This is a genomic window from Roseivivax sp. GX 12232 (assembly GCF_021272185.1).
GTDB lineage: Bacteria > Pseudomonadota > Alphaproteobacteria > Rhodobacterales > Rhodobacteraceae > Roseivivax.
Map to the genome: position 1 here is coordinate 564,709 of NZ_JAJSEC010000001.1, position 54,264 is coordinate 618,972.

Consider the following 54,264-nt stretch of genomic DNA (forward strand, 5'->3'; position numbering starts at 1 on the left):
GGCTGGTACTTCCAGTCGGTCAGCGAGACCATCGACAGCGACAGCGATTACCTGCAGATCGTCGACGTGCTGGCGCAGGACGTGGGCGTCGCGGGCATCTTCTCGGACTGGCCCGCCACGGTGACCTACTACGCCAATTGCATGGGCCTGTGATCCTGCTAGCCTCCGCGCCGACCAAGACACCGAATGGCGCGGAGGCGAGCATGACCAGCGAAAAGGACAAGATGATCGCCGGGGAGATGTATTACCCCGGCGATCCGCAGCTCGCGGCGGATCGCAAGCGCGCGCAGCAGCTGATGCAGCGCTACAACCAGACGGTCTTCGGCGACGAGTCGCGCCGCCCGATCCTGGAGGAGATGCTGGGCGCCCTGGGCGAGAGCGTGGCGATCCGCGCGCCCTTCTACATCGACTACGGCTACAACATCACCGTGGGTTCGGGCGTCTTCCTGAACTACAGCTGCTACCTGCTCGACGCCGGGCCGATCGTGATCGGCGACGGCTGCGACATCGGCCCCTTCGTGCAGATCCTGACCGCCGACCATCCCCGCGACCGCGCCGCGCGCAAGGCCGAGCTGGAAAGCGCCCTGCCGGTGCGCGTCGGCGCCGACGTCTGGATCGGAGCCAGCGCGATCCTGCTGCCGGGCATCACCGTGGGCGACGGGGCGATCATCGGCGCGGGCGCCGTGGTGACCCGCGATGTGCCCGAAGGCGCGACCGTGGTCGGCAATCCCGCCCGCCCGGTGCGGCATTGATGCAAGGCTTTGGGCTTGCTTTGGCCTGATGCAAACAAAAATGCTTGCTTAGCGCATAAGCAAACGCTTTAGATTGCACCAAGGCATAGCAAACGAAAACGGTTGCAGATGGGCGATATCCAGGCGGTCTTCACCGGGGATCTGATCGACTCCCGCGCCGCGCCAGAGGGCGTGGAGGCGACGCTGGGCACGCTCGCCCGCGCGGCGGCGGAGTTCGCGGCGCACCACGGGCTCGCGCTCCGCTTCACCCGGCATCGCGGCGACGGCTGGCAGCTCCTGCTTGCACGGCCCGCGCTGACGCTGGACCTGCTGCTTTATCTCACCGCGCGGCTCCGGGCGGCGGAAGTGCCGCTCGAGACCCGGATGGGCATCGCGCTGGGTGCGATCCGCAGCCCCGGCACCGCCAGCCTCGCCGATGCGGCGGGCCCGGCCTTCGAGGCGGCGGGCCAGGCGCTGGAGGAGGTGCCCCGCGGCGCCCGGCTACAGCTCGCCTGGCCCGGCGCGGGCCCCTGGCAGCACGCCACCTTCGCGCTTGTGACCGAGCTCACCGAGGGCTGGACCGCCGCCCAGGCCGAGGCCGTGGCGCTCATGCTGGTGCCCGGCCATGCCACCCATGCCGCGCTGGCCGCCCGGCTCGGCGTCTCGCGGCAGGCGGCGCAGTCGCGGCTCGCCAGCGCGCATTTCACCGCCCTTGGCCCCGCGCGCGAGGCCTTCCTGACCCATGACTTTGCGGACACCGCGCCATGATCGAGACCTTCGCCGCCCTGTTCCTGGCCCATGTCGTCGCGGATTTTGTATTTCAAACCAACTGGATGGCCGCGAACAAGGCGCGGCCGGGCGTGCTTGTGCTGCACAGCGCGCTGGTGCTGCTGACCGCCCAGGCCGCGACCGGGCAGATCGCCGCCCCGGCGCTTCTGGCGCTGGCCGCCGCGCATCTGGTCATCGACGTCGCGAAAAGCCGTGCGGGCCCCGGGCTCGGCCCCTTCCTCTGGGACCAGGCCGCGCATCTCGCGAGCCTCCTGGCCGTCGCCGCCTATGCGCCCGACCTCTGGCAAACCGGGCTTTGGGCCGGCGAGCCGCGCCTGCCCACGCTTATGCTGTTTGTCGCAGGCGGGATCTACGCCATCCGCGCGGGCGGCTTCGCGGTGGGGGCGCTGGTCTCGGGCTGGGACACCTCGGACCTGCCCGACAGCCTGCCCGGCGCGGGCGCCATCATCGGCCAGCTTGAACGCGCGATGATCTATATCCTCGTGCTGATCGGCGAGCCCGCGGCCATCGGCTTCCTGATCGCGGCCAAGTCGATCCTGCGCTTCGACGCCGCCCGCGACAACCGCACGGCGGAATATGTCATCACCGGCACGTTGGCCTCCTTCGCCTGGGCGCTCCTGGTCGCCTATGGCACGGCGCATCTCCTCTCCGCCCTGCCCCCATTGGAATTCGCGCCGTGACCTCTTAGGTTTGGGGGACAGGACGATTGGAGCCAGACAGATGTTTTCCATTCCCGGAGAAGCGCCGGTGACGATGACCCCGGCGGCCACCTCGCAGATCAAGAAGCTGATGGAGCGCGACGGGCGCTACGCGCTGAAGATCGGCGTGAAGAAAGGTGGCTGCGCGGGCATGGAATACACCATGGACTACGTCGACGACGCCGAGACCAACGACGAGGTCGTTGAACAGGACGGCGCGCGGGTGCTGATCGCGCCCATGGCGCAGATGTTCCTGTTCGGGACCGAGATCGACTACGAGGTCGCGCTGCTCGAAGCCGGCTTCAAGTTCCGCAACCCCAACGTGGTCGATGCCTGCGGATGCGGCGAATCGATCAAGTTCAAGGATGTGGACGCCCTTCAGGCGGAACGCGCCGAAGAGGGCTGAGCCGCCCCCTTGACCTCAGGTGCCCCTCGGCGATGATCGCCGCGACATTGGGCAAGGAGGTCATTTCATGGCGCGCAAGATCGCAGCGGGAAACTGGAAGATGAACGGGCTCGGCGCGGATCTCGCCGAGCTCGAGACGCTGGCCGGGCGCAGCGGTGACGCCGCCGAGGTGGTGATCTGCCCGCCCGCCACGCTGATCAGCCGCGCGGTCGCCAAGGCCGGCTCGGTGGCGATCGGCGGGCAGGACTGCCATGCCGCCGAGACAGGCGCGCATACCGGCGACGTCTCGGCCCTGATGCTGAAAGAGGCCGGCGCGGGCTTCGTCATCACCGGCCATTCCGAGCGCCGCGCCGATCACGGCGAAAGCGACGCGGATGTCGCCGCCAAGACCGAGGCCGCCTGGGCCCCGGGGCTGACCGCCATCGTCTGCATCGGCGAAAGCCTCGAGGAGCGCGAGGGCGGCCGCACGCTCGAGGTGGTCGGCAGCCAGCTCGCCGGCAGCCTGCCCGCGGGTGCTACGCCGCAGAACACCGTCATCGCCTATGAGCCGATCTGGGCCATCGGCACCGGCAAGGTGCCCTCGCTCGAAGAGATCGCCGAGGTACATGCCTTCATGCGCGAGAAGCTCTCCGCCCGGTTCGAGGGCGGCGCGGAGATGGCGCTCCTTTACGGCGGCAGCGTGAAGCCCGGCAATGCGGCCGAGATCTTCGGCGTGCCGCATGTGAACGGCGCGCTGGTGGGCGGCGCGAGCCTCAAGGCCAGCGACTTCGGCGGCATCATCGACGCGCTGAACGCGGCCTGATCACCCCCGCGAACTAGCAGCACGGGCGGGCGCGGCTGACGCCGCTTCCACCCTTGTCTCCGCCCCGCGGCGGGGGCAGTCTCGCCGTCGATGCAGCACCTCTCCCAGTCGCCGACCGACCCCGCCTTCGTCCAGGACCCCTACCCCTTCTACGCTCGCGCGAGGGCCGCGGGGGACATCGCCTATTGGGACGACTACGGCATGGCCGTGGCCTGTTCGCAGGCCGCGGTCGCGGCGCTTCTGAAGGACCGCCGCTTCGGCCGCGAGGTGCCGCCCGAGAAGGCCCAGCCGCGCCCGCCGCACCTGGCGCCCTTCTACGCCGTCGACGACAATTCCATGCTGGAGCTCGAACCGCCGCGCCACACGCGGCTGCGCGGGCTGGTCCTCAGGGCCTTCACCTCGCGCCGGATCGCCGCCCTCGGCCCCGAGATCGAGGCCCTGAGCGGCCAGCTGATCGACGCCCTGCCCGAGGGGCCTTTCGACCTTCTGCCCGAGTTCGCCGAGAAGCTGCCGGTCATCGTGATCGCCCGGCTCCTGGGCGTGCCCGAGGAAGAGGCGCCGGCGCTTCTGGACTGGTCGCACGCCATGGTCGGCATGTATCAGGCCGGCCGCACCCGCGCCGACGAGGACCGCGCCGCCCGCGCCGCCGCCGAGTTCTCGGACTTCCTGCGGCGCGTGATCGAGGCCCGCCGCAAGGCACCCCGCGATGACCTGCTGTCGCATCTCGTCGCCGCCGAGGAGGACGGCGAAAAGCTCTCGAACGACGAGTTGATCGCCACGGTGATCCTGCTGCTGAATGCCGGGCACGAGGCGACGGTGCACACCATCGGCAACGGGGTGAAGGCGCTTCTCGAACACGGGCAGCGCGTCACCCGCGAGGGCGCCGAGGCCGCGACCGAGGAGATCCTGCGCTACGACCCGCCGCTGCATCTCTTTACCCGCCACGCCTACGAGGACGTGGAGGTCTGCGGCCACCAGTTCGCGCGCGGCGACGAGGTCGGGCTGCTCCTGGCCTCGGCCGGGCGCGACCCCGCCGCCTGCGCGGATCCCGACCGTTTCGATCCGACCCGCGCGCCGGTCAAGCACCTGGCCTTCGGCGGCGGCATCCATTTCTGCGTGGGCGCGCCGCTCGCGCGGCTCGAGCTGAACCTGGCGCTGCCGATCCTCTTCGAGCGGCTGCCGGAGCTCGCGCTTGCCAAGGCGCCGCGCTACGCGCAGACCTATCATTTCCACGGGCTGGAGCGGCTGATGGTGACGCGCTAGGGCCCCTTCAGAGCGGCAGCGCGGCGGTGGACTTGATCTCTTCCATCGACAGAAGCGCCGTGACGTTGTGCACCTTCACCTCGGAAATCAGCGCCTGGTAGAAGACGTCATAGGCGCGGGCGTTCTTCACCCGGACCTTGAGGATGTAGTCGATGTCGCCCGCGAGCCGGTGCGCCTCCTGCACCTCGGGGCGTTCGCGCAGCGCCTTGAGAAAGCGCCGCTGCCAGTCGGCCTCGTGCTCCGATGTGCGGATCAGCACGAAGAAACAGGCCTCGAAGCCCAGCGCCTCGGCATCAAGCTCCACGGTCTGGCGGCCGATGATCCCGGCCTCGCGCATCTTGCGGATGCGGTTCCAGACCGGGGTCTTGGAGGAGCCCACGTTCCGGGCGATGTCGTCCAGCGACTGGCTTGCGTCGCGCTGCAATTCGGAAAGGATTTTCCGGTCGGTGTCGTCGAGGCGAACCTCTGTTCCGTCTTTGCCCGCCATGCCGGACTCCCTGTTCGTCTTCGCCCGGGATATAGAACATACATCCTTGTTTTCGCAATGATCTAGCCTGAAACCGGGAAGAAATTCTATATCAGGTCCAAGAGACGCCCGAGGCGGAGGACCATCCGATGCAACATTTCCCGATCTTCGTGGCCCTGGCGGGACGCCGTGTCGTCCTGTCGGGCGGCGGTGAGGCCGCGCTGGCCAAGCTGCGGCTTCTGATGAAGACCGAGGCGCATCTGACCGTCTTCGCGCCCGAGCCCGCCGCCGAGATCGAGACCTGGGAGCGCGAGGGCAAGCTGCGCCTGATGCGCCGCGCCATGGAGCCCGGCGACGCGACCTGCGCGGTCTTGTTCTACGCCGCCGACGAGGACGCGGCCGAGGACGCCCGCACCGTGGCGCTGGCCCGCGCCGACGGGGCGCTCGCGAATATCGTCGACAACCTCGCCGACAGCCAGTTCATCACGCCGGCCATCGTCGACCGCGACCCGGTGACCGTGGCGATCGGCACCGAGGGCGCCGCCCCGGTGCTGGCCCGCGCGATCAAGCGCGACCTCGAAGAGCGCCTGCCCTCGGGGCTCGGCGCGCTGGCGCGCATCGGCAAGGCCTTCCGCCGCTTCGCCGAGGCGCTGCCGCATGGCCGCCCGCGCCGCGACTTCTGGGCGGACTACTACTTCAAGGAAGGCCCCCGCGCCTTTGACGCCGAGGGCGCCGAGGGCGCGCAGGCGGCGCTCGACGGGCTCCTGGAGCAGCATCTGAACGCCGCCGAGAAGCCGGGCCATGTGCATTTCGTCGGCGCCGGCCCGGGCGACCCCGAGCTTCTGACGCTGAAGGCGCGCCGCGCCCTCGACGAGGCCGACGTGGTGATCTTCGACCGGCTTGTCGCGCCCGAGATCCTCGAGCTTTGCCGCCGCGAGGCGCAGATGGTCGATGTCGGCAAGGAGGCTTTCGGCCCCTCGACCGCGCAGGAGGACATCAATCGCCAGATCGTCGAGCACGGCCGTGCCGGCGCCCAGGTGGTGCGGCTGAAGTCCGGCGATCCCACGGTCTTCGGCCGGCTCGACGAAGAGCTCGACGCCGTCACCGAGGCGGGGCTGGCCTATACCATCGTGCCCGGCGTCACCGCCGCCTCGGCCTCGGTCGCGGCGATCGGGCAGAGCCTGACCAAGCGCGGGCGCAACGCCTCGGTCAAGCTGCTGACCGGCCACGACATGAAGGGCTTCGCCGATCACGACTGGAAGACCATGGCCCGCCCCGGCGAGGTCGCGGCGATCTACATGGGCAAGAAGGCCGCGCGCTTCATCCAGGGCCGCCTGTTGATGCATGGCGCCGACCCCGAGACCCCGGTGACGGTGATCGAGAACGCCTCGCGCCCCGACCAGCGGGTGCTGGCGGCGCGGCTCTCGACGCTGGCCACCGATCTCTCCGAGGCCGAGATGGCCGGCCCCGCCCTCACCCTTTTCGGCCTGGCGCCCCGCGCTGCAGAGGCCGCCGCGCAGGAACTCATCAAGGAGGCGCTCTGATGCCCCGTCCCTTCACCCCCAAGGTCGTCACCGGCAACGCGCTGCTTGAAGGCGACGTGGTCTACCTGGCCGAGGACGACAGCTGGACGCGCGAGCTGTCCCGCGCCGAGGTGCTGACCGACGAGGCCCATGCCGCGGTGCGCCTTCTGGATGCGCAGCGCCGCCCCAACGAGGCGGTGGGCGTCTACCTCGCCGATGTGGCGCCCGAGGCCGAGGGCCCCGAGCCCACGCATTTCCGCGAGGAGTTCCGCCGCACCGGGCCCTCGAACTACTTCCACGGTAAGCAGGCCCAGCGCCAGAGCCCCGAATTCTCGTGACATGCGGGCACCCGCAGGGTCCGGCCCAGCCCGGATCCGCGGCCCCAGGAAGGACATCCCGAATGTATCGCTATTCCGAGTTCGACGCCGCCTATGTGGCCAAGCGCAACACCGAGTTCCGCGCCCAGGTCGAGCGCCGCATCGACGGCGCGCTGACCGAGGACGAGTTCAAGCCGCTGCGGCTGATGAACGGTCTTTACCTGCAGCTGCACGCCTACATGCTGCGGGTCGCGGTGCCCTATGGCACGCTCGACGCCCGGCAGATGCGCCAGCTCGCCTATATCGCCCAGCGCTGGGACAAGGGCTACGGGCATTTCACCACCCGCCAGAACATCCAGTTCAACTGGCCGCAGCTGCGCGACGTGCCGGACATGCTGGACGCCCTGGCGCAGGTCGAGATGCATGCCATCCAGACCTCGGGCAACACCATCCGCAACGTGACCGCCGACCATTTCGCCGGGGCCGCCGCCGATGAGATCGCCGATCCGCGCCCGGTGGCCGAGCTGATCCGCCAGTGGTCGACCGATCACCCGGAGTTCCAGTTCCTGCCGCGCAAGTTCAAGATCGCCGTCACCGGCGCGCCGAATGACCGCGCGGTGACCGCGGCCCACGACATCGGCCTGCGCATCGTGAAGAACGACGCGGGCGAGATCGGCTACCAGGTGCTGGTGGGCGGCGGCCTCGGCCGGACGCCGATGATCGGCAAGGTCATCGCGGACTATCTGCCCGAGGCGGACCTGCTGCCCTACCTCGAGGCCATCGTCTCGGTCTGGAACCTGCTCGGCCGCCGCGACAACAAGTACAAGTCGCGGATCAAGATCACCGTGCACGAGCACGGCATCGACGAGATCCGGTCGCTGGTCGACGCACGCTTCGCCGAGCTGAAGCCCGCCTTCAAGGGCATCGACCAGGAGATGCTGTCGGAGATCCGCGCGGCCTTCGCGCCGCCGGCCTTCCGCGAGGCCTCGACCGAGGGCTACGAGGCCGCGCGCGCGGCCGATCCGGCCTTCCGCTCCTGGGCCGACACCAACCTGACCGCGCATCGCGCGCCGGGCTATGCCATCGTGCAGATCTCGCTCAAGGCCCATGGCGCGACGCCGGGCGACGCCACGAGCGAGCAGATGCGCGTCATGGCCGACCTCGCCGAGCGCTACGGCCACGACGAGCTGCGCGTCAGCCACGAGCAGAACATCGTGCTGCCGCATGTGCACAAGGGTGACCTGCCCGCGCTCTACGCCGAGCTGAAGCGCCACGGGCTCGCCACCGCGAACATCGGGCGGATCTCGGACATCATCGCCTGCCCGGGCATGGATTACTGCGCGCTGGCCACCGCGCGCTCGATCCCGATCGCCCAGGAGATCGCCACCCGCTTCCAGCAGCTCCGCAACGAAGAGGACATCGGCGACCTGAAGATCAAGATCTCGGGCTGCATCAATGCCTGCGGCCACCACCACGTGGGCCATATCGGCATCCTCGGGCTCGACCGCGCGGGTGTGGAGAACTACCAGATCACGCTGGGCGGCGATCACACCGAAGCCGCAAGCCTCGGCCAGCGCACCGGCCCGGGCTTTGCCGCCGAAGAGGTCGTGCCCGCCATCGAGCGCATCGTCGGGCGCTACCTGGAGCTGCGCGACAGCGCCGAGGAAAGCTTCATCGAGGCCTACCGGCGCCTCGGCATGGCGCCCTTCAAAGAGGCCCTCTACGACGACGCGCCCGAGCGCAAGGATAAGGCCCATGCTGCCTGAACGCGCCTTCACCGAGGCCGAGAGCGCGGGCCGCCCGGCGGCGCCGGGCCCCGCCGAGCTCGAGCGGCTGCGCGCGCGGGTGGCGCGGCTGAACGCGCGCTACCGCCACCACGGCGCGACCGCGGTGCTGCGCGGCGCGCTGAAGGATCCCGACGCGGGCCGCATCGCCATGGTGTCGAGCTTCGGGGCGGAATCGGTGGCGCTGCTGCACCTCGTGGCCATGGTGGACCGGGCGACCCCGGTCCTCTTCATCGACACCCGGCTGCTCTTCGCCGAGACGCTGGTCTACCAGCAGGAAGTGGCCGAGCGGCTGGGCCTGAAGGACGTGCGCATCCTGAAGACCGACCGCGAGACGCTCGAGGCCCGCGACCCCTATGGCGCGCTGCGCTTCACCGACACCGACGCCTGCTGCGCCCTGCGCAAGACGGTGCCGCTGGAACAGGCGCTCTCGGGCTTCGACGGCTGGATCACCGGGCGCAAGCGCTACCAGAGCCAGGGCCGCGCGGCGCTCGACTTCTTCGAGCTCGACGAGCCCACCGGGCGGATCAAGGTCAACCCGCTGGCCCATTGGGCGCCCGAGGACGTGCGCGCCTATATGGACGAGAACCGCCTGCCCCGGCATCCGCTGGTGAAACAGGGCTACCCCTCGATCGGGTGCCAGCCCTGCACCTCCAAGGTGGCCGAGGGCGAGGACCCGCGCGCCGGGCGCTGGCGCGGCGAGGACAAGGACGAATGCGGCATCCACATCGTGGACGGCCGCGCGATCAGGCAGGAGACAGACGCATGAGCGTGATCGTGACCGACGGGGGCTTCGGCTCCGACGACTTCCAGGGCGCCGCCGTCGAGCTGGCCCCCGACACCGACCCCGCGACCCTGGCCGAAAGCGCCGCGGGCGCCGAGATGGTCGTGGTGGACTTCCCCAGCTTCTCCGACGGGCGCGGCTTCACGCTGGCGCGGCTCCTGCGGCTGCGCGGCTACGGCGGCAGGCTGCGGGCCCGCGGCCATGTGATCGCCGACCAATACGCCATGGCGCGCCGCGCGGGCTTCGACGAGGTGGAGATCTCCGAGGACCTCGCCCGCCGCCAGCCCGAGGACCAGTGGCTCTTCCGCGCCGACTGGCAGGCCGGCGACTACCAGGCCCGCCTCCGGGGCTGAGCCGCCACGCCCCGAGGCCCCGAGACCAAACGCCCCCTTTCGGCGGGCTCCCGAACCGACTAAGCGAGAGGGACCGGCGCCGCCGGTCGATGACAGCATATGACAGAGCAGAAACCCGTGACCCAAGCTGCCGCCAAGCCCGTGAAGACCATGGCCCTGCCCGATGCCCAGACCGTGACCGAGGTCACGCATTGGACCGACCGGCTGTTCTCCTTCCGGGTGACGCGCCCGCAGAGCCTGCGCTTCCGTTCGGGCGAGTTCGTGATGATCGGCCTGATGGGCGAGCCGGACCCCAAGACCGGCAAGCAGAAGCCGCTCCTGCGCGCCTATTCCATCGCTTCCCCCTCCTGGGACGAGGAGCTGGAGTTCTACTCGATCAAGGTGCAGGACGGCCCGCTGACCTCGCGGCTGCAGCACATCCAGCCCGGCGACGAGATCATCCTGCGCCCCAAGCCCGTTGGCACGCTGGTGCATGACGCGCTGCTTCCCGGCAAGCGGATCTGGTTCTTCGCCACCGGCACCGGCATCGCGCCCTTCGCCTCGCTCCTGCGCGACCCGCAGACCTATGAGGACTACGACGAGGTCATCATCACCCATACCTGCCGCGAGGCGGGCGAGCTGACCTATGGTGCCGAGCTGATCCAGTCGATCAAGGACGACGAGCTGCTGAACGAGCTGATCGGTGCGGAGAACCTCGCCAAGCTGCGCTACTATCCGACCACCACCCGCGAAGAGAGCGCCAAGATGGGCCGGATCACCGACCTGATGCGCTCGGGCGAGGTCTTCGAGGATCTCGGCGTCGAGCCGATCCACCCCGAGACCGACCGCGCGATGGTCTGCGGCAACCTCGCCTTCAACCTCGAGATCAAGGAGCTGCTCGAGGGCTACGGGCTCGAGGAAGGGGCGAACTCCGACCCCAAGCAATATGTGGTCGAGAAGGCCTTCCTCGACTGATCCGCGCTTTGTCGTGAAAACGACTTGCACAGCCGGCTATCGTCGGGTTTGACGCTTGAAAGCCCGGGGGCGCGAGGTTACTTTGCGCTCCTGATCGAAGTCATTTGAAAGGACCCGCACCATAGCCCGCAGACCTCATAACGCGCCGCCCACCCGTGACACCGGACCCCGCGTCAACGACCGCATCCGGGTGGCTGAAATCCGTCTGATCGGCCCCGAAGGGGAAAACGTCGGCGTCGTCTCGCCCGACCGCGGCCGCGAACTGGCCGAACAGGCCGGGCTCGACCTCGTGGAGATTTCTCCCAACGCCAATCCGCCGGTCTGCAAGATCATGGATTTCGGCAAGTACAAGTACGAGCAGCAGAAGCGCGAGGCCGAGGCCCGCAAGAAGCAGAAGACGATCGACGTCAAGGAAGTGAAGTTCCGTCCCAACACGGACACGCACGACTACGAAGTCAAGATGAAGAACGTCTTCAAGTTTCTCGAAAAGGGCGACAAGGTGAAGGTCACGCTGCGCTTCCGCGGCCGCGAGATGGCGCACCAGAACCTCGGCCGGGAGCTTCTCGAACGCGTCGCCGACGACGTGAAGGAAGTGGGCAAGGTCGAGAACATGCCCAAGATGGAAGGCCGGCAGATGATCATGATGATCGGCCCGGTGAAGTAAGGCTTCCCGTCTTTCACGACGCAGGAGGGCGCCCCGGTGGCGCCCTTTTTTGTTGCGGGGGGCGGGCGGACGCCTTCGGACACGACCACGCACCAATCGCTCTGACGTAGGGTTCACGCGCTTACCGCGTGCCTCCTCCCCCACAGGTTCATCCGCTAGGAGTTGCGGGCCGGGCGCCCCACCCTGCTCTTGCGAAGCCCCCCCTCACGCCTCCCGCGGGCGGCCGCGTTGGGGGACCTCTTTCAGGAGCCCGCCGACGCCCATGGCGGCGATGTCGCGGGGGGTGACGGGCACGCCGCAGAGGAGGCGCTCCATCACCCAGTCGGCGCCGTTGAGGGCCGGGCTCCGGGCGCAGCCGGGCAGGCCGATCACCGGCTTACCACCGAGATCGCCGTGGAACAGCAGGTTGCCGGGATCGACCGGCATGCCGAAGTGATGCACCGTGCCGCCGGCGCGGCGGAGCGCCTCGGGGGCGGTGTCGAAAAGGTCCGAGGTGGCCGAGCCGGTCAGCACGAAAAGCGCCTCGGCCTCGGAGGCGGAGAGCGCCTCGGACAGCGCCGCGATCTCATGCGGGACGACCTTTTGCGGGTCGAGCGCCACGTCGAGCCGGGCAAGCCGCTCCTCGATGGCGCGGTGGCCCTTGGCGGGGTTCACCGCGGCGCCGGCCTCGGTCTGGATCAGCGCGGCGCGCTTCACGCGCGGGGTCGCGAAGCTCAAAGCCCCCTGCCCGGCCTCGGCCGAGGCCTCAAGCGCCGCCTCGGGCACCGCGTAGGAGATGATCTTCACCGTCGCCACCATGCCGCGCGCGGCCATGCGCTGCCAGGGCGGCACGGTCGCCACGGTGATCATCGGGTGCACCGCGTTCAGCGCGTCGATGCGCGCCGCGTCGATGCCCGCAAGCCCCACCCCCGTGGCGAAGATATTGGCCCGCCCGGTCGCGGCCTTGCCGATCCGAAGCCCCGCCCCGGGCGCCACCAGCGCCGCGGCGAGCCGCGCGGCGGCGGTGTCCTCGTGCAGATCGCCCGGCTCCAGCCGCGCGACCACCACCTCGGCATGGCCCGCCGCCTGAAGCGCGGCGAGGTCCTCGGCCCCGAGGGTCAGCCCCTTCTTCAGCCGCCCGCCCTCGAGGGCCACGGAATGGGCCAGGATCGCGCCCTCGGCGCGGGCCAGCGGCACGGGTCCGAACCTCATCGCGCGCGTCTCAGGACCCGGGTCATCTCGGCGAGGATCGCCACGGCGATCTCCGAGGGGCCGGCGGCGCCGATGTCGAGCCCGACCGGCCCGTGGATGCGGGCGATCTCTTCGCTCGTGAAGCCCGCCGCCTCGAGCCGCGCGACGCGCTTGGCGTGGGTCCGGGTGGAGCCCAGGGCGCCGATGTAGAAACACTCCGAGACCAGCGCCTTCTGCAGCGCCGGGTCGTCGAGCTTGGGGTCATGGGTCAGGAGCACCAGCGCCGTGCGGCTGTCGAGCCCGGCCTCCTCGACCGCCTCGTCGGGCCAGTCGTTCAGGATCGTCTCGCCGGGAAAGCGCGCCTCGGAGCCGAAGGTCTCGCGCGGGTCGATGATCACCGGGTCGTAGCCCGCGAGCCGCGCCATGGGCACTAGCGCCTGGGCGATATGCACCGCGCCGACCACCACCAGCCGCAGGGGCGGGTTGTGGATGGTGACGAAGGTGCGGGTCTCCTCCTCGAAGCCGGAGCGGTCGGCGCGGAACCGCGCGGGGTAGCCCGCGCGCAGGATCCGCCGGGCGCCGCTGTCGAGGTCGCTTTCCACGGCCACGGGCTCGCGGGCGGCGCGTGCGGCGACCAGCTCGGCCAGGATCGGCTCGGGCAGCACCGCGCCCACCGGTTCGATCAGCACCCGGATGGTGCCGCCGCAGGCCAGGCCCACGGCGAAGGCATCGGCATCCGAGACGCCGAACTCCAGCTCGCGCATCTCGCCGGTCTCGAGCGCCTCCAGCGCCTCGACGATCACCGCGCCCTCGACGCAGCCGCCCGAGACCGAGCCCTCGATGGCGCCGTCGCCCGAGATGGCGAGCTGCGCGCCGACGCGGCGGGGGGCCGAGCCCCAGGTCTGGGTGACGGTGGCCAGGCAGGCGCCGCGCCCCGCGCGGTGCCAGTCGAGCGCGGTTTCGGGAATCGGGTCGAAACGGTCCATGGTCTTGCCTCCCGGGGCCTTCCTAACCCTTTGGGCGGGCTTTGTCCCGTCCTCCGAAAGTGGGGGCGCGCGGGCGGGAAGGGAAGCGGGGGATGGGGGAATGGGGTGGGACGTGGCCGCACGCCTCTGGCCCGCGCGCAGCGTAGATCGAGGAGCTTAGAGCTTAGAGCTTAGAGCTTAGAGCTTAGAGCTTAGAGCTTAGAACGTGGAGCGTAGGGCGACGGTCCGGCTCTCAAGGCTCGCGCGCGACGCCTCAGCGCGGCGCGGTCGGGTCGTAGCGGTAGAGCCAGTCGAACTGCTTCAGCATCAGGTCCGGCGCGTAGCGCCCGCCGAGCGACAGCGCGAGATGCGCGGCCTGGCGCAGGCCCGGCAGCGCCAGGTGGAATTTCCAGGCGTTGCCGCTCGCGGCCTTGATCACCCGCGTCGCCCGATCCCGTCGGCGCGACTGGTAGGCGGCGAGCCCCGCGCCCAGCGTCTCGGCGCGGATGCAGGCGTCGCAGAGCTCCCAGGCATCCTCGAGCGCGAGGTTCGCGCCCTGGGCCAGGAAGGGCAGCGTCGGATGCGCGGCATCGCCCAAAAGCGCGACCCCTTCCGCGTGCCAGCGCGCGGCGACCGGATGGCGGAAAAGCCCCCAGAGGCCCGGCGTCTCGACCTCGGCCAGCAGCCGCGCCGAGGCGCCGCCGAAGCCCGCGAAGGCGCGCTGCAGGTTCTCGGGGTCGTCGTGGTGCGACCAGCTTTCGGCGACCCAGTCGCGGCGCTCCTCGACGGCGACGAGGTTCACCGCCTCGCCGTCGCGCAGCGGGTAGCTGACCAGATGCCGGCCCGGGCCCATGTGCACCCGCGCCTCGGTCGGATGGCCGGTGACATTGGGCACCACCGCGCGCCAGGCCACCTGCCCGGTGAAGCGCGGCGCGGCGGGGCCGTTCAGCGCCGGGCGCACCGCGGAATGCAGCCCGTCGGCGCCGATCACCAGGTCGGCGGAGATGCCGTCGCCATTGGCCATGCGCAGCCGCGCCGGGCTGCCCGGCGTGATGTCCGAGACCTTCTGCAGGAGCCGCATCTTCACCCCGGCCTCGCGGGCGGCGCGGGCGAGCGCGTCGATCAGGTCGGCGCGATGCACCAGCCGGTAGTCCATGCCCGGCCCGAGCCGTCCGAGATCGAGGCGCAGCACCTCACGGCCCTCGCGGTAGTCGCGCAGCGACACCGCCCGCGCCCGGGGCGCGCCGCCGGGGTTCACCGCCACGCCAAGCGCGCGCAGGACCGCCAGACCGTTGGGCGAGAGCTGCAGCCCGGCGCCGACCTCGCGCAGGGCCTCGGCCTGTTCGAGCACGGTGACCTCGGCCCCGGCCTGGCGGAAGGCCAGGGCCGCGGCGAGCCCGCCGATGCCGCCGCCCACCACCGCGATCCGTCGCGCTGTCAGATCCATGACCCCTCCGAAAAGAAAAGGCGCCCGGCCTCCTCGGCCCGGCGCCCCCAATGCGTCGCGACCCTGCGGGTCAGTCGTCGCGGTGCACCTTCTCGCGGCGCTCGTGTTTTTCCTGCGCCTCGAGCGTCATGGTGGCGATCGGGCGGGCATCGAGCCGCTTCAGCGAGATCGGCTCCCCGGTGACCTCGCAGAAGCCGTATTCGCCCTCTTCGATGCGGCGCAGCGCGCTTTCGATCTTGGCGACCAGCTTGCGCTGGCGGTCGCGGGTGCGCAGCTCGATGGCGCGGTCGGTCTCCTCGCTGGCGCGATCGGTGACATCTGGAATGTTGCGGGTGGAGTCCTGCAGCCCCTCGATCGTGTCGCGGCTGTCGGCCATAAGATCCTGTTTCCAGGTAATCAGTTTGCGGCGGAAATATTCGAGTTGCCGCGGGCTCATAAACTCCTCGTCCTCGCTCGGACGATAGTCATCGGGCAAGAAAGTCTCCGGCTTCATCACTGCTCCGTCAAAAACGCCGACATCCGCCATGGCACTTCCCCTGGATATCTGGCACCCCTGTTTATAGGGCTGCGCATAGCCCAAGCCCGCCCGGCTGTCACTACTTAACTGATGCGGCCGGATGTAAAATTCGCGGTATGAGACAGCCAAAACCCAGGAGGAATCGGCGCGTGAAATTCGAGGGAACCGACGCCTATGTGGCCACAGACGACCTGACCATGGCGGTCAATGCCGCGGTCACGCTGGAGCGTCCGCTCCTGGTCAAGGGCGAGCCCGGCACCGGCAAGACAGAGCTCGCGCGGCAGGTCGCCGAGGCGCTCGGCACGCGGATGATCGAGTGGTCGATCAAGTCCACCACCAAGGCGCAGCAGGGCCTTTACGAATACGACGCGGTTTCGCGGCTGCGCGACAGCCAGCTTGGCGACGAGCGCGTCAACGACGTGCGCAACTACATCCGCAAGGGCAAGCTCTGGGAGGCCTTCGAGGCCGAGAAGCGCGTGGTCCTCTTGATCGACGAGGTCGACAAGGCGGACATCGAGTTCCCCAACGACCTCTTGCAGGAACTCGACCGGATGGAGTTCTACGTCTACGAGACCGGCGAGACGGTGCAGGCCCGCCAGCGGCCCATCGTGATCATCACCTCGAACAACGAGAAAGAGCTGCCCGACGCCTTCCTGCGCCGCTGCTTCTTCCACTACATCCGCTTCCCCGACGAGGACGTGCTGCGCCGGATCGTCGAGGTGCATCACCCCGGCATCAAGCCCGCGCTTCTCTCCGAGGCGCTGAGCCAGTTCTACGAGATCCGCGAACAGCCGGGGCTGAAGAAGAAGCCCTCGACCTCCGAGGTGCTGGACTGGCTGAAGCTGCTCCTGGCCGAGGATCTGAGCGCCGAAGACCTCAAGCGCGACGGCGCCGATGCGCTGCCGAAGCTGCACGGGGCGCTTCTGAAGAACGAGCAGGACGTGCATCTCTTCGAGCGGCTGGCCTTCATGGCCCGGCGGCAGGCGCGCTGAGGCGCGCCGGGATTTCGGGTGCGGCGCCGGGGCAATAGCCAAGCGCCGCGCTTTGCCCCATACTGCGGCGAGGAGAGGATCCGACCGCCGCGACAGACCGGCGGCGGCACCCCGAGCAGAAGGTCCCGCGCGCATGGCCCAAAGCCCCGACCTCGAGATCCGTCCGCTGGCCCCCGGCGACCGCGCCGAATGGGCCGCGCTCTGGACCGGATACCTGCAGTTCTACAAAAGCGCCGTGACCCCCGAGGTCTACGACAGCACCTTCGCGCGGCTCCTGGGCGATGACCCGCGCGACCACAGCGCCTTCGTGGCGGTGGCCGAGGGGCGGCTCGTGGGGCTCGTGCATTACCTCTTTCACCGCCACGCCTGGCGCATCGAGGAGGTCTGCTACCTGCAGGACCTCTACGCCCTGCCCGAGATGCGCGGATGCGGCGTCGGCCGGGCGCTGATCGAGGCGGTCTACGCCGAGGCCGACGCCCAGGGCGCGGGCCAGGTCTACTGGCTGACCCAGGACTTCAACAGGACGGCCCGGAAGCTCTACGACCGGATCGGCCAGCTCACCCCCTTCGTGAAGTATCAGCGCCCGTGATGCGCCGCGCGACCCTGGCCCTGGCGCTGGCGCTTGGCGCCTGCATGCCCGCCTCGGAAGGCGAGACGCCGACCCGCGCGGCGATGATCGCCGAGAGCAGCCTGCCGCCGATGCGCAGTTTCGCGGCGACGCGCCCCGCCCCCACCGCGGCCTCCAACACCGAGATCGCGCGGGATTTCCTCGACCTTGCCTTCACGCTGGAATCGGGCCGCGAGCTTGAGCGCTTCACCCGCTTCGAAGGCCCGATCCGGGTGCGGGTGACCGGCGCGCCGAAGCCCATGCTGCAGCGCGACCTCGACCGGCTCCTGGCGCGGCTGCGCGCCGAAGCCGGGATCGACATCGCCCGCGCCGCCCAGGGCAGCCGCAGCGCCGAGGTCACCGTCGAGGCCGTGCCCCGCCGCGAGATCCGCCGCTACCTGCCGCAGGCCGCCTGTTTCGTGGTGCCGAACGTCGGCTCCTTGCGGGAATACGCCCGGTCGCGGCAAAGCGGGCGGATCAACTGGTCGGCCATGACCACCCGCAAGCGGGTTTCGGTCTTCGTGCCCGGCGACGCCAGCCCGCAGGAGGTGCGGGACTGCCTGCACGAGGAACTGGCCCAGGCCATCGGCCCGCTGAACGACCTTTACCGCCTGCCGGAGTCGGTCTTCAACGACGACAATGTGCACACCGTGCTGACCGGCTTCGACATGCTGGTGCTGCGCGCCTTCTACGACCCGGCGCTGCGCTCGGGCATGAGCCGCGACGCGGTGGCGGCCCGGCTGCCCGGGGTGCTCGACCGGCTCAACCCCGCCGGTGCCTTCGGCGGCCCGGCCCCGAGCGAGGCCACGCCGCGCCGCTGGATCGAGGCGGTGCAGGCGGCGCTCGGCCCCGGCACGCCCGACCGCGAGGCCGCCGCCCGACGGGCGCTTTCCATCGCCGAGGCGCGCGGCTGGACCGATCACCGCCGCGGCTTTTCGCATTACGCCATGGGCCGCATCCTGCAGGGCCGCGACCTCGAGGCCGCGCTGGCCCAGTTCCGCGCCGCCGAGGGGTATTTCGCCCGCTCGCCCCGCACCCAGCTGCACCGCGCCTATGTGATCTCGCAGCTCGCCGCCCATGCCATCGTGCAGAACCGCCCCGAGGCGGCGCTGATCCGGCTCGAGCCCGGCATCGCCAGCGCCGAACGGCACGAGAACGCCGCACTTCTGGCGACGCTCCTGATGCTGCGCGCCGAGGCGCTGGAGCTGTCGGGCCGCGACAGCGAGGCACGGGCGGTCCGGCTGGACAGTCTGGGCTGGGCCAGATACGGCTTCGGCTCCGACGAGGCCGTGCGCGCGAAGCTCGAGGAGATCGCCGCGCTCAATCCGCTCAAACGCAGGACCCCGGGTTCATGATCGTGATCATCGCCGCGCTTCTGGGCGCGCTCATCGGCGGGCTGACCGCCCGGCGCCGCAAGGGCGACCGCTTCGACATTCTGCAGTATTCCGCCATCTACGCCATCGCCTTCGCGCTTCTGGGCCTGATCGGCACCATCGCGCTCGAGAACATTCTGGTGTAGGAGCGGGGGCATGTTCGTCCCCTTCTTCGAAAAGCTGCGCGGGGCCGGCGTGCCGGTCTCGCTGCGCGAATATCTGACCTTCCTCGAGGCCATGCGCGCGGGCCTCGCCACCTATGACATCGACGGCTTCTACTACCTCGCCCGCGCCGCCATGGTGAAAGACGAGCGGCACATCGACCGCTTCGACCGCGCCTTCGCCGCCGCCTTCTCTGGGCTCGAGGCGATCAGCTTCGACCAGGTGCTCGAGGCGGTGGACCTGCCGCGTGACTGGCTCGAGAAGATGGCCGAAAAGGTCCTCACCGAGGAGGAGAAAGCCGAGATCGAGGCCATGGGCGGTTTCGACAAGCTCATGGAGACCCTGCGCGAGCGGCTGAAGGAACAGGAGAGCCGGCACCAGGGCGGCTCGAAATGGGTGGGCACCGCGGGCACCTCGCCCTTCGGCGCCTATGGCTACAACCCCGAGGGCGTGCGCATCGGCCAGCACGAAAGCCGCCACCGCCGCGCGGTGAAGGTCTGGGACAAGCGCGAGTTCCGCGAATACGACGACTCCATCGAGATCGGCACCCGCAACATCAAGGTGGCGCTGAAGCGGCTGCGCAAATGGGCCCGCGACGGGGCGGCGGACGAGCTGGACCTGCCGGGCACGATCCGGGCCACGGCAGAGCACGGCTACCTCGACGTGAAGACCCGCCCCGAGCGGCGCAACGCGGTGAAGGTGCTGCTTTTTCTCGATGTCGGCGGCTCGATGGACGACCACATCAAGGTGGTCGAAGAGCTGTTCTCGGCGGCCCGGGCCGAGTTCAAGCACCTCGAGCATTTCTACTTCCACAACTGCCTTTACGAAGGCGTCTGGCGCGACAACCGCCGCCGCTGGGACCAGCAGATGCCCACCGCCGAGATCCTGCGGACCTACGGCGGCGACTACAAATGCATCTTCGTGGGCGATGCCTCGATGAGCCCCTACGAGATCGCCGTGCCCGGCGGGGCCAACGAGCACTGGAACCAGGAGGCCGGCCAGACCTGGCTGATGCGCGCCCGGCAGCAGTGGCCGGACCACCTCTGGATCAACCCGGTGCCGCAGAAATACTGGGGCTATACCCAGTCGATCGGCATGATCCGCGAGATCTTCGAGGACCGCATGGTGCCGATGACCCTGGCCGGGATCGAGGAAGGGATGCGCGAGCTGACGCGGTGAGCGCCTGGGACTTTGCGCGCCTCTTGCGCCCGAACAGCATCGAAGATGCCGGGCGCGCGCCGGACCGGCCCGATGGGCCGGCGCTCCTTGGGGTGGTGTGCTTAGCTCTCAGTGAGCAATGACCTTGCCGGGATAAAGCGCGCAGCTCAGAGCTCGGCAGCGCCGCCCCCCGGTCCGGCGCGCGCCCTCCGGTGCACCCGGATTGACCGCCTGCGTGGCGCCAGTCCGTCGCGCCCTCTGGTGCACCCGGCTTGACCGTCTACAGACCGCCGCACATCCCCGGCCCCGCCGAACCCTCACCAAACCGCCCGCCCCCTCCCCCGCACAAATACCTCTGGAACTTTCTGTCGCGCGCGATAGTTTTCCCCCGACACCCAAGCGAAGGAGGACAATCCCATGGCAATCGAGAAATTCGGCACCGCGCATTGGTCCGGCGACCTGCAGTCCGGCAAGGGCCAGGTCTCGACCGAGTCGGGCGTGCTGAAAGGCACCCCCTACGGCTTCAACCAGCGCTTCGAGGGCGCGGCGGGCTCGAACCCCGAGGAGCTGGTGGGTGCGGCCCATGCCTCCTGCTACGCCATGGCGCTCTCGATGATCCTCGGTCAGCACGACGCCAAGGCCGACGACATCGACGCCCGCGCCACCGTCACTCTCGACAAGGACGGCGAGGGCTTCTCGGTCACCCGCGTGCATCTCGACGTGACCGCCAAGGTGCCGGGCCTCTCCGAGGAGAAGTTCCTCGAGGCGGCCAATGCCGCCAAGGAAGGCTGCCCGATCTCCAAGCTCTACCAGGGCGGCACCGCCGAGATCACCATGACGGCGAAGCTGGCCTGATCGGCCCCCCGCCCGTCACTCACGGGACCAAGAGGCGCCCGGCGGCTGCGACCGCCGGGCGCTTTTCGTTCCGCCCCCTAGGCCCCATATTGAGGGCATGCTCAAGATCGCGCCGATCCTTTTCGCCATCCTCTACGCGCTCGCCATGTACCGCTTCTCGGCCTGGCGGACCGGCAAGGAGCTGGACCAGAAGTCGACCGAACTGGCCGACCCGGGCCTGCGCGAGATCCTCACCCGGCTCGCCCGCGCGCTCGATGTTCCGCGCATCAAGGTGCATATCTACGAGATCGACCCGGTAAACGGGCTCGCCGCGCCGGACGGGCGGATCTTCATCACCCGCGGCTTTTACCGGAAATACCGCAACGGCGAGGTGACCGGCGAGGAGCTGGCCTCGGTCATCGCCCATGAGCTTGGGCACGTGGCGCTTGGCCATTCGCGGCGGCGGATGATCGATTTCTCCGGCCAGAACGCCATCCGCGCGGCGCTGGCCATGGTGCTGGGCCGGATCATCCCGGGCCTCGGCGTCTGGATCGCCAACGCGGTGACCTCGCTTCTGGCCGCGCGGCTCTCGCGCTCGGACGAGTTCGAGGCCGATGCCTATGCCGCCGCGCTCCTGACCAAGGCGGGGATCGGCGTGGCCCCGCAGAAGTCGCTGTTCTCCAAGCTCGAGGCGCTGACAGGCGCCCGCGCCGGCGCGGTGCCGGCCTGGCTGATGAGCCACCCCAAGACCGAGGAGCGGATCGCCGCGCTCGAGGCGCTGGAGACCCGGTGGGAGACCACGCGGGGGTAAGGCTGTGGGCTCGCGTGACCGTAAGCGCGGCGGATTTTCTTGCCAACGAACATACACCGAGCGCGAGCGATGGAGCGGTGAGGCCGTGGTGCTGTGATGCTGTGATGCTGTGATGCTGTGATGCTGTGAGGGTCTTTGCGCAGACAGAATAGCCCGCAATTACCTGCAAAAGCGTTAATGCGATCAAAGCGCCTTCACGGCACCCGGCGATGCAGGCAATGCGCCGCGTTCCATCCCCCGCCGCTCCGCCTCTTCACCGTCGCAACCGGCAGAGGCCGGACGTGGCCCAGACCGCCCCTAGCCCTCCACCGTAAACCCAGCCTCCGCCCGGTCCCGCCCATTGATCTGCAGGATCAGCGCATGGGGCCCCGGGTGCCAAGTGAATGTCGTGGCCCCGGCCTTCAGCAGATGCGCCTTCTCCAGGATCAGCGGCGCGCCCGGCCGCGCCTCGCCCGTGCCGAGCTTGAAGACCTTTTCGCCCGGTCGCCCCGAGGGGCGGTGGAAGCGGATACGATAGTCCACGAGCAGTCGCTGCGGCGCGGCGCTCTCGACCCGGACCGAGATCCCCAGCCGCGCGCCGATCCGCACGGGCTCGGGCGTCAGATCGAGTTGCGCCTCGACCGGTGCATCGGGGTCGAACCCCAGGAGCCGCAGCGCCCCGGGCTCCTGCCGCTTGATCGCGCCGCGGAGCGCGTGGCGCGTCATCCAGTCGAGCTCTGCCCGCGCCTGCCGCCCCTCAGCCTGCCAGTCGGCGAGCCGCGCCGTGACCAGCTCCGGCGCGGTTTTTGCGATGTCGTTCAGATGGTTGGCGACCGAGCGCGTGACATAGCGCGTCGGGTCCGCGTGCAGCCGGTCCAGGAGCGGCAGCGTCACCTCGGGCGAAAGCGACAGCGCCGTCGCCCAGGGCAGCCGGGGTCGCGTGCCCTCGGAGACGAGCCGCCGGACGTGGTAGTTGGGATCCTCCGCCCAGGCCGCCAGCCGTGGCAGCGTCACCTCCGGCCAGCGCGTGATGAAGGGCCGGATGTAGAACTCCATCGAGAAGCGCTGCGTCGCGGCATGGATCAGGTCGAGCGCCCGTTCGGGATGCGCGTCGAGCCCGTGGCGCACCGCGAGGACCCCGGGCACCGCGTGGATGAAGCGCCCGAAGTCATCGTCGCTGCGCCCGGGATCGAGCGGCGGCGGCATCGCCGCCTCGAGCGCCTCGGCCATGGCGGGGAAGTCGCGCGGCAGCTCTTCGCCCAGGCAGGCGGCGATCCAGTCCAGCCGTTCGAGCAGCCGCCGCTCCGCCAGCCCCTCGGTCGCGCGCGCGGCGAACCGCGCCGCATCGACCCCCGGCAGATGCGCGTGTTCGGTGGCCAGCACGCCCACCGTCTCGGCGTTGAAGAGCTGGTCGGCGAGCGAGAAACCCGCGCCGCCGCCCTGCCCGTCCGGGCCCCGTGCCATCAGAGCGTCGCGTTGATCGCGCCGCCGTCGAGCAGCACGTTCTGCCCGACGATGAAGCCCGCGTGCAGCGAGCACAGGAAAGCGCAGGTGCGGCCGAATTCCTCGGCGGTGCCGTAGCGCCGCGCGGGGATCGTCGCGGCCCGGCGTGCGCGCGCCTCCTCGACCGAGATGCCCTCGGATTTGACCACGCCCCCGTCGAGCGCCGCGGCGCGGTCGGTGTCATGGATGCCGGGCAGGAGGTTGTTGATCGTCACCCCGTGCGGCGCGACCTGCCGGGCGGTGCCCGCGACAAAGCCCGTTAGCCCCGCGCGCGCCGAGTTCGACAGCCCCAGGACCGGGATCGGCGCCTTGACCGACTGCGAGGTGATGTTGACGACCCGGCCCCAGCCGGCCTCCATCATGCCCGGCAGCATCGCCTGCATGAGCGCCACCGGCGTCAGCATGTTGGCGTCGAGCGCGGCGATGAAATCCTCGCGGCTCCAGTCCGACCAGGGGCCCGGCGGCGGGCCGCCGGCGTTGGTGACTAGGATGTCGACCTGGCCCGCGGCCTCGAGCACCCGCGCCCGGCCCTCGGGCGTCACGATGTCCGCCGCCACCGCGGTGACCGCCACGCCATGGGCGTCGCGGATGGCCTGGGCGGTGGCCTCCAGCGCCTCCGCCCCGCGCGCGTTCAGAACCAGCTCGACGCCCGCTTCGGCCAGCGCCTCGGCGCAGCCCCGCCCGAGCCCCTTCGACGAGGCTGTCACCAGGGCCCGTTTGCCCGCGATCCCGAGATCCATTTTCATTCCTTTCCCTGTTGCCCTGGGGTCGATAAAAGACCCGCAACCCGGCCCGTTGATGACATAATCCGCGGGCAGGGTCTCCTGCGGTGATACCTGGCGCAACACGCGCGCGAAAGCGAGGGGCCCCCGAATGCCGGCCAAGGGCACAGCACGATCGGCGCAGACGCTGGCGGTCTTCCGGGCCGAGCATTTCCGCGTCGTCAACGGCGCCAACCTCGGCGACCCCGTCGGCCATGCCGAGGAGCTGGAGCTGGCCGATATGTATCGTCTCTCGCCGGTCGCGGGCGAAGTGGGCCTGCGCGTCGTGCCGCACCCGGACCGGCCCTTTACCGTGGCGCCGGGCACCGAGGTCGGCGCCGAGGGGGCCGAGCTGCACCTCGATTGCAGCCTGACCCTGATGTCGGGCGACGGCGCCACCACCGAGGCCATCGTCCTGGTCGAGACCGACGCCCAGGGCGACGTGGCCGCGACCTATCTTCTGCCGCTGGCACCGATCACGCCCAAGCGCGACTACGCGCTGGTCGGCGTCGACACCGAGGGGCCGCTGGCGAGCTTCGCGCAGATGGCCTGCGTCTCCTTCACCCGCGGCACGCTGATCACCCTGGCCACCGGCGCGCAATGCGCGGTGGAGGATCTGCGCGTCGGCGACAAGGTGCTCACCCGCGACGACGGCCCGCAGCCGATCCGCTGGATCGGGCAGCGCACCACCCGGGCCTCGGGCGGCTTCGCCCCGGTGGAGATCCGCGCCGGGGTGCTGAACAACCTCAACGACCTGGTCGTCAGCCCCGACCACCGGCTGTTCATCTACCAGCGCCGCGACGAGCTGGGCGCCGGCCGGGCCGAGATCCTGGTGCGCGCGCGCCACCTGGTGAACGGCGACACGGTGCGGCAGCTCTCGGGCGGCTTCGTCGACTACTTCCAGATGCTCTTCGACCACCACCAGATCATCTACGCCGAGGGCATCGCCGCGGAATCCATGCTGGTGGACGAGCGCACCGCCGCCATCCTGCCGAGCGAGTTCGAGGGCCGCCTGGCCGAGCTTCTGCCCGGTCACGAGGAAAGCTCGCGCAGCGGCCTCGAGGTCGCCGAAGAGCTGTTGCGCCGCGGTGACGCCGCCGCGCTGCTGCGCAAGTCTTCGAGCGGCTGACGGCGCCGGGCGCCGGTCGGCTCGGTCGCTGACGAGAGTAGGCCCTTGCCGGGCTTGGCCCTTCTCGGGCGGCCCCGTTCAAACTCAGCCCTCTTGGCCCAGCCCCTCCAAGCTCAGCCCATGGTGTAGAAAAACTCCTCCCGCACGATCTTGTCGCCGGAGACGTGGTAGACCGCGACCTCCTCCATATCCGAGACTTCGCCTGAAGCCTTGTCCTTGGCCTTCATCTTGAAATGCACCGCGAAACGGTCGCCGCCATGCATGAAGGGACCGCCCACGTGGCCTTCCAGCACCTCCATGGCGCTGTCCCACCAGTCATGTTTGCCGCGGATGCCGTCGAGACCATGGGTCTCGGCGCTGTCCATGCCTTTCATCGGTTCCGCTTCGACCGAGACGGCATCCTCGGCATAAAGCTTGTCCAGGTTCTCCCGCGTCCGGCTCTCGCGGCAGCCGGCGACGAGTTCATCGGCGATCTCTCTGACGGTCATGCTTATCCCTCCCAGGTAAATGTTCACTTAATGTTCTCACGATACACCGAATGTATCGATTCGGGAACGATTTCCGTGAAAGGGGGGATCAGTGCCTGCGCAACGCCGCGATCAGCGCGTCCTTGTCCATGTCGGAGCGGCCTTCGATGCCGATGTCCTGCGCGCGTTCGTAAAGCGCGTCCTTGGTCCACTCCTCGTAGGGCGGCTGCTGGCCGCCCTTCTTGGCGGGCGCCATGTCGTCGTTCTCGCGCGCATTGGCGATGCGGGCCGCCTTTTCCTTCGACATGCCCTCGTCGCGCAGGTCGTCATACAGGCTCTCGTTCTTGATCGAAGGGCGGTCGGCCATGGCGTCTCTCCTTTCCGGCAAGAACCCCGTGCCTCGGCGCGCGGTTCCCCCGCGCCCAAGCGGGCAATTGCGGCGGGCCCGGCGCGCCGCTATATGGCGCCCCATGCTGGACCTGCCCACCAACCGCCCCGACCTGCCCGCCGAGATCGCGCGCCGCCGCACCTTTGCGATCATCTCGCATCCCGACGCGGGCAAGACCACGCTGACCGAGAAGTTCCTGCTTTTCGGCGGTGCGATCCAGATGGCCGGCCAGGTCCGCGCCAAGGGCGAGGCCCGGCGCACCCGGTCGGACTACATGCAGATGGAAAAGGACCGCGGGATCTCGGTCTCGGCCTCGGCCATGTCCTTCGACTACGGGCCCTTCCGCTACAACCTGGTCGACACGCCCGGCCACTCGGATTTCTCCGAGGACACCTATCGCACGCTGACCGCGGTCGACGCGGCGATCATGGTGATCGACGGGGCCAAGGGCGTGGAAAGCCAGACCCGCAAGCTTTTCGAGGTCTGCCGGCTGCGCGACCTGCCGATCCTGACCTTCTGCAACAAGATGGACCGCGAAAGCCGCGACACCTTCGAGATCATCGACGAGATCCAGGAAAACCTGGCGATCGACGTGACGCCCGCCTCCTGGCCGATCGGGCTCGGCCGCGATTTCCTGGGCGCCTACGACATGCTGAACGACCGGCTCGAGCTGATGGACCGGGCCGACCGCAACCGCGTCAGCGAGTCGATCAAGCTCGAGGGGCTCGACGACCCCAAGCTCGACGAACATGTGCCCGCGCACCTCCTGGGGCAGCTCCGCGAAGAGGTCGAGATGGCGCGCGAGCTTCTGCCCAGGCTCGATCCGCAGGCGGTGGTCGAGGGCCATATGACCCCGATCTGGTTCGGCTCTGCGATCAACTCCTTCGGCGTGAAGGAGCTGATGGACGGCATCGGGCGGCTCGCCCCCGAGCCGCAGCCCACCAGCGCCGAACCCCGCCAGATCGCGCCCGAGGAAAAGAAGGTCTCGGGCTTCGTCTTCAAGGTGCAGGCCAACATGGACCCCAAGCACCGCGACCGGGTGGCCTTCGTGCGGCTCTCCTCGGGCCATTTCCAACGCGGGATGAAACTGACCCATGTGCGCTCGAAGAAGCCGATGACCGTCTCGGCGCCTGTGCTTTTCCTGGCCTCGGACCGCGAACTGGCCGAGGAAGCCTGGGCCGGCGACATCATCGGCATCCCGAACCACGGCCAGCTGCGCATCGGCGACACGCTGACCGAGGGCGAGGGGCTGAAGGTCACCGGCATCCCCTCTTTCGCGCCGGAACTGCTGCAAAGCTGCCGCGCGGGCGACCCGATGAAGGCCAAGCACCTGGAGAAGGCGCTGATGCAATTCGCCGAGGAAGGCGCGGCCAAGGTCTTCAAACCGAACATCGGCTCGGGCTTCATCGTCGGCGTCGTGGGCCAGCTGCAGTTCGAGGTGCTGGGCAGCCGGATCGAACAGGAATACGGGCTGCCGGTGCGCTTCGAGCCCTCGCAGTTCACCTCGGCGCGCTGGGTGCATGGCGACAAGCAGGCGGTCGACCGTTTCGCCAATGCCAACAAGCAGCATATCGCCGCCGACAACGACGGTGACATGGTCTATCTGACCCGCCTGCAGTGGGACATCGACCGGGTGGTGCGCGACTACCCCGAGATCACGCTCTCGGCGACCAAGGAAATGATGGTCTGAGGCCACGCGCGCCCCGCACTGGCCACGGCCCAGGCTTGTTCCGGCCCCAAAGCTGCGCCAGGCTTCGCACCGCATGACCAGGCGTGACGACAGGGCGGCCACCTACCCCGGTGGCATGGCAGCCGTGCTGACCCAGATGGAGGGCCGGCGCGACCCGCTGACCCATGCCCCGGGCGAAGGCCTGCCGCCCCTCGACCTCGACCTGGCCCCGCTGAAGGCCGCGCGCGTCACCGATCCGGCCGAGGATCCCGCCGAGGCGCCGCCCTTCCGGTCCTCCTACCACCGCAAGCGCTTTGCCCTGCGGCAGGAATTCACCGGGCAGTCAGAACTGGCCGCGCTGCACGGACTTCTGATCGCGCATCTGCGCAAGCGCGCCTTCCCAGAGGAAGCGCCCGCGCTCTTCCGCAGGCTCTGGGCCGAGGAGGCGGACTTCCTGCTGCAGGAGCTGGACCTGCGCTGGCAGGTCTCGGCGCTCACCACCTTCGGCGACCATGGCGCAGAGCCCGCCGAACGCGCCGCGGGGCTGGCGCTCTCGACCCTCTTCGGGGCGATGAAACTCTATGAATCCGAACGGCTTTTTTCCGGAAAACCGCCCGAGAAACCCTTTGCCCTGACCTCCCGCACCCGCGCCGCGCTGCCGATGCAGATGGACGCCTATGCGCTTTCCTCGGGCGGGCTCGACGTGAACCTCCTGGGCCGTCTCTGGCAGGAGGCCGAGGCCGCCCCGGTGCTGCGCCCGCTGGCCCGTGCGCTGATCGAGGAACTGATCGCCGATCCCGCCACGGTCTTCCGCCGGCTCGCGATCATGCGCCGCCGCAAGGCCCGGCGCGAGGCCGCCGGGACCCCGCTCGCCGACCCGGCCCAGAACCCCGTCGCGGTCCCGGCCCGCGCAAAAAGCCTCACGGCCGACAGCCTGCGCTGGGGCGTCGTCGCCACCATCCGGCCCGAGCCGCAAGCTGCGCTGCGCTTCGCCGCGCATCACCTCGAGTTGGGCGCAGCCAAGGTCTTGATTTACCTCGACACTCCCGCGCCCGAGCTGGCCGAGACGCTGACCCGCGATCCGCACGTTCAGGTCACCACCTGCGACGCCGCCTATTGGGAGGCGGTCGGCAAACCCCGGATGGAGGCGCACCAGCTGCGCCAGGTCTGGAACGCCACCCGCAGCCTGCGCGCCGAGGCCGAGGACCTCGATTGGCTGGCCCATATCGACCTCGACGAGCTGCTCCTGCCCGACCGCCCGGTGGCGCAATGCCTGGCCGAGGTCCCGCCCGAGGCCGCCTTTGCCCGGCTGACCCCGGCAGAGGCGCTGGCCGTCGCGGAAGACCAGAGCCCCCGCGCCTTCAAGCTGACCCATAGCGCCGCGGGCGTGCAAAAGGCCGAGCTGCAAGAGGTCTATCCGACCTTCGGCCTGCATCTGCCCGGCGGGTTTCTCAGCCATACCAGCGGCAAGGTCTTCGCCCGCACCGGCATCCCCGACACGCGGCTCGGCATCCACGCGCTGAAACATCGCGGCGCCGAGGTCAGCAACCAGGCCGAGCTGCCGGGCCTGCGCCTCGGCCATCTGCACGCGCCAAGCTGGGAGGTCTTCCGCGCCCATCTCGACTTCCGCCTGGCGCGCGGCTCCTACGCCAAGCAAAGCGAACGCCCCGAGGTCATGGGAATCGCCGACATCCTGCGGCTCCTGCAGGAGGACGAGGGCGAGCCCGGCCTGCGCGCCTTTTTCGACGAGGTCTGCCGCGACACGGCCGAACTGCGCGCGCGGCTCGCCGCGCGGGGCATGCTGGTGGACTTCCCGCTCGACCTCGACGGGGCGGTGGCGCGCGTCTTCCGAGGCCGCGCGGCGTGACGCGCTGGGGGCTGGTGACCACGCTGAAGGCGCCCCTGCCCCGGGCGCTGGAGTTTGCGGCCTGGCACCTCGAGCTGGGCGCGGCGCGGCTGCATCTCTACCTCGACGACGGCGACCCGGAGGCCGCGCGCGCGCTCTCGGCCCATCCGCGCATCCGCGTGACCGAGACCGGGCCGGACTACTGGCAGAGCAAGGGCGGCCGGCCCGAGCGGCACCAGAACCGCCAGTGCCGGAACGCGCGGCACGCCAACAATCGCGCGGGCGACCTGGACTGGCTGGCGCATGTGGATGTCGACGAGTTCCTTCTGCCCGGGGGGCCGGAAGGCTCCGTCGCCGAGACGCTGGCGGCCCTGCCGCACAGTGCGCTCTGCGCCCGGATGCGCCCGGTGGAGGCGCTGGCGCCCACAGGCGCCCCCGGAACGACGCGCCTTTTCAAGGACTTCCACCTCGACCAGGCGCGCCGGCAGGCGGCGGCGGAGCGGGTCTTCGGCCCTTGGGCGCGGCACCTCTCGGGCGGGTTCCTGAGCCATGTGGCGGGCAAGCTTTTCTTCCGCGCGGGCACCAAGGGCCTGCAGATCCGCATTCACAACGTGATCCTGGAAGGCCAGCAGAACCCCGGCGAGGTCCCCCTGCCAAGCCTCAGGCTGGGCCACTTTCACGCCGCGAGCTGGGCAGAGTTCGAGGCCGCCTATGCCTTCCGGCGTGACGCGGGCTCCTACCGGGCCGAGCTCAACCCGCAGGCGCGCGGACGCGACGCGCTGAACCTGCACGCGCTTTTCGCCCGGATCGAGGGTGAGGGCGGGCGCCCCGCCCTGCGGCGCTTCTACGAGGAGGTCGCGACCGCCAGCCCAGAGTTGACCTCCCGGCTTGCCGCCGAAGGGCTGCTTCTCAGCCGCGAGATGGACCTCAAGGCCCTGGTGGCGCGGCACTTCAGCGCAATTTGCACCTCCGAAGCCCCGTTGCCCCTGCGCTCAGATTGACGGATCGGCGCCTTTTCGCTATGGAACGCCACGCTTGGTGGCATGCCGCCACCCCGGGCCGTTGCGGCCCCTCTGACGCAGATGCACGGGCCGAGATGTGTCCGTGAAAACCGGATACACATGACAAAGTTCTCTGATCTCAATCTCAGCCCTAAAGTGCTGAAAGCCATCGAAGAAGCCGGCTACGAGACGCCGACCCCCATCCAGGCCGGCGCGATTCCCCCCGCGCTCGACGGGCAGGACGTGCTGGGCATCGCCCAGACCGGCACCGGCAAGACCGCCAGCTTCACGCTGCCGATGATCACCAAGCTGGCGCGCGGCCGCGCCCGGGCGCGGATGCCGCGCAGCCTGGTGCTTTGCCCGACGCGGGAACTGGCCGCGCAGGTGGCGGAAAACTTCGACACCTATGCCAAGCACGTGAAGCTGACCAAGGCGCTGCTGATTGGCGGCGTCTCCTTCAAGGAGCAGGACGCGCTGATCGACAAGGGCGTCGACGTGCTGATCGCCACGCCGGGCCGGCTGCTCGACCATTTCGAGCGCGGCAAGCTCCTGCTGACCGGGATCGAGATCATGGTGGTCGACGAGGCCGACCGGATGCTCGACATGGGCTTCATCCCGGATATCGAGCGGATCTTCTCGCTCACGCCCTTCACCCGGCAGACGCTGTTCTTCTCGGCCACCATGGCGACCGAGATCGAGCGCATCACCAACACCTTCCTGGCCGCTCCGGCGCGGATCGAGGTGGCCCGCCAGGCGACCGCCTCGGAGACCATCGAACAGGGCGTCTTGATGCTGCAGCCCTCGCGCCGCGACCGCGCCGACAGCGAGAAGCGCCGCGCGCTGCGCGCGCTGATCGACGCCGAGGGCGAGCGGCTGACCAATGCGATCGTCTTCTGCAACCGCAAGGTCGACGTGGATATCGTCGCGAAATCGCTGAAGAAATACGGCTATGATGCCGGGCCGATCCATGGCGACCTGGACCAGTCGGTGCGCACCCGGACGCTGGATGGCTTCCGCGCGGGCGAGTTGAAGATCCTGGTGGCCTCGGACGTGGCGGCGCGCGGACTCGACGTGCCCTCGGTCAGCCATGTCTTCAACTTCGACGTGCCCGGCCATGCCGAGGACTACGTGCACCGGATCGGCCGCACCGGCCGTGCCGGCCGCGAGGGCAAGGCGGTGACGCTTTGCATCCCGCGCGACGAGAAGAACCTCGAGGACGTGGAGCGGCTGATCGACAAGCCGATCCCGCGGCTCGAGAACCCGCTGGGCGAGAGCGCACCGGCACCCTCCGGCGCGGCGGAAAGCGCCGAGGGCGAGAGCGGGCAGAAGCCCAAGCGCTCGCGGTCCCGCTCGCGCAGCCGGGGCGGCAGCAGCCGCGCCAAGGAGCAGCCCGCAGAGGCGCAGGCCGAGGCCAAGACCGACGCGCCGGCCGAGGCGGCGCCCGAGGCGAAGGCAGACGCCAAGCCCGCCGCGAAGGCAGACGCCAAGCCCGAGCCCAAGGCCGAGGCCCCGCAGGAGGCCGCCGCCTCCAACGAGGGCCAGGACACGTCCTCGGGCCGCGGCAAGCCCGCCGAGAAGCCCAAGTCCCGCCGCGGCGGCAAGGGCAAGCCGCGCGGCGACGACAAGAAAAACGACGTGGTGGGCATGGGTGATCACATGCCGACCTTCATCGCCAAGAGCCTCGACGAGCGCAAGGCGAGCTGATTGCGGCGCGGGCGGCGGGTTCCGCCGCCCCGCACATCCTTTGCAGCGCCCGCAGGGTGGCGCTGCCCGGCCCGAGTGGCTCTCCTGAAACCGGCGCCGCGCCCTTAGGCAAGTCTCCCAGACACCTCTGCCTCACCTGCCCTCAGCACGGATCTCGTGAGCGCGCGCCAGGCCGATGCCGCTACAGCCGCGCCCCCGCCGGCGAAACCCCGCCGATCACCCGAGGGTGACATGCGGGCCCCTCCGCGCGCCCTATCCTGCCCTCTCGAGCAGCACAGAACAGGGAGGCGCAATTGCCCCGCATCGCGACTTTGACCCTTGCCGCGCTTTTGGGCGCGGCGGGCCCGGCCCTGGCCGAGGACCTCTGCACCGCCACGGTCAACGCCAGCGAGATCACCATCGACCGCGACGAACTATCCGACGCGCTGGAGGCCGAGGAGGCCCCCGGCCTGCGCGAGCGGCTGACCGACTGGCCCGCCCGGCGCTGGGACCGCGCGCGCGGCCGTCCGCCCGCCTGCGACAGCCAGACGGTGATCGCCTATCTTGCCAGCCGGGTGCCCGCCCAGGACGTCGAGGGTTACTGCCTGACCGAACCCGACGACAGCGGCTACGTCCTGGTGCCCGGCCCGCGCAACTACCGGGGACATTGCACCACGACCTCTTGCCAGAAGGTGAACGCCGCCGCGGATGCCACGGTGGCCACCACCGCGGCGCTGGCCTCCGCCGTGCAGAGCCGCGCCACCGAGGGCCGCGCGCGGCTCGACGGCTTGCAGCACGGCTCGGGCGCGCTGATCCTCTCGGGGTCGAAGGAGCTGGTTCTGGGGGCGCTCGGCAAGGCCGGAACGGCGGCCCTCGGCGCGACGGGGGCGCCGCTCGCCATGGTCGGCGCGGGCGTCACCGTCGTCGCCGTGGGCGGCGCGCTTTATTACTGCTCGGGCGCGGAGAAGGGCTCTGCCCTGCCCCCGCTCGACGGCAGTTTCCAGGACCCCGAGGACCGGGATCCCAGTCTGCAATGATCAGCTGAGGCGCGAGATCACCACGGTGACCTCGGGCTTCTTGCCCATCTCGTTCTGGGCGGCGTTGCGCACCGCGCGGCGCAGCCCTTCCTCGAGCGCGTCGTCATCGGCCAGGACCTTGGGCTTGGCGCGGTCTACGAATTGCGCCAGCTCCTCTTCCAGCGCGGCCTCCAGCGGCTGCTGGCTGCGGCCGGTCTCGGTCAGGCCCATGGTGTCGCACCAGGGCTCGCCCAGGGGCTGGTCTTCCTCGTCGAGGACCAGCGTGACCGTCACATGGCCGTTGAGCGCCATGCGGATGCGGTCGCGCACCACCCCGTCGAGCGCACCGACCATGACCGACCCGTCGAGGTAGGTCCGCCCGGTCTCGACGTAGTCGCAGGGCTTGCCGGTGGTCAGATCGATCATCGTGCCGTTCACCGCCAGCGCGCCGCGGCGGCCGTTTTCCTGGGCCAGGCGCGCATGCATCCGCAGGTGGCGGTGTTCGCCGTGCATCGGCACCACCAGCTTGGGATCGACCAGCTTGTGCATGGCGATCAGGTCCGGGCGGTTGGCATGGCCCGAGACGTGGTAGCGGCCCGAGCTGTCATCGATCACGTCCACGCCCTTTTCCGAGAGCTGGTTCATGATGCGGATCACGCCCTTCTCATTGCCCGGGATGGTCTTGGAGGAGAAGAGGAACAGGTCGCCCTCCTTCAGCTCCATGCCGAAGTGCTTGCCACGGGCAAGCTGCGCCGAGGCGGCCCGGCGTTCGCCCTGGCTGCCGGTCACGATCAGCATCAGGTTCTCGCGCGGGACATCGGCCGCATCCTCGACCGGGACGGTCGCGGGGAAACGGTCGAGCACGCCGGTCTCGGTCGCGGCCTCGACCATGCGGCGCATGGCGCGGCCCATCAGCACGATCGAGCGCCCGGCCCGTTCGCCGGCCTCGGCCAGGGTCTTCAGCCGCGCCACGTTGGAGGCGAAGGTGGTCGCGACCACCATGCCCTTGGCGTCCAGCAGCAGCTTCTCGATCTCGGGGCCCACGGTGGCCTCGGAGCGGCCCTCGTGGTCGGAGAAGACATTGGTGGAATCGCAAACAAGCGCGGTCACGCCCTCGCGGCCGATCTCTTCCCAGGTCGCGGTGTCGAAGGGCTCGCCCACCACCGGGGTCGCGTCGATCTTGAAGTCGCCGGTATGGACCAGCCGGCCCATCGGCGTGTCGATCACCAGCCCCGAGCTTTCGGGGATGGAATGCGAGATCGGCACGAAGCCGACTTCGAAGGGGCCGGCCGTCTGGGTCTCGGGCCAGGGCTCCTGGGTCTTGACGATCTCGGGGCCGAGCCCGCGTTCGTCGAACTTCCGCCGCGCGATATTGGCGGTGAAGGCGCGCGCGTAGACCGGCGCGCCGAGGTCTTCCCAGAAATGCGCCACGGCGCCGACGTGGTCCTCGTGGGCATGGGTCACGAAGATCGCCTCGATCCGGTCGCGGCGTTCCTTCAGCCAGCTCACGTCGGGGAAGATCAGGTCGACCCCCGGAGAGGTCTCCATGTCCGGGAAGGTCACGCCCAGGTCGACGACGATCAGCCGTTCCTCTCCGGGTGCGCCGTAGCCGTAGACATAACAGTTCATGCCAATTTCACCGGCCCCGCCTAGGGGCAGGTAGATCAATCTCTTACCGCTCATGGGTTGGATCCCTCGGTCTTGTTGTAATTGTGGATGACCCGCAGGCCATGCATCGTCAGTTCGTCTTTCCAGTCGTCAAATAAGTCTTCCGCCTGCTGGAACAACGGGGCGAGACCGCCTGTCGCGATGATCTTCATCGGACGTTCGCGCTCGGCCTTGATCCGGGCGCAGACCTCGCGGATCACGCCGACGTAGCCCCAGAAGATGCCCGACTGCATGCAGGCGACGGTATTGGTGCCCACGACCCGCTGCGGCCGCGAGATGTCGACATGCGGCAGCGCCGCCGCGGCCTCGTGCAGGGCCTGGAGCGAGAGGTTCACCCCCGGGGCGATCACCCCGCCCACGTAAGCGCCGTCGCTGTCCACCACGTCGAAGGTGGTGGCGGTGCCGAAGTCCACGACGATCAGGTCGCCGCCATAGAGGTCGTAGCCCGCCACGGTGTTCACCAGCCGGTCCGGGCCGACCTGGGTGCCGGCATCGACGCGCACCTCGATGGGCAGCGCGCAGTCGGGGCGGCCGACGACCAGCGGGCGGGTGTTGAAGTAGCGGTCCGCCAGGACCCGCAGGTTGAAGACCACCCGCGGCACCGTCGAGGAGACGATCATGTCGGTGATCCGGGCCTCGATGTTCTGCAGCTTCATCAGCGTCGAGAGCCAGACGTAGTATTGATCCGCGGTGCGCTGGTGTTCGGTCGAGGTGCGCCAGCTCGCGATGAACTCGGCGCCGTCCCAGATCGAGAAGACCGTGTTCGTGTTGCCGCAATCGATGGCGAGAAGCATCCGCCCGTCCCCTTCCGTTTAGAAAAACACATCCGCGGCGGCGATGGAGACGCGGCCTTTGGCGGTCTTTAGGACAAGATTGCCCGTGGCGTCCACCGTCTCGAAGGTGCCGGTGTTCTCGGTGCTGCCGGTGCGCGCGGTCACGCTTTCGCCAAGCCGCGCGGCGCGCGCCAGCCAATCCTCGCGGATCGGCGCGAAGCCCTGGGCGGTCAGCACCGCCTCGCGCGCCGCATAGGCCGCGGCCAAGTGGTCGAGGAAGGTCTCGGCCGGGATCGCGGAACCGGTCTCGGCCAGGACCGAGACCGGGCGCAGGGCGCGCGGCTCGACCGCCTCGGGCGCGGGCGCATTGGCGAGGTTGACCCCGATGCCCACGGCGAGCTGCTCCGAGCGCCGCCCTCGGCCCATGCTTTCCAGAAGGATGCCCGCGACCTTGCCGCCGTTCAGCATCACGTCGTTCGGCCATTTCAGCGCGAAGGGCTCGGTCCGGCCGGTCAGCGTCACCAGCGTGTCAAAAAGCGCCAGCGCCGCCACGAAGGAGCGCAGCGCCACCAGTTCGAGGGACGCCGACGGCCGCAGCACCAGGGTCGCGGCGAAATTGCCCTCGGGGTTGGCCCAGGCCCTTCCCCGGCGGCCGCGCGCGGCGCTTTGGCGATGCGCGAGGATCCAGGTCGGCGCGGACAGCTCGGGCCCCCGGCGGGCGGCCTCGGCATTGGTGCTGTCGACCTCGTCGAGGACGATGCGCCCGTATCCCTCGGGCCAGCTCATGCTGTCCGGCCCCGGCGCGCGAGGCCCGCAAGGCAGCCCCCGGAAAACGCGCAACGCGGGCCCCGGGCCCGCGTCACGTCGATCTGGATCTGGCGGCCTGCCCTCACTGAACGAGGGTCGCCGCGGCGGCGGCCGCCGCGCCTTCGATGCCGAAGAGGTTGATCACGCCGGCGACCATGGCAAAGGCCGAGAGCGCCAGGAAGCCCCAGAGCACGGGAGAAGAACTGCGGTCGAGTCCGTCGTCCCGCTCTTCGCCGAAATACATGAAATAGACGATGCGCAGGTAGTAGAAGGCGCCGATGACGCTGGCCACCACGCCGGCCACCGCGAGCCAGGCCAGCCCGCCGTCATAGGCCGCGCGCAGCACGTAGAGCTTGCCGAAGAAGCCCACGAGCGGCGGCACGCCGGCCAGCGAAAACAGCAGCACCAGCATGGCGAGCGCCCGGCCGGGCTCTTCCTTGGAGACCATGTTGAGCGAGGCGATGTCGGTCACCGGCTGGCCGTCGCGCTCCATCGACAGGATGAAGGCGAAGGTGCCGACGTTCATGGTGACGTAGATCGCCATGTAGATCAGCATGGCCTGCACGCCGAGCGCCGTGCCCGCCGCGAGCCCCATGAGCGCGTAGCCCATATGCGCGATCGAGGAATAGGCCATCAGGCGCTTGATGTTGGTCTGGCCGATCGCCGCGATGCCGCCGAGGAACATCGACAGGACCGAGAGGAAGGCCACGATCTGCTGCCAGTCGCCGGTGATGCCGCCGAAGGCTTCGAACAGGAGCCGCGCAAAGAGCCCCATGGCCGCGACCTTGGGCGCGGTGGCGAAGAAGGCGGTTACCGGGGTCGGCGCGCCTTCGTAGACGTCCGGCGTCCACATGTGGAAGGGCACGGCCGAGACCTTGAAGGCCAGGCCCGCGGCCAGGAACACCAGGCCGAAGAGCAGCCCGAGCGGTGCCTGCCCCTGCCCCGCGGCCTCGATGATGCCGGCAAAGAGCGTGGTGCCCGCGAAACCGTAGGTCAGCGAGGCGCCGTAGAGCAGCAGACCCGAGGAAAGCGCGCCCAGCACGAAGTACTTCAGGCCCGCCTCGGTCGAGACCGCGCTGTCGCGGCGGAGCGAGGCCACCACGTAAAGCGCCAGCGACTGCAGCTCGAGGCCCATGTAAAGCGCCATGAGGTCACCGGCCGAGACCATGACCATCATGCCGACCGCGGCCAGCGCGATCAGCAGCGGGTATTCGAAGCGCAGGATGCCGCGGCGCGCCATGTACTCCTGGCTCATCACCAGGACAGCCGCGGCCGAGATCAGCAGCGTCACCTTGGCGAAGCGGGCGAAGCCGTCGTCGATGAACATCCCGCCAAAGGCGGTGGCGGTGCCGCCGCCCGAGGTCGCGATCCAGACCGCGACAAGGGCGAAGAGGCCGGCGGTGACCCAGACGAGCGTCGGGGCCAGCGCGTCCTTGCCGGTGTAGACCGCCCCGATCAGCGCGATCATCGCGTAAAGCGCGATGACGATCTCGGGCAGGATGATGGCGAGGTCGGAGGAAATCATGTCTCGGTCCTCAATGGCTCTGGCTGGCGATCTGGGTCGCCTGCGGCATGTTCGCGACTGCGGTCTCGTAATCCGCCACGAGGGCTTCGACCGAGGGGCCGATGCGGTCGAGGATCGGCGCGGGATAGACGCCCATCCAGATCGTCATGACGATCAGCGGGGCGAAGATCGCCTTCTCGCGGCGGGTCATGTCGGTGATGGTCTTCAGGCTTTCCTTGATCAGGTCGCCCATGACCACCCGGCGATAGAGCCACAGCGCGTAGCCCGCCGAGAGGATCACCCCGGAGGTCGCGAAGAGCGCGACCCAGGTGTTGACCTGGAAGACCCCCATGAGCGTCAGGAACTCGCCGATGAACCCCGAGGTGCCCGGCAGCCCGACGTTGGCCATGGTGAAGAGCATGAAGATCAGCGCATAGGCCGGCATGCGGTTCACGAGCCCGCCGTAGGCGTCGATCTCGCGGGTGTGCATCCGGTCGTAGATCACGCCGACGCAGAGGAAGAGCGCGCCGGAGATGAAGCCGTGGCTCAGCATCTGGAAGATCGCCCCGTCGATGCCCTGCTGGTTGGCCGCGAAGATGCCCATGGTGACATAGCCCATATGCGCCACCGAGGAGTAGGCGATGAGCTTCTTCATGTCCTCCTGCACCAGCGCGACAAGGCTGGTGTAGACGATCGCGATCACCGAGAGCCAGAGGACGAAGGGCCCGATCACCTCGGAGCCCACCGGGAACATCGGCAGGTTGAAGCGCAGGAAGCCGTAGCCGCCGAGCTTCAGCAGGATCGAGGCCAGCACGACCGAGCCCGCGGTCGGCGCCTGCACGTGGGCGTCGGGCAGCCAGGTGTGCACCGGCCACATCGGCATCTTCACCGCGAAGGAGGCGAAGAAGGCCAGGAACATCAGCGTCTGCATGCCGCCGACGATGTGGATCCCGAGGATGTTCATCTCGCCCGCCGGGAACTGGTGGGTCAGCAGCGTCGGGATGTCGGTGGTGCCCGCCTCGGCATACATGGCGACCATGGCCACCAGCATCAGCACCGAGCCCAGGAAGGTGTAGAGGAAGAACTTGAAGGCCGCGTAGATGCGGTTCTTGCCGCCCCAGATGCCGATGATCAGGAACATCGGGATCAGGCCGCCTTCGAAGAACAGGTAGAAGAGCACCAGGTCCAGCGCCATGAAGACGCCCAGCATCAGCGTCTCGAGGACGAGGAAGGCGATCATGTATTCCTTGACCCTGGTCTTCACCTCCCAGCTGGCGGCGATCACCAGCGGCATGATGAAGGTGGTCAGCAGCACGAAGAGCACCGAGATGCCGTCGACGCCCATCTTGTAGTTCAGGCCCAGGAGCCAGCGGCCCTCTTCGACCATCTGGAAGCCGGTCTCCTGCGGGTCGAACTGCGCCAGGATGAACAGCGAGATCAGGAAGGTCGCGCCCGTGGCGATCAGCGCCAGCCACTTGGCGTTGCGGTCCGCCGCCTCGGTGCCGCCTTTCAGGAAGATGCCGAGGATCGCTGCCGCCAGCGCCGGCAGGAAGGTCACGATGGAAAGGAGGTTGTCCATTACTCCGCTCCTCCGCTGAGCGACATCCAGGTGATGAGGACCGCGATCCCGATCACCATCCAGAAGGCATAGGTGAAGATGTAGCCGGACTGCGCGCGGCCCGCGAGCCGGGTGAAGAAGGGGATGATGCCCATCGAGACGCCGTTGATCGCGCCGTCGATGGTGGCCCCGTCGCCGCTCCTCCAGAAGAACCGCCCGATGGCCTGCGCGGGCCGGGTGAAGACGGCGTCATAGAGCTCGTCGAAATACCACTTGTTCAGCAGGAACAGGTAGAGCGGGCGCTGGCTCTCCGCGAGGCGCTTCGGCAGCGCGGGGTTCACGATGTAGAACCAGAAGGCCGTCCCGAAGCCGATCACCATGGCCAGGAAGGGCGCGAGCTTGACCCAGGTCGGGACGTAATGCGCCTCGTGCAGGACGGTGTTCTCGGGGGCCATGTAGATCGCCGCCTCGCCCGGCGCGCTCTCCATGACGTAGTGCAGCTCCGAGGCCTTGGGGCTGCGCTCGGCCACGGCGGCTTTCAGCTCCTCGGCCGGTTCGGCGTATTCGCCGCCGAAGAACTTCACCACCTCGTTGGTCTTCCCGAAGAAGCTGCCGTACCAGATCATCCCCGCGAAGATCGCGCCGAGCGCCAGCACGCCGAGCGGCGCGACCATGGTCCAGGGGCTCTCATGGGCATGCTCGTGGGTGTGCTTGTCCCCGCGCGGGTTGCCGTAGAAGGTCATGAACATCAGCCGCCAGGAATAGAACGAGGTGAAGAGCGCCGCGATCACCAGCATCCAGAAGGCATAGCCGCCCTGGCTGCCGACGAAGGCGCTTTCGATCACCGCGTCCTTGGAGGCGAAGCCGGCAAAGCCGATCCAGCCGGTCAGCGGGATGCCGACGCCGGTGATCGCCAGCGTGCCGATCATCATCGCCCAGAAGGTATAGGGCAGCTTCTTCCGCAGGCCGCCGTAGTTCCGCATGTCCTGCTCGTGGTGCATCCCGTGGATCACCGAACCGGCGCCGAGGAAGAGCATGGCCTTGAAGAAGGCGTGCGTGAACAGGTGGAACATCGCCACCGAGTAGACGCCCACGCCCGCGGCGACGAACATGTAGCCGAGCTGCGAGCAGGTCGAATAGGCGATCACGCGCTTGATGTCGTTCTGCACGAGGCCCACCGTCGCCGCGAAGAAGGCGGTGGTCGCGCCGAGGAAGGTCACAAAGGCCATGGCCTCGGGGGCGAACTCCATCAGCGGCGACATACGGCAGACCAGGAAGACGCCCGCGGTCACCATGGTCGCCGCGTGGATCAGCGCCGAGACCGGCGTCGGGCCTTCCATCGCGTCCGGCAGCCAGGTGTGCAGGATCAGCTGGGCCGATTTGCCCATGGCGCCCACGAAGAGCAGGAAGGCCATGAGGTTCGCGGCGTTCCATTCGGTCCAGAGGAAGCTGAGCTGGGTCTCCGCCAGTTCTGGCGCGGCGGCGAAGACATCGTCGAAGCGCACCGAGTCGACCAGGAAGTACAGCCCGAAGATCCCCAGCGCGAAGCCGAAGTCGCCGACGCGGTTGACGATGAAGGCCTTCATCGCCGCGGCATTGGCCGAGGGTTTCTTGTAGTAGAAGCCGATCAGCAGGTAGGAGGCGACGCCCACGCCTTCCCAGCCGAAGAACATCTGCACCAGGTTGTCGGCGGTCACCAGCGCCAGCATGGCGAAGGTGAAGAAGGACAGATAGGCGAAGAAGCGGGGCTTGTAGACCTCGCCTTCCTTGAAGTTGGCGTCATGCGCCATGTAGCCCATCGAATAGAGGTGCACGAGCGCCGAGACCGTGGTCACCACGATCAGCATGATCGCCGTCAGGCGGTCGAGCCGGATCGACCAGTCCGCCGCCATGGTGCCGCTTTCGATCCAGCGCAGGATGTCGATCTGCTGGGTCGTGCCGTCATGCCCCAGAAAGACGATCCAGGACAGCAGGCAGGCCAGGAACAACAGGCCCGTGGTGACCCACATGGCGCCCTGCTCGCCGATCAGGCGCCAGCCGAAACCCGCGATCAGCGCGCCCACGAGCGGGGCGAAGAGGATGATCGTCTCCATTGCGCTCAGCCTTTCATCACGTTGATGTCTTCCACCGCGATGGTGCCGCGGTTGCGGAAGAAGCAGACGAGGATCGCAAGACCGATCGCGGCCTCGGCGGCGGCGACGGTCAGCACGAAGAGCGTGAAGACCTGCCCGACGAGATCGCCGAGATGCGCCGAGAAGGCGACGAGATTGATGTTCACGGCCAGGAGCATCAGCTCGATCGACATCAGCAGGATGATCACGTTCTTCCGGTTCAGGAAGAGCCCGAAGATGCCGATGACGAAGAGCACCGCCGCCACCGTCAGGTAATGTTCCAGTCCGATCATCTCGTCCCTCGTTCTGCGTCCCGGCGGCGGGGCGTCACTGCCGCGCGCGCCGGCCCGTCTGTCGGCCCCCGACCGGATCTTGCCGCCCGGCGCGGGGACATGCGTTGCACCAGTCCCGGGCCCGCCAATCGGGCCCGGCGGCGGTCAGAGGCCCTGCCCGGGCTTCACGTCCTTCAGTTCCATCGCGGTCTTGGGATCGCGGTACATCTGCGCCAGCACGTCCTGCCGCTTGACGTCGGTCCGGTGCCGCAGGGTCAGGACGATCGCGCCGATCATGGCGACCAGCAGGATCAGCCCCGCGAGCTGGAACAGCAGGAAATACTCGTCGTAGAGAATGAGGCCCAGGGCCTCGGTGTTGTGCCGGCCCTCGGGCACCGCCTGGGCGATGTTGGCCGCCGCGGTGGGCGCGGTCTCCCAGGCGCCATAGGCGATCGAGAACTGCATCAGGATCACCACGGCGATCAGGAGCGCCAGCGGCACGTAGCGGGCCATCTCGGCCTTGAGCTCGGCGAAATCGACGTCGAGCATCATCACCACGAAGAGGAAGAGCACCGCCACGGCGCCGACGTAGACGATGACCAGCAGCATCGCCACGAACTCCGCGCCCATCAGCACGAAGAGCCCCGCCGAGGACAGGAACGCCAGGATCAGCCAAAGCACCGAATGCACCGGGTTGCGGCTGATCACGGTGAACAGGCCCCCCGCGATGGTCGAAATGGCAAAGAGATAGAAGGCAAAGGCGCTCATGTCGTTTCGTCCTTTCCGTCCTCTTCCATGACCTGGCGCGCCAGCTCCATGGCGCGGGTCATGGCGGGAATGCCGGCGAACATCGACATCTGGGCGATGGTCTCGGCGATCTCGTCCTTGGTGGCCCCGGCCTCGAGCGCGTGGCGCACGTTCATCCGGAACGGTGTTTCTGCCTGTGCGCCTTGCATCGTCAGGCCGGCCAAGGTCAAGAGCAGGCGCGTCTTGGCGTCCAGGCCGTCCTGCGACATGCCCTTGCCGAAGGACATCTCCATGAAGTCCTTGGGCATCGTCGGCCAGAATTTCTCGAACTCGCGCACGTTGAAGGTCTCAAGCGCGGGATTCCAGCTTTTGGCCATCTCCTGCGCCTGGCGCATGAACAGTTCGAAGGGGTTCTGGCTATCGCTCATCTGTAGGGCGCGTCCAGTTCGAGGTTGCGGGCGATCTCGGCTTCCCAGCGTTCGCCGTTCTCGAGGAGCTTCTCCTTGTCGTAGTAAAGCTCCTCGCGGGTCTCGGTGGTGAACTCGAAGTTCGGCCCCTCGACAATGGCATCCACCGGGCAGGCTTCCTGGCAGAAGCCGCAGTAGATGCACTTGGTCATGTCGATGTCGTAGCGGGTGGTCCGGCGCGAGCCGTCCTCGCGCGGTTCCGCGTCGATGGTGATCGCCTGGGCCGGGCAGACCGCCTCGCAGAGCTTGCAGGCGATGCAGCGTTCCTCGCCGTTGGGGTAGCGGCGCAGCGCGTGCTCGCCCCGGAAGCGCGGGCTCAGCGGGCCCTTTTCGTGCGGGTAGTTCACCGTGGCCTTGGGCCCGAAGAAATACTTCAGGCCGAGCTTCAGGCCCTGCCAGACATCGGAGAGCAGGAAGTAACTCGCGGCGCGGCTGTAATCCATCTTCGCCATGACGACTCCTTAGATCGATCCGCGTGTGACGCTTGTCTCAGCGGGCGGGACCGGGGCAATGCCCCGGTGGAATGAAAGGCGCCCCGCCCCGCCGGCCGGCCTTTCGGCGCGGGCGCGGGGCCGGGCATATGCGGGGGCGGCGGCCATGCGGCTCAGGCCCCGGTGGTCCAGCGGGCGAAGAGGCCCCAGAACCAGCCGAACTTGGCGGCGAAGGCCACGAAGACGACCCAGACCAGGCTGAAGGGCAGGAAGACCTTCCAGCCAAGGCGCATCAGCTGGTCGTAGCGGTAGCGCGGCGTGATCGCCTTCACCATCGCGAAGAGGAAGAAGAAGAACGTCATCTTCGCGACCATCCAGAGCGCCCCGTCGGGCAGGCCCGGGATCGGCGAGAGCCAGCCGCCGAAGAACAGCAGCGAGGTCAGCGCGCACATCAGGAAGATCGCGATGTATTCGCCGGCCATGAACAGCAGGAAGGGCGTCGAGGAATATTCCACCTGGTAGCCTGCCACCAGTTCGGACTCGGCCTCGGGCAGGTCGAAGGGCGGGCGGTTGGTCTCGGCCAGGCAGGAGATGAAGAACAGGAAGACCATCGGGAAATGCGGCAGCCAGTACCAGTTGAAGAACCCGTAGGATCCGTCCTGGGCGCGCACGATGTCGCCGAAGTTCATCGACCCGGTCGAGAGGATCACGCCGATGATGATCAGGCCGATCGACACCTCGTAGGAGATCATCTGCGCCGCCGAGCGCAGCGAGCCCAGGAAGGGATACTTCGAGTTCGAGGCCCAGCCACCCATGATCACGCCGTAGACCTCGAGCGAGGAGACCGCGAAGACATAGAGGATGGCGACATTGATGTCCGAGAGCACCCAGGTGTCGTTGAAGGGGATCACCGCCCAGGCGATCATTGCCAGCACGAAGGAGGTCAGCGGCGCCAGCATGAAGACCGTGCGGTCCGAGCCGGCGGGGATCACCACCTCCTTGACCACGTATTTCAGCGCGTCGGCGATGGTCTGCAGCAGGCCGAAGACGCCCACAACGTTGGGGCCGCGGCGCATCTGCACCGCCGCCCAGATCTTCCGGTCGCCGTAGACCAGGAAAAGCAGCGAGACCATCACGAAGGTCACCACCGCGAGGCACTGGGCGACAATGATCAGGGCTGTGCCTCCGGTGGACATCATGAAGTCAGACATCGGGTCCTCACACCATCGGTATTCCGTTTTCCGCGCAGGCGGCGGCTGTCACTTCGGCGTCGATCGTGAACCGCCCGCGGGGCAGCGCTGGCGAGATGGTGTAAACCGCATCTGCGCGCCAGAGACCACCCTCTTCCTCGACATTTGTTCGCAAATGCCGCGCAAAACCGTAGCCCCGGATCAGCGCGTATTGCGATGCGGCACATTCGGCGTAGGCCTCGACGTCCGCGGAGCCCCGCGCGCCGCGCATCTCCACCAGGAACTGCACCAGGTCCCCGTCGAGGAGCCGCGTTTCGATTCCCTCGTACTCGGGCGCGAAGGGCGCGCCGTCACCGCGCTCGCCGGTTGGTGCACAGGCCGCCAGGGCGGCGGCCTGCAAGAGGGCGGCGACGCGGAGGACGGCGGTCAAGCGCGTCACTCCGCCGCGATTTGCGTCTCTTTGCGCGCCTTCGCGTTGGCGCTGAGTTCGGCCATGAGCTGGCTGGCGCGGGCGATCGGGTTGGTCAGGTAGAAGTCCCGGATCGCGCGGCCGAAGGCCCCGGAGCCGAGCGATCCGCCCGCCTCGACCTTCTGCCAGTCGTTCGAGGGCACCCGGTCGATCTCGGCCAGATGCGGCACCGCCTTGACCAGGTCCGAGCGCAGCTCGGCCAGGCTGTCGAAGGGCAGCTGCCGGCCCGCCTCGGCCGAGAGCGCGCGCAGGATGGCCCAGTTCTCCTTGGCCTGGCCCGGCGCGAAGCCGGCGCGCAGCGCGAGCTGCGGGCGGCCCTCGGTGTTGACGAAGAGGCCCTGCTCTTCGGTGTAGGCCGCGCCCGGCAGGATCACGTCGGCGCGATGCGCGCCGCGGTCGCCGTGGCTGCCCTGGTAGATCACGAAGGGCCCCTCGGCGATCTCGATCTCGTCGGCGCCGAGGTTGTAGACCACATCCGCCCCGTCGAGCGCCGCGGTCACGCCGCCCTCGGTCACGGCCCCCACGTCGAGCGCGCCGACCCGGCCGGCGGCGGTGTGCAGCACCAGGAGCTTGGCGTTCTGCGCCTCGCAAAGGGCCATGGCCTCGGCCAGGACCGCCGCGCCGTCGTCGCCGGTAAGCGCCGCCTGGCCCAGGATGACCAGCGCCTCGCCGTCTTCGGCGGGCTTGGCGGCCTTCACGGCCTCCTGCAGCGCCGCGCGGTCGGTGCCGGCGTGGGTGTAGTCGAAGGTCAGGTCCACGGCCTCGCCGATCAGGCGCACATCGGCGCCCAGCGACCAGGCCTTGCGGATGCGCGCGTTCAGCACCGGTGCCTCGACCGAGGGGTCGGCGCCGATGATGGTCACCGCGCGGGCCTCGTCGATGTCCTCGATGGCGGCGGTGCCGACATAGCCCGAACGGTTTCCCGCGGGCAGCTTGGCGCCGTCGGTGCGGCATTCGGTGGTGCCGCCGAAGCTCTCGACCAGGGACTTCAGCGCATAGGCGGCCTCGGTCGGGGCGAGATCGCCCACCAGGCCCGCGACCTTCTTGGCGCCCTTCAGCGCCTCGGCGGCCTTCTCCAGCGCCTCGGGCCAGGTGGCCGCGCGCAGCTTGCCGTTCTCGCGGACGAAGGGCTTGTCGAGACGCTGGCGCTTCAGCCCGTCCCAGACGAAGCGCGTCTTGTCCGAGATCCATTCCTCGTTGGTGCCGTCATGGTTGCGCGGCAGGAAGCGCATGACCTCGCGGCCCTTGGTGTCGACCCGGATCGAGGAGCCGAGCGCGTCCATGACGTCGATCGACTCGGTCTTGGTCAGCTCCCAGGGGCGGGCGGTGAAGGCATAGGGGCGCGAGACCAGCGCGCCGACCGGGCAGAGGTCGATGATGTTGCCCTGCAGGTTCGAGTTCAGCGTCTCGCCCAGGTAGGAGGTGATCTCCGCATCCTCGCCGCGGCCGGTCTGGCCCATCTGGGTGATGCCCGCCACCTCGGTGGTGAAGCGCACGCAGCGGGTGCAGGAGATGCAGCGGGTCATATGGGTCTCGACCAACGGGCCGAGGTCGAGGTCCTCGACGGCGCGCTTGGGCTCGCGGTAGCGCGAGAAGTCGACGCCGTAGGCCATGGCCTGGTCCTGCAGGTCGCATTCGCCACCCTGGTCGCAGATCGGGCAGTCGAGCGGGTGGTTGATGAGCAGGAACTCCATCACCCCTTCCCGCGCCTTCTTCACCATGGGCGAATTCGTGCGGACCTGCGGCGGCTGGCCTTCGGGGCCGGGACGCAGGTCACGGACCTGCATCGCGCAGGAGGCGGCCGGCTTCGGCGGGCCGCCCACGACCTCGACAAGGCACATCCGGCAGTTCCCGGCGATCGACAGGCGCTCGTGGTAGCAGAAACGCGGGATCTCGCGTCCGGCTTCCTCGCAGGCCTGCAGGAGCGTCATCGCCCCGTCCACCTCGATTTCCTGACCGTCGATGCTGATCTTGCGGAGGTCTGACATCGTCTCGTCTCACCTTTCCCTGAGAAGGACGCCGATCTGGCTGCCCCTCGCTATTTCCTCGCGGCCCAAGGTGCAATAGGCGCTGTCCCGTTCCGGGTCCAGTCCGCGCTGCCGCATCAGGGCCTCGCCGCGCCTGCGCATCCGCGCCTTCTCCTCGTCCGAGGTCACGTAGTCCTCGATTTCCTCGTCGCTATAGCCCAGGCCCTTGGCCTTGCTTTCCAGCGCGTTGATCGTCGTCCAGGCCTTGAACATCCGCGCGTCGATGCTCTCGCAGCGTTTGCGCACCTGGTCGGCGATGGCGATCATCAGGAGCGGATCGTCGATCTCGCTGACCTGGCTGAGTGGCGGTTTGCCCTGGGCCCCGGCGGCGCCCGCGCCGAAGACGGCCAGCGTGGCCACCGTCAGGATCATGCGTCGCATTGTCTCTCTCCTTGTGTCCGCCGGCCGCCTGCGGCGGCCGTCTGGGCAAAGAGATGGGGCGTTTCCGTCCCGTTATCCAATAGCCGAGGGCGCCTCGGCCGGGCCTTGCCGATCACCCTTTCGACAGGGGCCTTGGCCGGGCCTCAGCCCTCCTCGATGCAGGTGCCGCGCAGGACCAGGCGGTCGCCGTCGCGCGGCAGCGCCTCGGGCGGGGTGCCCTCGGGGATCGTGTAGTCGATCACCGAGGTGCCGAGGAAATGGATGCAGTGCTGCATCGCCTCGTGGCGCGCCGCGGCGGCCGCGCCCGACACGCCCTTGGAGACCGGCCCGGCGGTCGCGGTGAAATTCGCCCGGTCCTTGGCCGGGGCCGAGACATTCGCGCGGTAGAACTCGCCGTTGAAGGCCACCCGGTCGGAGCCGCAGGAGGCCAGCAGCATCGCCGCCAGGGGGATCAACACACAGGCTCGCATCACGTCACTCCAATCGCCGCTGTCGCGGGCTGTTGTCGCCGCTCGGGCGGAGAATCTCAAGCCTTCCGGGGCCCGGCCGCCCATCGCTCAGAAAAGGAGCGTACCGGCCGCCAGCAGGCCCAGCAGGATCGTCATGGCCGACTGGAAGATATAGGCGAAGGTGCGCGGTCCGAACTCGTTCTTGCCGATGCCGGGCACGTAGCAGGCCACCACGCCGAGCCGCGCCAGAAGTCCGAGCGAGGCAAGCAGGTTCACCCAGAAGGGAGAGGCCCCCGCCAGCACCGCCGCCACCACCGCCGCGGCGAAGGGGCCCATGCTGTCGACCGAGTTGTGATAGCTGCGGAAAAGCCGGAAGACCGGGTCGTCGTAATTGACCGGCGGCACGGTGCCCGGCGCATGGCCCGCCTTGGAAAGCCGCGGCGCGAGCAGCGCGCTCAGCACCTGGCAGAGCACCGCGAAAAGCGCCACCGACATGAGCGCGTGGGAATAGGCGGCCAGCGTCTCGGTCATCGGGCGTCGTCCTTCTGTGGCAGCCGCCGGGTCGGGCCCGGCGCCGGAAAGCGGGCCCCCTGAGGGACCCGGCGGGGGATCACTCGGCGGCCATCACCGTGGCGGTGCGGCCCGAGCGCTTGTGCTTGATGCGGTCCTCGATCTCGTCGCGGAAGTTGCGGATCAGGCCCTGGATCGGCCAGGCCGCCGCATCGCCGAGCGCGCAGATCGTGTGGCCCTCGACCTGCTTGGTCACGTCGAGCAGCATGTCGATCTCCTCGACCTCGGCCTCGCCGTGGACCAGACGCTCCATCACCCGCATCATCCAGCCGGTGCCCTCGCGGCAGGGCGTGCACTGGCCGCAGCTCTCGTGCTTGTAGAACTTCGCCAGCCGCCAGATCGCCTTGATGACGTCGGTGGACTGATCCATCACGATCACCGCCGCGGTGCCGAGACCCGACCGCTGCTCGCGCAGGTAGTCGAAGTCCATGATCGCGTCCTTCATCTCTTCGCCGCGGATGCAGGGCACGGAGGAGCCGCCGGGGATCACCGCCTTGAGGTTGTCCCAGCCGCCGCGGATGCCGCCGCAATGGGTCTCGATCAGCTCCTCGAAGGAGATCGACATGGCCTCTTCGACGACGCAGGGGTTGTTCACATGCCCCGAGATCGCGAAGACCTTGGTGCCGGCGTTGTTCGGACGCCCGAAGGAGGAGAACCAGTCCGAGCCGCGGCGCAGGATGGTCGGCACCACTGCGATCGACTCGACGTTGTTCACCGTGGTCGGGCAGCCGTAAAGGCCCGCGCCCGCCGGGAAGGGCGGCTTCATGCGCGGCATGCCCTTCTTGCCCTCGAGGCTCTCGATCAGGGCGGTTTCCTCGCCGCAGATATAGGCCCCTGCCCCGTGGGTCAGGTAGATGTCGAAGTCCCAGCCCGAGCCGGCGGCGTTCTTGCCGACGAGACCCGCGTCATAGGCCTCGTTGATGGCGCGCTGCAGGGCTTCCTTCTCGCGGATGTATTCGCCGCGGATGTAGATGTAGCAGGCATGGGCCTGCATCGCGAAAGAGGCGATCAGGCAGCCCTCGATCAGCGTGTGCGGATCATGTCGCATGATCTCGCGGTCCTTGCAGGTGCCGGGCTCCGATTCGTCGGCGTTGACGACCAGATAGGCCGGGCGCCCGTCGCTTTCCTTGGGCATGAAGGACCACTTCAGCCCGGTCGGGAAGCCCGCGCCGCCGCGGCCGCGCAGACCCGAGGCCTTCATCTCCTCGACGATCCAGTCGCGCCCCTTCTTGATGATGTCGGCGGTGCCGTCCCAATGGCCGCGCGCCTGCGCGCCCTTCAGGGAACGGTCGTGCATCCCGTAGAGGTTGGTGAAGATCCGGTCCTGATCCTGCAGCATCTCTCAGTCCTTGTTCTTCTGGCGGTCCCGCCAGAGGCCATAGATCAAAAATATCGCGTATCCGAAGGCCGCCAAGGCGGCGAGATCGAAGAACGCGCGGGTGCGCAGGCTCCAGCCCATCTGCACCCCGAGGGCGGTGGCCGCGATCCAGAACAGCCCGGTTCCGGCAATGAGCAGGGCGATCGCCCGCCCGCGCCGTGCCTGGTTTTCGCTCTGCATCGCGGCCTCCGGCCCGGGTTAGTACACGTCGCCCTTGTCGACGCGCTTGGAGAACTCGGTGTCGCCGCCCGAGGCCAGGATCTTGGCCTGCGCCACCCAGTCGTCGCGGGTGACCCGGCCCTTGAAGCCGGTGAGGTTCTGGTTGACCCAGTTGACCTCTTCCTCGGTCCAGCCGGCGATCTGGTCGAAGTGGTAGAAGCCGAACTCGTTCAGGGTCTTCTCCAGCTTCGGCCCGACGCCCTTGATCTCCTTGAGGTTGTCGGGCTTGCCGTCACGCGCGCCCGACAGCGTCTCGGGTTTGGTTTGCGGGGCCTCGGGATCGAGGCTCTGGGTGGTGCGGGCCTCCTTGTCGGCGCCGGCCTCGGCGCCATGGGCGATGGGCTGGCCCTGCGCGGGGCCCGTCTCGCCGCCCTCGCCCTTGTAGCTCCAGTTGCCCTTGCGCTCCGAGAGGTCCTTTTGTCCCGGCAGCTCCTTCGAGGGCTTGACCCCGCCGGCCTCGCTGCCGGTCTTGGTGCCGGCCTGGGCGGCGCCCGCGGCGGCCGGGGCCGCGGCGGCGGCGGCAGGCTGGGCCGCGGGGGCAGAGGGCGCCTCGGTGCTGCCCGGGGTCACCCCGGCGCTGCCCGGCGTCACGCCCGCGGTGCCCGGCGTCTTCGGCCCGCGCTCGGAGCCCGGCGTCACCTCGCCCGGGCGGGTCAGCGGGGCGCAGAACATCCAGCTGAACAGAAAGCCGAGGAACACGAAGGACAGCCCGCCCAGGAAGATCGACCCGATCCACCCGGTGCTGCCCACGACGAGCAACATCACGAAGGTCACGAAGCCGACCCCCGCCGCAAGAGCCCAGCATCCCGTCTGGCAGCTCACCGTGTTCCGTTCTGCACTCATGTTCTCACTCCCTGTCCGTGTTATTCGGGCGACACGACCCTTTCGTCGCCCTCTTTAACACGCCCAGAAGACTACGTCTTGTCCCCGGAAGCCAAGGATTTAGCCTGCGCGACCCAGTCGTCACGGCTGACCCGGCCCTTGAAGCCCTCGAGGTGGTCGTCGACCCAGGCGACCTCTTCCGGCGACCAGCCGGCGATCTGGTCGAAGTGATAGAAGCCCATCTCGTTCAGGAGCCCGGCGAGCTTCGGCCCGACGCCGCGGATGCGGGTGAGATCGTCGGCCTCGCCGCCACGCGGCTTCTCGAGCTGCTCGGGCTTGACGCCCTGCTCGGCCTCGGCGGCCTTGGCGGGGGCGGCGGCCTTCGGATGCGCGGTGCCCTCGGCGGGCGCCTCGCGGCGGTCGATGCCGGTGTCGTCCACCGGGCGGCCGCCGGCCTTCTCGGTGCCGCGGCTGTCGACCTGGGCGGTGCCGTCCTTCTTGCTGAAGTCGTGCCAGGGCGCCTCGAGTTTCACCTCGCTGCCGTCGATCCGCTTGACCGTGTCGCCGATGCTCACCGCCAGTTCGACCGAGGCGTTCTGCGGGTGCCGGTCGGCCTCGTGGTCCTTCAGCGAGGTCAGCCCCATCGCGGGCTCGGAGGCGTAGCGGCCGGTCTGCGGACCCGGCGTCGGCACCTCGCCCTTGGTGATGGCGTCGAGAATCTCGCCGAAGCGCTCGGCGGTCAGGTCCTCGTAGTAATCCTTGCCGATCTGGGCCATGGGCGCATTGGCGCAGGCGCCGAGGCATTCCACCTCTTCCCAGCTCAGCTTGCCGTCTTCGGAGGTCTCGAAGGGCTTCTTGGCGATCTTGTCCTTGCAGACCGCGATCAGGTCCTCGGCGCCGCAGATCATGCAGGAGGTCGTGCCGCAGACCTGGATATGCGCGACCGAGCCCACCGGGGCGAGCTGGAACATGAAGTAGAAGGTCGCCACCTCGAGCGCGCGCATATAGGCCATGTCGAGCATCTGCGCGACATGTTCGATCGCCGCCCGGCTCAGCCAGCCTTCCTGCTCTTGGGCCCGCCACAGCAGCGGGATGATCGCGGAGGCCTGGCGGTCCTTCGGGAACTTGGTGATCTGCGTCTCCGCCCAGGCCTGGTTCTCGGGCGTGAAGGCGAAGCTTTCCGGTTGCTCGTGGTGCAGTCGTCTCAGCATGGCTATCTTTCCGTCTCTCCGGCGGCGCGGTGGCGCGCTTGGGCCGGCTGGTGTCCCGGGATCAGGCCTCGGCCGCCGCGTCCGCGTCCGCCTCGGGGGCGGCGGGCTCGGCGGGCGTGCAGGGGCCGGTCTTAAGCCGGATGCCCCCGTTCGAAAGCCGCGCCGCGGCGCCGGTGTCGACCCGGAAGGCCGCCATTTCCTGCGCCTGCGCCCGGCTCAGCCCGGTCTGGATCTCGACCGCCTGGTAATCGCCCTCGTCCACGAGATCGCAGCCGATGGTCGCCATGGCGCTGTCGAAGTTCGCCACGTCGGTCTCGTCGGTGCCCTCGGGCGGGGTTTCGCAGGCCGCCAGGAGCGTCACCGCCCCCAGTGCAAACAGGCGTTTCATGTCAGCGTCCCTCGTTCTTCTGTCGCGGCTGTTCCGCCGCTTCTGGCGTTGCGCCCGCCTCCGGGCATGGGCCCCGCGCTGCCGCCCGGGGCCGCCGCGATCAGCGGTCCACCTCCCCGAACACGATGTCGAGCGAGCCCAGCACCGCCGAGACATCGGCGAGCTGGTGACCCTTGCAGAGGTGGTCCATGGCCTGCAGATGCGCATAGCCCGGCGCGCGGATCTTGGCGCGGTACGGCCGGTTGCTGCCATCGGCGACCAGGTAGACGCCGAATTCGCCCTTCGGCGCCTCGACGCAGGCATAGACCTCGCCCTCGGGGACGTGGAAGCCCTCGGTGTAGAGCTTGAAGTGATGGATCAGCGCTTCCATCGAGGTCTTCATCTCCGACCGCTTCGGCGGGGTGACCTTGCCGCGCGCCAGGATGTCGCCCTGGTTCTCGGGCAGGCGCAGCTTCTCGATGGCCTGTTCCATGATGTGCACCGACTGGCGCATCTCTTCCATGCGGATCAGGTAGCGGTCGTAGCAGTCGCCGTTCTTGCCCACCGGGATGCGAAAGTCGAACTCGTCGTAGCATTCGTAGGGCTGGCTGCGGCGCAGGTCCCAGGCCATGCCGGAGCCGCGCACCATGACGCCCGAAAAGCCCCATTCCTGGGCCTCTTCCTGCGAGACGATGCCGATGTCGACGTTGCGCTGCTTGAAGATCCGGTTCTCGGTCAGGAGCCCGTCGATGTCGTCGAGGACGGGCATGAACTCCTTGCACCAGGTCTCCATGTCGTCGAGCAGCTCGGGCGGCAGGTCCTGGTGCACGCCGCCGGGCCGGAAGTAGGCCGCGTGCAGGCGCGCGCCCGAGGCCCGCTCGTAGAAATACATCAGCTTCTCGCGCTCTTCGAAGCCCCAGAGCGGCGGCGTCAGCGCGCCCACGTCCATGGCCTGCGTGGTGACGTTGAGAAGGTGGTTCAGAACCCGGCCGACCTCGCAGAAGAGCACCCGGATGAGCTGCGCCCGGCGCGGCACCTCGGTGCCGGTCAGCCGCTCGATGGCCAGGCACCAGCCGTGCTCCTGGTTCATCGTGCCGACGTAGTCGAGCCGGTCGAAATAGGGCAGGTTCTGCAGGTAGGTGCGGCTTTCCATCAGCTTCTCGGTGCCGCGGTGCAGCAGCCCGATATGCGGGTCGCAGCGCTCGCAGATCTCGCCGTCGAGCTCGAGCACGAGGCGCAACACGCCGTGCGCCGCGGGGTGCTGCGGACCGAAGTTGATGTTGAAGTTGCGGATCTTCTGCTCTTGCGTCTGAGCGTCGTCGAACCCTTTGGAGCCGTCCATCACTTCGCCCCCTCTTCGGCTTTCTCATCGCCCGGTAGCACGTATTCCGCGCCTTCCCAGGGGCTCATGAAATCGAACTGGCGGTATTCCTGCACCAGGCTCACCGGCTCGTAGACGACGCGCTTGCGCTCTTCGTCGTAGCGGACCTCGACGTAGCCGGTGGTCGGGAAGTCCTTGCGCAGCGGGTGGCCGCGGAAGCCGTAGTCGGTCAGCAGGCGGCGCAGGTCGGGGTGGCCCGAGAAGAGGATCCCGAACATGTCGAAGATCTCGCGCTCGAACCAGTTGGCCGAGGGGTGCACCGTGACGATCGAGGGCACCAGGTCCTCTTCGCGGATCGCGACCTTCAGCCGGATGCGGTGGTTCTGGTGCATCGACAGGAAGTGGTAGACCACGTCGAAGCGCTTGGCACGCTCGGGGTAGTCGACCGCGGTGATGTCGATCAGCGTGGAGAACCGGCAGGTGGGTTCCTCCTTCAGCCATTCGACCAGG

At 68.8% G+C, this 54,264-nt stretch carries 59 protein-coding genes (2 of these 59 cut by a window edge); 27 read left to right on the top strand and 32 right to left on the bottom strand.

The annotated features are described in order from the left end of the window. From LR948_RS02545 to LR948_RS02575, 7 genes are all read left to right on the top strand, one after another. On the top strand, positions 1-153 hold the 3' end of the coding sequence (locus LR948_RS02545) for a glycerophosphodiester phosphodiesterase family protein (protein WP_232752353.1). It extends 1,086 nt beyond the left edge of the window; only the last 153 of its 1,239 coding nucleotides appear in the window; its start codon lies off the left edge, out of view; the stop codon is at positions 151-153. Between the two features lie 50 nt (positions 154-203). After that, positions 204-752, top strand: a complete 549-nt coding sequence (locus LR948_RS02550) for a sugar O-acetyltransferase (protein ID WP_232752354.1) — start codon at positions 204-206, stop codon at positions 750-752. A gap of 108 nt (positions 753-860) precedes the next feature. Beyond that, entirely contained in the window at positions 861-1,499 is a 639-nt protein-coding gene (locus LR948_RS02555) for a hypothetical protein (protein ID WP_232752355.1), read from the top strand. Further along, a complete protein-coding gene (locus LR948_RS02560; RefSeq protein ID WP_232752356.1) occupies positions 1,496-2,200 on the top strand; it encodes a DUF3307 domain-containing protein in 705 nt (234 codons plus the stop codon). The genes LR948_RS02555 and LR948_RS02560 overlap by 4 nt, the downstream gene beginning before the upstream one ends. Positions 2,201-2,240: 40 nt before the next feature. Next, a complete protein-coding gene (locus tag LR948_RS02565; RefSeq protein WP_232752357.1) occupies positions 2,241-2,624 on the top strand; it encodes an iron-sulfur cluster assembly accessory protein in 384 nt (127 codons plus the stop codon). A 67-nt stretch (positions 2,625-2,691) separates the two neighbouring features. Then, positions 2,692-3,426 (top strand): triose-phosphate isomerase, encoded by a 735-nt coding sequence (tpiA, locus tag LR948_RS02570; protein WP_232752358.1) that lies wholly within the window; start codon positions 2,692-2,694, stop codon positions 3,424-3,426. A gap of 90 nt (positions 3,427-3,516) precedes the next feature. Continuing rightward, positions 3,517-4,689, top strand: a complete 1,173-nt coding sequence (locus LR948_RS02575) for a cytochrome P450 (RefSeq protein ID WP_232752359.1) — start codon at positions 3,517-3,519, stop codon at positions 4,687-4,689. A 7-nt stretch (positions 4,690-4,696) separates the two neighbouring features. Here the strand turns inward: LR948_RS02575 and LR948_RS02580 are convergent, their stop codons facing one another. Beyond that, positions 4,697-5,176, bottom strand: a complete 480-nt coding sequence (locus LR948_RS02580) for an Lrp/AsnC family transcriptional regulator (protein WP_232752360.1) — start codon at positions 5,174-5,176, stop codon at positions 4,697-4,699. A gap of 128 nt (positions 5,177-5,304) precedes the next feature. On the opposite strand from LR948_RS02580, the gene cysG reads away from it, so the two are divergent. The 7 genes from cysG to infC all read left to right on the top strand — a co-directional run bounded on the left by cysG (position 5,305) and on the right by infC (position 11,534). Next, the gene (gene cysG, locus LR948_RS02585; RefSeq protein WP_232752361.1) at positions 5,305-6,699 is read left to right on the top strand and encodes a siroheme synthase CysG; all 1,395 of its coding nucleotides are present in this window, start codon (positions 5,305-5,307) and stop codon (positions 6,697-6,699) included. Beyond that, a complete protein-coding gene (locus LR948_RS02590) occupies positions 6,699-7,016 on the top strand; it encodes a DUF2849 domain-containing protein (protein WP_232752362.1) in 318 nt (105 codons plus the stop codon). The genes cysG and LR948_RS02590 overlap by 1 nt, the downstream gene beginning before the upstream one ends. Positions 7,017-7,078: 62 nt before the next feature. After that, positions 7,079-8,761, top strand: coding sequence for a nitrite/sulfite reductase (locus LR948_RS02595; protein ID WP_232752363.1), 1,683 nt, complete (start codon positions 7,079-7,081; stop codon positions 8,759-8,761). Continuing rightward, positions 8,751-9,548, top strand: coding sequence for a phosphoadenylyl-sulfate reductase (locus LR948_RS02600; RefSeq protein ID WP_232752364.1), 798 nt, complete (start codon positions 8,751-8,753; stop codon positions 9,546-9,548). The genes LR948_RS02595 and LR948_RS02600 overlap by 11 nt, the downstream gene beginning before the upstream one ends. Further along, a complete protein-coding gene (locus tag LR948_RS02605; RefSeq protein ID WP_232752365.1) occupies positions 9,545-9,916 on the top strand; it encodes a DUF934 domain-containing protein in 372 nt (123 codons plus the stop codon). The genes LR948_RS02600 and LR948_RS02605 overlap by 4 nt, the downstream gene beginning before the upstream one ends. A gap of 99 nt (positions 9,917-10,015) precedes the next feature. Continuing rightward, positions 10,016-10,870, top strand: a complete 855-nt coding sequence (locus LR948_RS02610) for a ferredoxin--NADP reductase (RefSeq protein ID WP_304621971.1) — start codon at positions 10,016-10,018, stop codon at positions 10,868-10,870. A gap of 121 nt (positions 10,871-10,991) precedes the next feature. Continuing rightward, on the top strand, positions 10,992-11,534 hold the full coding sequence (gene infC / locus LR948_RS02615; RefSeq protein ID WP_370634864.1) for a translation initiation factor IF-3: 543 nt from the start codon (positions 10,992-10,994) through the stop codon (positions 11,532-11,534). Positions 11,535-11,738: 204 nt separating this feature from the next. Here the strand turns inward: infC and LR948_RS02620 are convergent, their stop codons facing one another. From LR948_RS02620 to dksA, 4 genes are all read right to left on the bottom strand, one after another. Beyond that, positions 11,739-12,725 (bottom strand): molybdopterin-binding protein, encoded by a 987-nt coding sequence (locus tag LR948_RS02620; RefSeq protein ID WP_232752367.1) that lies wholly within the window; start codon positions 12,723-12,725, stop codon positions 11,739-11,741. After that, complete coding sequence (locus LR948_RS02625) at positions 12,722-13,690, bottom strand: XdhC family protein (protein WP_232752368.1); 969 nt, start codon at positions 13,688-13,690, stop codon at positions 12,722-12,724. Before LR948_RS02625 ends, LR948_RS02620 begins: the two co-directional genes overlap by 4 nt. Before the next feature lie 253 nt (positions 13,691-13,943). Then, the gene (locus LR948_RS02630) at positions 13,944-15,116 is read right to left on the bottom strand and encodes an FAD-dependent monooxygenase (RefSeq protein WP_232752369.1); all 1,173 of its coding nucleotides are present in this window, start codon (positions 15,114-15,116) and stop codon (positions 13,944-13,946) included. Positions 15,117-15,186: 70 nt separating this feature from the next. After that, complete coding sequence (gene dksA, locus LR948_RS02635; protein ID WP_232752370.1) at positions 15,187-15,609, bottom strand: RNA polymerase-binding protein DksA; 423 nt, start codon at positions 15,607-15,609, stop codon at positions 15,187-15,189. A 173-nt stretch (positions 15,610-15,782) separates the two neighbouring features. On the opposite strand from dksA, the gene LR948_RS02640 reads away from it, so the two are divergent. From LR948_RS02640 to LR948_RS02670, 7 genes are all read left to right on the top strand, one after another. Further along, positions 15,783-16,625, top strand: coding sequence for a MoxR family ATPase (locus LR948_RS02640; protein ID WP_232752371.1), 843 nt, complete (start codon positions 15,783-15,785; stop codon positions 16,623-16,625). Positions 16,626-16,758: 133 nt separating this feature from the next. Then, positions 16,759-17,214 (top strand): GNAT family N-acetyltransferase, encoded by a 456-nt coding sequence (locus tag LR948_RS02645; protein WP_232752372.1) that lies wholly within the window; start codon positions 16,759-16,761, stop codon positions 17,212-17,214. Further along, complete coding sequence (locus tag LR948_RS02650; RefSeq protein WP_232752373.1) at positions 17,214-18,587, top strand: DUF2927 domain-containing protein; 1,374 nt, start codon at positions 17,214-17,216, stop codon at positions 18,585-18,587. Before LR948_RS02645 ends, LR948_RS02650 begins: the two co-directional genes overlap by 1 nt. Further along, positions 18,584-18,751, top strand: coding sequence for an apolipoprotein acyltransferase (locus LR948_RS02655; protein WP_232752374.1), 168 nt, complete (start codon positions 18,584-18,586; stop codon positions 18,749-18,751). The genes LR948_RS02650 and LR948_RS02655 overlap by 4 nt, the downstream gene beginning before the upstream one ends. A gap of 10 nt (positions 18,752-18,761) precedes the next feature. Further along, a complete protein-coding gene (locus LR948_RS02660; RefSeq protein WP_232752375.1) occupies positions 18,762-19,946 on the top strand; it encodes a VWA domain-containing protein in 1,185 nt (394 codons plus the stop codon). A 396-nt stretch (positions 19,947-20,342) separates the two neighbouring features. Then, positions 20,343-20,780 (top strand): OsmC family protein, encoded by a 438-nt coding sequence (locus LR948_RS02665; protein ID WP_232752376.1) that lies wholly within the window; start codon positions 20,343-20,345, stop codon positions 20,778-20,780. A gap of 97 nt (positions 20,781-20,877) precedes the next feature. Then, positions 20,878-21,570, top strand: a complete 693-nt coding sequence (locus LR948_RS02670; protein WP_232752377.1) for a M48 family metallopeptidase — start codon at positions 20,878-20,880, stop codon at positions 21,568-21,570. 297 nt (positions 21,571-21,867) lie between these two features. Here LR948_RS02670 and LR948_RS02675 read toward each other — a convergent pair whose 3' ends face one another. Together LR948_RS02675 and LR948_RS02680 are read right to left on the bottom strand one after the other, a co-directional pair. Beyond that, positions 21,868-23,013, bottom strand: a complete 1,146-nt coding sequence (locus LR948_RS02675) for a hypothetical protein (RefSeq protein WP_232752378.1) — start codon at positions 23,011-23,013, stop codon at positions 21,868-21,870. Next, a complete protein-coding gene (locus LR948_RS02680; protein WP_232752379.1) occupies positions 23,013-23,792 on the bottom strand; it encodes an SDR family oxidoreductase in 780 nt (259 codons plus the stop codon). The genes LR948_RS02675 and LR948_RS02680 overlap by 1 nt, the downstream gene beginning before the upstream one ends. 133 nt (positions 23,793-23,925) lie before the next feature. On the opposite strand from LR948_RS02680, the gene LR948_RS02685 reads away from it, so the two are divergent. After that, positions 23,926-24,942, top strand: coding sequence for a Hint domain-containing protein (locus LR948_RS02685; RefSeq protein WP_232752380.1), 1,017 nt, complete (start codon positions 23,926-23,928; stop codon positions 24,940-24,942). Between the two features lie 113 nt (positions 24,943-25,055). Here the strand turns inward: LR948_RS02685 and LR948_RS02690 are convergent, their stop codons facing one another. Next, on the bottom strand, positions 25,056-25,430 hold the full coding sequence (locus LR948_RS02690) for a nuclear transport factor 2 family protein (protein ID WP_232752381.1): 375 nt from the start codon (positions 25,428-25,430) through the stop codon (positions 25,056-25,058). 88 nt (positions 25,431-25,518) lie between these two features. After that, positions 25,519-25,776 (bottom strand): Rho termination factor, encoded by a 258-nt coding sequence (locus tag LR948_RS02695; RefSeq protein WP_232752382.1) that lies wholly within the window; start codon positions 25,774-25,776, stop codon positions 25,519-25,521. A 103-nt stretch (positions 25,777-25,879) separates the two neighbouring features. Here LR948_RS02695 and LR948_RS02700 point away from each other — a divergent pair, with 103 nt between their 5' ends. From LR948_RS02700 to LR948_RS02720, 5 genes are all read left to right on the top strand, one after another. Continuing rightward, on the top strand, positions 25,880-27,487 hold the full coding sequence (locus tag LR948_RS02700; RefSeq protein WP_232752383.1) for a peptide chain release factor 3: 1,608 nt from the start codon (positions 25,880-25,882) through the stop codon (positions 27,485-27,487). 73 nt (positions 27,488-27,560) lie between these two features. Beyond that, the gene (locus tag LR948_RS02705; protein WP_232752384.1) at positions 27,561-29,333 is read left to right on the top strand and encodes a glycosyltransferase family 2 protein; all 1,773 of its coding nucleotides are present in this window, start codon (positions 27,561-27,563) and stop codon (positions 29,331-29,333) included. After that, on the top strand, positions 29,330-30,313 hold the full coding sequence (locus LR948_RS02710) for a glycosyltransferase family 2 protein (RefSeq protein ID WP_232752385.1): 984 nt from the start codon (positions 29,330-29,332) through the stop codon (positions 30,311-30,313). The genes LR948_RS02705 and LR948_RS02710 overlap by 4 nt, the downstream gene beginning before the upstream one ends. Positions 30,314-30,433: 120 nt before the next feature. After that, on the top strand, positions 30,434-32,017 hold the full coding sequence (locus LR948_RS02715) for a DEAD/DEAH box helicase (protein ID WP_232752386.1): 1,584 nt from the start codon (positions 30,434-30,436) through the stop codon (positions 32,015-32,017). A gap of 293 nt (positions 32,018-32,310) precedes the next feature. Beyond that, positions 32,311-33,033: a hypothetical protein gene (locus tag LR948_RS02720; RefSeq protein WP_232752387.1), complete on the top strand. Its 723-nt coding sequence runs from the start codon at positions 32,311-32,313 to the stop codon at positions 33,031-33,033. Here the strand turns inward: LR948_RS02720 and LR948_RS02725 are convergent, their stop codons facing one another. The 23 genes from LR948_RS02725 to LR948_RS02835 all read right to left on the bottom strand — a co-directional run. Next, positions 33,034-34,695, bottom strand: coding sequence for a ribonuclease J (locus tag LR948_RS02725; RefSeq protein ID WP_232752388.1), 1,662 nt, complete (start codon positions 34,693-34,695; stop codon positions 33,034-33,036). It abuts the gene before it with no gap. Next, positions 34,692-35,474 carry a type III pantothenate kinase gene (locus LR948_RS02730; protein WP_232752389.1) on the bottom strand — a complete coding sequence of 261 codons (783 nt, stop codon included), beginning with the start codon at positions 35,472-35,474 and terminating at the stop codon, positions 34,692-34,694. The genes LR948_RS02725 and LR948_RS02730 overlap by 4 nt, the downstream gene beginning before the upstream one ends. Positions 35,475-35,492: 18 nt before the next feature. Continuing rightward, on the bottom strand, positions 35,493-36,239 hold the full coding sequence (locus tag LR948_RS02735; RefSeq protein WP_232752390.1) for a biotin--[acetyl-CoA-carboxylase] ligase: 747 nt from the start codon (positions 36,237-36,239) through the stop codon (positions 35,493-35,495). 103 nt (positions 36,240-36,342) lie between these two features. Then, positions 36,343-37,785 carry an NADH-quinone oxidoreductase subunit NuoN gene (nuoN, locus tag LR948_RS02740; RefSeq protein ID WP_232752391.1) on the bottom strand — a complete coding sequence of 481 codons (1,443 nt, stop codon included), beginning with the start codon at positions 37,783-37,785 and terminating at the stop codon, positions 36,343-36,345. Between the two features lie 10 nt (positions 37,786-37,795). Next, on the bottom strand, positions 37,796-39,343 hold the full coding sequence (locus tag LR948_RS02745) for an NADH-quinone oxidoreductase subunit M (protein WP_232752392.1): 1,548 nt from the start codon (positions 39,341-39,343) through the stop codon (positions 37,796-37,798). Further along, positions 39,343-41,415, bottom strand: coding sequence for an NADH-quinone oxidoreductase subunit L (gene nuoL, locus LR948_RS02750; protein WP_232752393.1), 2,073 nt, complete (start codon positions 41,413-41,415; stop codon positions 39,343-39,345). Before nuoL ends, LR948_RS02745 begins: the two co-directional genes overlap by 1 nt. 5 nt (positions 41,416-41,420) lie before the next feature. Then, positions 41,421-41,726, bottom strand: a complete 306-nt coding sequence (nuoK, locus tag LR948_RS02755; protein ID WP_048532290.1) for an NADH-quinone oxidoreductase subunit NuoK — start codon at positions 41,724-41,726, stop codon at positions 41,421-41,423. Positions 41,727-41,870: 144 nt separating this feature from the next. Next, the gene (locus tag LR948_RS02760; RefSeq protein WP_232752394.1) at positions 41,871-42,473 is read right to left on the bottom strand and encodes an NADH-quinone oxidoreductase subunit J; all 603 of its coding nucleotides are present in this window, start codon (positions 42,471-42,473) and stop codon (positions 41,871-41,873) included. Beyond that, positions 42,470-42,880 (bottom strand): carboxymuconolactone decarboxylase family protein, encoded by a 411-nt coding sequence (locus LR948_RS02765; protein ID WP_232752395.1) that lies wholly within the window; start codon positions 42,878-42,880, stop codon positions 42,470-42,472. Before LR948_RS02765 ends, LR948_RS02760 begins: the two co-directional genes overlap by 4 nt. After that, positions 42,877-43,371 (bottom strand): NADH-quinone oxidoreductase subunit NuoI, encoded by a 495-nt coding sequence (gene nuoI / locus LR948_RS02770; RefSeq protein WP_232752396.1) that lies wholly within the window; start codon positions 43,369-43,371, stop codon positions 42,877-42,879. Before nuoI ends, LR948_RS02765 begins: the two co-directional genes overlap by 4 nt. A gap of 152 nt (positions 43,372-43,523) precedes the next feature. Continuing rightward, complete coding sequence (nuoH, locus tag LR948_RS02775; protein ID WP_232752397.1) at positions 43,524-44,561, bottom strand: NADH-quinone oxidoreductase subunit NuoH; 1,038 nt, start codon at positions 44,559-44,561, stop codon at positions 43,524-43,526. 7 nt (positions 44,562-44,568) lie between these two features. Continuing rightward, the gene (locus LR948_RS02780; protein ID WP_370634848.1) at positions 44,569-44,970 is read right to left on the bottom strand and encodes a hypothetical protein; all 402 of its coding nucleotides are present in this window, start codon (positions 44,968-44,970) and stop codon (positions 44,569-44,571) included. A 5-nt stretch (positions 44,971-44,975) separates the two neighbouring features. Continuing rightward, entirely contained in the window at positions 44,976-46,997 is a 2,022-nt protein-coding gene (gene nuoG, locus LR948_RS02785; RefSeq protein WP_232752398.1) for an NADH-quinone oxidoreductase subunit NuoG, read from the bottom strand. Between the two features lie 9 nt (positions 46,998-47,006). Continuing rightward, entirely contained in the window at positions 47,007-47,417 is a 411-nt protein-coding gene (locus tag LR948_RS02790; RefSeq protein ID WP_232752399.1) for a DUF5333 domain-containing protein, read from the bottom strand. Positions 47,418-47,560: 143 nt separating this feature from the next. Beyond that, positions 47,561-47,887: a hypothetical protein gene (locus LR948_RS02795; RefSeq protein ID WP_232752400.1), complete on the bottom strand. Its 327-nt coding sequence runs from the start codon at positions 47,885-47,887 to the stop codon at positions 47,561-47,563. 87 nt (positions 47,888-47,974) lie between these two features. Then, complete coding sequence (locus LR948_RS02800; protein WP_232752401.1) at positions 47,975-48,397, bottom strand: MAPEG family protein; 423 nt, start codon at positions 48,395-48,397, stop codon at positions 47,975-47,977. A 79-nt stretch (positions 48,398-48,476) separates the two neighbouring features. Then, complete coding sequence (gene nuoF / locus LR948_RS02805; RefSeq protein WP_232752402.1) at positions 48,477-49,775, bottom strand: NADH-quinone oxidoreductase subunit NuoF; 1,299 nt, start codon at positions 49,773-49,775, stop codon at positions 48,477-48,479. 3 nt (positions 49,776-49,778) lie between these two features. Further along, a complete protein-coding gene (locus LR948_RS02810) occupies positions 49,779-49,994 on the bottom strand; it encodes a DUF5337 family protein (protein WP_232752403.1) in 216 nt (71 codons plus the stop codon). A gap of 18 nt (positions 49,995-50,012) precedes the next feature. Next, positions 50,013-50,876, bottom strand: a complete 864-nt coding sequence (locus tag LR948_RS02815; protein ID WP_232752404.1) for an endonuclease — start codon at positions 50,874-50,876, stop codon at positions 50,013-50,015. A gap of 71 nt (positions 50,877-50,947) precedes the next feature. Then, positions 50,948-52,066 carry an NADH-quinone oxidoreductase subunit E gene (locus LR948_RS02820; protein WP_232752405.1) on the bottom strand — a complete coding sequence of 373 codons (1,119 nt, stop codon included), beginning with the start codon at positions 52,064-52,066 and terminating at the stop codon, positions 50,948-50,950. Between the two features lie 61 nt (positions 52,067-52,127). Next, positions 52,128-52,454, bottom strand: a complete 327-nt coding sequence (locus LR948_RS02825) for a hypothetical protein (RefSeq protein WP_232752406.1) — start codon at positions 52,452-52,454, stop codon at positions 52,128-52,130. Between the two features lie 100 nt (positions 52,455-52,554). Then, on the bottom strand, positions 52,555-53,775 hold the full coding sequence (locus LR948_RS02830) for an NADH-quinone oxidoreductase subunit D (RefSeq protein ID WP_232752407.1): 1,221 nt from the start codon (positions 53,773-53,775) through the stop codon (positions 52,555-52,557). Further along, positions 53,775-54,264 carry the 3' portion of an NADH-quinone oxidoreductase subunit C gene (locus LR948_RS02835; RefSeq protein WP_232752408.1) on the bottom strand. The gene runs 122 nt beyond the window's last position, so only the last 490 of its 612 coding nucleotides appear in the window; its start codon lies beyond the right edge, outside the window — the gene reads right to left on this strand; the stop codon is at positions 53,775-53,777. Before LR948_RS02835 ends, LR948_RS02830 begins: the two co-directional genes overlap by 1 nt.

Bases quoted from the DNA above. Each gene is read 5' to 3' on its own strand.
- nuoK (WP_048532290.1), bottom strand. From the start codon at position 41,726: ATGATCGGACTGGAACATTACCTGACGGTGGCGGCGGTGCTCTTCGTC.
- LR948_RS02595 (WP_232752363.1), top strand. From the start codon at position 7,079: ATGTATCGCTATTCCGAGTTCGACGCCGCCTATGTGGCCAAGCGCAAC.
- LR948_RS02670 (WP_232752377.1), top strand. From the start codon at position 20,878: ATGCTCAAGATCGCGCCGATCCTTTTCGCCATCCTCTACGCGCTCGCC.
- nuoH (WP_232752397.1), bottom strand. From the start codon at position 44,561: ATGTCTGACTTCATGATGTCCACCGGAGGCACAGCCCTGATCATTGTC.
- LR948_RS02555 (WP_232752355.1), top strand. From the start codon at position 861: ATGGGCGATATCCAGGCGGTCTTCACCGGGGATCTGATCGACTCCCGC.
- LR948_RS02610 (WP_304621971.1), top strand. From the start codon at position 10,016: ATGACAGAGCAGAAACCCGTGACCCAAGCTGCCGCCAAGCCCGTGAAG.
- LR948_RS02725 (WP_232752388.1), bottom strand. From the start codon at position 34,695: ATGAGCGGTAAGAGATTGATCTACCTGCCCCTAGGCGGGGCCGGTGAA.
- LR948_RS02655 (WP_232752374.1), top strand. From the start codon at position 18,584: ATGATCGTGATCATCGCCGCGCTTCTGGGCGCGCTCATCGGCGGGCTG.
- LR948_RS02620 (WP_232752367.1), bottom strand. From the start codon at position 12,725: ATGAGGTTCGGACCCGTGCCGCTGGCCCGCGCCGAGGGCGCGATCCTG.
- cysG (WP_232752361.1), top strand. From the start codon at position 5,305: ATGCAACATTTCCCGATCTTCGTGGCCCTGGCGGGACGCCGTGTCGTC.
- LR948_RS02660 (WP_232752375.1), top strand. From the start codon at position 18,762: ATGTTCGTCCCCTTCTTCGAAAAGCTGCGCGGGGCCGGCGTGCCGGTC.
- LR948_RS02645 (WP_232752372.1), top strand. From the start codon at position 16,759: ATGGCCCAAAGCCCCGACCTCGAGATCCGTCCGCTGGCCCCCGGCGAC.
- LR948_RS02590 (WP_232752362.1), top strand. From the start codon at position 6,699: ATGCCCCGTCCCTTCACCCCCAAGGTCGTCACCGGCAACGCGCTGCTT.
- LR948_RS02550 (WP_232752354.1), top strand. From the start codon at position 204: ATGACCAGCGAAAAGGACAAGATGATCGCCGGGGAGATGTATTACCCC.
- LR948_RS02760 (WP_232752394.1), bottom strand. From the start codon at position 42,473: ATGAGCGCCTTTGCCTTCTATCTCTTTGCCATTTCGACCATCGCGGGG.
- dksA (WP_232752370.1), bottom strand. From the start codon at position 15,609: ATGAAGCCGGAGACTTTCTTGCCCGATGACTATCGTCCGAGCGAGGAC.
- nuoL (WP_232752393.1), bottom strand. From the start codon at position 41,415: ATGGAGACGATCATCCTCTTCGCCCCGCTCGTGGGCGCGCTGATCGCG.
- nuoN (WP_232752391.1), bottom strand. From the start codon at position 37,785: ATGATTTCCTCCGACCTCGCCATCATCCTGCCCGAGATCGTCATCGCG.
- LR948_RS02700 (WP_232752383.1), top strand. From the start codon at position 25,880: ATGCTGGACCTGCCCACCAACCGCCCCGACCTGCCCGCCGAGATCGCG.
- LR948_RS02820 (WP_232752405.1), bottom strand. From the start codon at position 52,066: ATGCTGAGACGACTGCACCACGAGCAACCGGAAAGCTTCGCCTTCACG.
- nuoF (WP_232752402.1), bottom strand. From the start codon at position 49,775: ATGCTGCAGGATCAGGACCGGATCTTCACCAACCTCTACGGGATGCAC.
- LR948_RS02565 (WP_232752357.1), top strand. From the start codon at position 2,241: ATGTTTTCCATTCCCGGAGAAGCGCCGGTGACGATGACCCCGGCGGCC.
- LR948_RS02735 (WP_232752390.1), bottom strand. From the start codon at position 36,239: ATGAGCTGGCCCGAGGGATACGGGCGCATCGTCCTCGACGAGGTCGAC.
- nuoG (WP_232752398.1), bottom strand. From the start codon at position 46,997: ATGTCAGACCTCCGCAAGATCAGCATCGACGGTCAGGAAATCGAGGTG.
- LR948_RS02685 (WP_232752380.1), top strand. From the start codon at position 23,926: ATGCCGGCCAAGGGCACAGCACGATCGGCGCAGACGCTGGCGGTCTTC.
- LR948_RS02580 (WP_232752360.1), bottom strand. From the start codon at position 5,176: ATGGCGGGCAAAGACGGAACAGAGGTTCGCCTCGACGACACCGACCGG.
- LR948_RS02815 (WP_232752404.1), bottom strand. From the start codon at position 50,876: ATGAGTGCAGAACGGAACACGGTGAGCTGCCAGACGGGATGCTGGGCT.
- LR948_RS02795 (WP_232752400.1), bottom strand. From the start codon at position 47,887: ATGCGAGCCTGTGTGTTGATCCCCCTGGCGGCGATGCTGCTGGCCTCC.
- LR948_RS02825 (WP_232752406.1), bottom strand. From the start codon at position 52,454: ATGAAACGCCTGTTTGCACTGGGGGCGGTGACGCTCCTGGCGGCCTGC.
- LR948_RS02675 (WP_232752378.1), bottom strand. From the start codon at position 23,013: ATGGCACGGGGCCCGGACGGGCAGGGCGGCGGCGCGGGTTTCTCGCTC.
- LR948_RS02650 (WP_232752373.1), top strand. From the start codon at position 17,214: ATGCGCCGCGCGACCCTGGCCCTGGCGCTGGCGCTTGGCGCCTGCATG.
- LR948_RS02680 (WP_232752379.1), bottom strand. From the start codon at position 23,792: ATGGATCTCGGGATCGCGGGCAAACGGGCCCTGGTGACAGCCTCGTCG.
- LR948_RS02605 (WP_232752365.1), top strand. From the start codon at position 9,545: ATGAGCGTGATCGTGACCGACGGGGGCTTCGGCTCCGACGACTTCCAG.
- LR948_RS02730 (WP_232752389.1), bottom strand. From the start codon at position 35,474: ATGCTTCTCGCCATCGATTGCGGCAACACGAACACGGTCTTCTCGATC.
- LR948_RS02745 (WP_232752392.1), bottom strand. From the start codon at position 39,343: ATGGACAACCTCCTTTCCATCGTGACCTTCCTGCCGGCGCTGGCGGCA.
- nuoI (WP_232752396.1), bottom strand. From the start codon at position 43,371: ATGGCGAAGATGGATTACAGCCGCGCCGCGAGTTACTTCCTGCTCTCC.
- LR948_RS02630 (WP_232752369.1), bottom strand. From the start codon at position 15,116: ATGGATCTGACAGCGCGACGGATCGCGGTGGTGGGCGGCGGCATCGGC.
- LR948_RS02575 (WP_232752359.1), top strand. From the start codon at position 3,517: ATGCAGCACCTCTCCCAGTCGCCGACCGACCCCGCCTTCGTCCAGGAC.
- LR948_RS02625 (WP_232752368.1), bottom strand. From the start codon at position 13,690: ATGGACCGTTTCGACCCGATTCCCGAAACCGCGCTCGACTGGCACCGC.
- tpiA (WP_232752358.1), top strand. From the start codon at position 2,692: ATGGCGCGCAAGATCGCAGCGGGAAACTGGAAGATGAACGGGCTCGGC.
- LR948_RS02695 (WP_232752382.1), bottom strand. From the start codon at position 25,776: ATGGCCGACCGCCCTTCGATCAAGAACGAGAGCCTGTATGACGACCTG.
- LR948_RS02665 (WP_232752376.1), top strand. From the start codon at position 20,343: ATGGCAATCGAGAAATTCGGCACCGCGCATTGGTCCGGCGACCTGCAG.
- LR948_RS02765 (WP_232752395.1), bottom strand. From the start codon at position 42,880: ATGAGCGATAGCCAGAACCCCTTCGAACTGTTCATGCGCCAGGCGCAG.
- LR948_RS02790 (WP_232752399.1), bottom strand. From the start codon at position 47,417: ATGCGACGCATGATCCTGACGGTGGCCACGCTGGCCGTCTTCGGCGCG.
- LR948_RS02810 (WP_232752403.1), bottom strand. From the start codon at position 49,994: ATGCAGAGCGAAAACCAGGCACGGCGCGGGCGGGCGATCGCCCTGCTC.
- LR948_RS02560 (WP_232752356.1), top strand. From the start codon at position 1,496: ATGATCGAGACCTTCGCCGCCCTGTTCCTGGCCCATGTCGTCGCGGAT.
- LR948_RS02600 (WP_232752364.1), top strand. From the start codon at position 8,751: ATGCTGCCTGAACGCGCCTTCACCGAGGCCGAGAGCGCGGGCCGCCCG.
- LR948_RS02690 (WP_232752381.1), bottom strand. From the start codon at position 25,430: ATGACCGTCAGAGAGATCGCCGATGAACTCGTCGCCGGCTGCCGCGAG.
- LR948_RS02705 (WP_232752384.1), top strand. From the start codon at position 27,561: ATGACCAGGCGTGACGACAGGGCGGCCACCTACCCCGGTGGCATGGCA.
- LR948_RS02800 (WP_232752401.1), bottom strand. From the start codon at position 48,397: ATGACCGAGACGCTGGCCGCCTATTCCCACGCGCTCATGTCGGTGGCG.
- LR948_RS02715 (WP_232752386.1), top strand. From the start codon at position 30,434: ATGACAAAGTTCTCTGATCTCAATCTCAGCCCTAAAGTGCTGAAAGCC.
- LR948_RS02830 (WP_232752407.1), bottom strand. From the start codon at position 53,775: ATGGACGGCTCCAAAGGGTTCGACGACGCTCAGACGCAAGAGCAGAAG.